Raw genomic sequence first — 57,160 nt, forward strand, 5'->3', positions numbered from 1 at the left:
ACCACCGCACCGGCCGCCGCCGCACCGCCCGCCGCGGCCCAGCCGGTCGACGGGCCGGACGAGCGGGGGTTCAGCTGGCACGACCTGCTCAACGGCACAGTGCTGCTCCTGCCCGCCGCGGTGCTGCTCGTGGTGCTCGCGGCCGCGTTCGTCGTGGTCGCCAAGGCCCACCGCCGCGAACGCCGGCGCACCGGGCCTGATCACGCGGCGCGGGTGCTGGGAGCGTGGCACGAGCAGATGGACCGGCTGACCGAGCGCGGCATCTCACCACCGGTCTCACTCACGTTCCACGAGGTGGCCGGGCACGTGCGCACGATCCTCGGTGAGGCGGCGAACCCGGTCGAGGCCGCGGCGGAACTGGCCACCACGGCGATCTACGCACCCGAGCGCATCGATCAGGCCGCGGCCGACCAGGCCTGGGAACTGGTGGCGCAGCTGGGCACCGCGCTCTACCCGGGACGGGTGTCCGCGGCACGCCTGCGTGCACTGTTCGACCCGCGTCCACTGTGGACAACGTGGAGCGTCGCGCGGCAGCGGCGCCACGCCGGCGAACGCCTGGAAGTGGGGCGGTACCGATGAAACCGAAGATGGAGCTGATCACCCGCAACCGAGTCCTGACCGCGCTCGCCGCCGTTGCCGCGCTCGCCGCCGCTGTGCTCGTGGTGGGGCCGGGCTATGAGGCCGCCCAGGTGCACATGCGGACCGGCACGGTCTGGCTCGCGTCCAGCCAGACCGGCGAGGCGACCCTGGTGGACGGTGCTTCCGCCGAGGTGAAGGCGCACGCGCCGGTGGCAGGGGCCGGCACGGCGCTGACGGTCGCCCAGCACGGCAGCGCTGCCGTCGTGCTCAACCGGGGCACCGGACAGCTGCGCAGAATCGACGGCGCCACCGAGAACGTCTCCCCGCCGATGGAGGTTCTTCCGGCGAGCGATGGCCTGGTCACCGCTTCCGGACCGGACGTGCTGTACGTTGCCGACGTCCACAGTGGACAGGTCACCTCCGTCGACCCGGCCGGGCTGACGACGCGGCACGAGCCGGAACGGCTGGCCGACGGGATCAGGCCGGACGACGTCGTCGTGGACGACCGCGGCACGTTGTGGGCGATCGACGACACCACCGGCGACCTGGTCTGGCTGACCGACGGCGAACGCCGAAACCGCGCTACGGCGACCAGAAACGTCCGGCTGACGGTCACCGACGGCAAGCCCGCGCTGGTCGACACCGAGAACGACACCGCCGAACTGCTGAACCCCGAGACCGGCGACGTGGCGCGCTCCGTGCGGCTCGACCTGCCCGGCGACGCGGTGGCGCTCGCAGGGTCCGCCGATCGGGCCAGGGTGCTCATCGCGACCGGCCGGGGCGAGTTGAGCTGGTGCGCGTTCGGTTCCGGCTGCGTCACGCCAGTGCAGGTTGGTTCGGCGGGCGCCGACCTCGGGACACCTGTCGAGGTCGACAACCATGCCGTCGTGCCCGACTACTCCACCGGGCAGGCCACGATCGTCGACCTCACCACCTCACAGGTCATCGCCCAACGCCAGTTGTTCGACCAGCCGACCCGGTTCGAGCTGATCGTGCGCGACGGCATCGTCTTCTTCAACGACCCCAACAGCAACGCAGCCGGGGTGCTGGACCTGTCCGGCGACATCAGGACGATCGTCAAGTACACCCCTGCCGAGCACGACAGCACGCCCGCCCCCGACCGTCCCGGAAAGGCCGACCAGGTGGCGAAGAGCGGGCAGCAGAAGCAGGGCCTCGGTCTCCCCCGGCAATCGGACGTGCCCTTCCAGCCGAAGCCGCCGGCACCGGCTCCCGCGGTCTCCATCGAGGTCAAGCCGGACAACCACGGTGTGGTCGGGGACGAGTTCGAACTGACCGCGAGGTTCCAGGACCCCGGTGACTCCGCGGTGACGTGGTCGTTCGGTGACGGAACCGGGGGCACCGGCACCACGGTCCGCCACAGCTGGCGGGAGGCTGGTTTCTTCACGGTTCGCGCCACCGTCTCCCTCGCCGGCGGGAAGCAGCTGCGGGCCGAGACCGTGATCACCGTGGATCCCGCGTCCGCTCCGCCGCACATCACCGCGCTGAACCTCAGTCCGGCCAAGCCGGTGATCGGGCAGCAGGTGCGGTTCAGCGCCGACACCGCCGGCAGCCCGGTGAGGTGGGCCTGGAGCGTCACCGCGCAGGGCAGTTCCGCCCCCGAGGTCACCGCGCAGACGCCGACGTTCGTCCACGCGTTCACCACACCGGGCACCTACACCGTCACGCTCACCATCGCGGGCAACGGCCGGACAGCGGAGTTCTCCCGCCAGCTCACCGTCTCGCAGGGCGCGGTCAAGTTCTGGGGAGGACGCGACGACCACCGCGACCTGAAGACTGTTCCCGAGGACGCCTCGAGCGGCGTGGTCGCGATCGACGGCGGCGACCACCACGCGCTGGCGTTGAACGCGGACGGACGGGTCATCGCCTGGGGCGACGACGACGAACATGAACCGACGAACGTGCCCTCGGATGCGCTCAGCGGGGTGATCGCCATCTCGGCCGGGCAGTCCCACAGCCTGGCGCTGAAGGCGGACGGCCGTGTCCTAAGCTGGGGAGCTCAGTTCGACGATCTGCAGACGGTTCCTCAAGAAGCCCTGCGCGGTGTCAAGGCGATCGCAGCCGGCAGCCTGCACAGTCTGGCGTTGACGGAGAACGGCAGGGTCATCGCCTGGGGCGACGACACCGAGCAGCGGACGGCAGTGCCCGACGCGGCCCTGAGCGATGTCACCGCGATCGCGGCCGGCGGCAGCCACAGCCTGGCGTTGAAAGCGGACGGCACCGTGCTCACCTGGGGCTACAGCGCCTCGACGAACCTCGAGGTACCGGCAGAGGCCACCAGCGGTGTGGTCGCCATCGCCGCGGGCGACGCCCGCTCCCTGGTGGTGAAGGCGGACGGCACCATCATCCAATGGGGGCACGTTTGGGAGGGCGAGGCCCCGGCACCGCCCGCCGTCCACGGCTTCCGCTCGGTGGACATGGACTCACAGCACGCCCTGCTGCTGAAGGAGGACGGTTCGGTGCTCGGCTGGGGCGGGCCGAACAACAACGGTGAGGCGTCGGTGCCGTCCGAGTTCGGCCAGAACGTGCTGGCCATCGCCGCAGGCGCGCAGTTCAGCCTGGCCGTGGTGGACGGTTGACGGCTACGAGTAGCGGGCCTGAGTCGCCTGGCGCAGCTCGCGCCAGGCTGCGGCGACCTTCTCCGGATCGCCGTCGAACGCTCCCGCGCGCAGCAGGGCCGAGTCGGCGTTGAGCCGGGCGAGGTTGCGTTCGTAGATGACGTCGCCCGCCTGGTCGAGGCGCACCGCGAACTCGCCGAGCGAGGAGAAGGCGCCGTCGTGCAGCTCCAGGAGGCTGCGCAGGAACTCGTAGTCCGCGAACGCCCACTCGAACGCGCTGCCGTCGACGACGTTGAAGAACACGCGGCTCAGCACCTGCCGCAGTTGCACGCTCAACGCCTGGTGCGGCGGCATGCCCGCCCACGACGGGAGTGCTGCCGCGTGCCGAGGGTCGACCACGTTGCGCAGGGCCAGTGCGCGCAGTGCGGGAACCGGCCGCTCGTCTCCCACCGACGTGCGGCAGAGCAGGCGGTGGACGAGGTCGTCGCGGCCGGACGCCACCGCCGCCACGCCGATCACGTAGACCAGCAGCAACGCCGGGTACGCGGCCGCGTTGACCCAGACGTCCTGGGCGCCGCGGTCGCGTGACTCCGGACGCAGGAAGCGTTCGACGAGGGTGACCCACAGGTCGTCGTGCCGCCGATCGCCGGAACGGACGCCGATGGCGACAAGCCGCAGCAGCGGTGCCAGGTCGTGCTCATAGCCGGTGAGCCGCTTCTCCAGCTCGGCGGGCAGCTCGTGGTCGTCCAGCCGCCCGGACGTGGGGTAGCGCGACTCGGTCAGCAGGTCGAGCACGGCCGACGCGGCGGACTGGACGCGGTCGGTCACCGTCTGGCCCACCGGTTCGGCCAGTGCGCGGCGGAACTCGGTGACCGGGCTGCGCAGCTCTCCTTCGGCGGAGCGGTCGGATCGCGGCGCCGGGGCGGGTCTGGCGGTGACGAGCTCCGGCACCAGCTCGACCAGCTCGTCGACCAGGCGGGGCAGGTCGAGGTCGTCGCTGCGGTGGTGGATGCGCAGGTACTGGCAGCGGGCCAGGCGCTTCAACGCGTCCGGCAGGTCAGCCTCGGCGAGCGGATCGATGCCGTCCATCAGCACGGGGATCACCCGCAGGCCGCACTGGAAGGCCTCGGTGATCTCGCGGCGCACCCAGTCGTCGGCCTTGTCGAGCCGGCGGACGCCCTCGCGGTCCACGGCACCGACCCAGCGCGGTCCGATGAGCGCCAGCAGCACCTCGCACCGGCGCAGGCCGCTCAGGATCTCGCGGGAGAAGTCCTCGCCGAGCCGGATCGACTGGCTCGCGTAGAACACCTGGTCAGCCCCGAAGCGCGCGCTCAACTCCCGCTTGACCAGGGCAGCGGCCCATTCACCGTCTCCGGTGCGGTAGTTGACGAACACGCCAGGCATCGCCCAAACCCTCTCATGGTGAGGCGCTCTGGCGTGGAGATTACTGACCGTGCTCCGGGTGCAACGGATCCGGTTCGGCCGAGCAGGCGTGCGGTCAGGCGGCCCGCAGCCGGTCGGCCAGGCTCGCCGCGGCGTCCCGCACCGCGCCGGCCACCTCCTGCCGCCGCATCTCGACGCCACCGACGAACACCTTCTCGACGTTGCCGGGATGCGCCGCCGTGACGACCGCCGCGACCGGGTCGTGCGTGCCGACGAGGTTGATGTCGTTGGCCCGCAACACCACCAGGTCCGCGTGCTTGCCGACGGCGAGCGACCCGATCCGGTCGGCGAGGCCGGCCGCCGCGGCGCCCTCGACGGTCGCCATCCGCAGCACGTCGGCGGGAGTGACCTGGCCACCGCTCAGAAACGCCGACGCCAGCGTGGCGCGCATGAGCGAGAACATGTCCCCCGCCACCGCCGTGACCGTGTCCGTGCCGAGCCCGGTCAGCACGCCGAAACCACGGGTGCGGCACACCATCGGCGCGCCGTGGCCCATCCGCGCCTCCAGGGCCGGTGCGATCGACACGCCCGCTCCGGCCTCTGCGACCAGCTTCAGCTCGTCGTCGGGAAGTCCGTTGCCGTGCACGAAGGTGATCTCCGAGTGCAGCAGACCGCGTTCCCGCAACGCCGACATCGGCTGCTCGTGCCCGGCGATGTGCACCATCACCCGCAGTCCGAGCGAGCGGGCCAGCTCCCACGTCTCCTCGACGACGGCCATGTCCGAGAACGACGGACCGAGCGGCGCCAGCGCGAGCTCGACCGTGCCACCGGCCAACCCCACGGCCCGCCGCACGTCGTCCGGCACGAGCGGAGCCTCGACAGGCTCGCCGTAGCCGAACAACGCCCGCACGCCCGAGGTACGCAGTCCGCTGATCGCTGCCTCGGCGTGCTCGAACGTCGGTGAGAACGAGTAGTCCAGCACCGTGGTGATGCCGGACGCGAGGCATTCCAGGCCACCGGCGAGCGTGCCGATCTCCAGGTCGTCCGGCGTGAGCACCCGCTGCGCCGGCCACAGCAGGTGCTCCAGGTACTCCCCCAACGACATGTCGGCGCAGAACGACCGCACCAACCCCTGCCACAGGTGCCGGTGCGTGTCGACGAAGCCCGGCAACACGATCCGGTCCGTGCAGTCGATCACCGTTTTCGCCGTCAATCCCTGCCCCACCGCGGCGATCCGGCCGTCCGAAACCAGCACGTCCGTGCCGGGCAGGATCACGACCGGGTCGGTGTCGATCACCAACGCGTTGCGCAGCACAACACCCATCTCATCCCCCTCACAAGAAAGCTTTCCTAAAAGCTATCACCCTGTGCAATACCCTCTGACCTGTGACGGATCGAGTGGACGACCTGATGACCAAGTGGCAGACCGAACTGCCGGACGCCCTCGTCCCCAGCACCGAGTTCAGCAAGCGGGTGATGGTGCTCGCCACGGCCCTCGACGAGGCCACCCGCGCCACCGTCGCCGAGTTCGGCCTCACCGGCGCCGACTTCGGAGTGCTCGCCGCCTTGCGCCGCAACGGAAAGCCGTACCGCCTCAAGGCGAACGAGCTCAGCAACGCGCTGCTGCTGTCCACCGGCGGCACGAGCAACGTGGTGAACCGCCTGGTGGCCAGGGGTCTGGTCGTGCGCGAGGCCGACCACGCCGACGGGCGCAGCACCTACGTGCGCCTCACCTCGTCCGGCAAGTCACTGGCCGAGGACGTCACGCTCGCGAACACCAAGGCGCACGAGAAGGTCCTCGCCGCGATCCCGGCCGAGCTGCTGGAGCGGGCGACCACCGTGATGCGCGAGGTGTACGGACACCTCCCGGGCTAAGAGCGGCTGCGGCTCGCACGGCGTTCTTCGCGTGCCTGCTCGATGCGCTCTTCCAACGCCTCGAACCACTCCTGCCCCTGCACGCCGCACTTGTCCCGAATGCCGTGCTTGAGCTCGGACGTGTTGGCGTTCAGGGTCTGGACCATCGTCAGCCCCTGATCGACCTGCACCTTCAGCTCACCCTGCGACCGGGCCAGATGTGTTGCGGCAGCGCGCATCTCGGCCCGGACCCGCCTGCTCGCCAGCATCTGGTGCGGCGCGCGGTGCGCCCGGCGGACCAGCTGCGACATCGTGCGCAGCGACGTCTGCGCCGACTGGTAGGCGAGATGTGCGGTGTCAGCGCACTGGTACGACTCGCGGTGGAACACCCGCAGCGCGTGGAACTCGACGTCCTCTCCCGCAGGCCTGCTGGCCTGCAGCTTCCGCACCCGCGCCTGCACCTGCTCAGCCTGGCGGCGCACGCGGACGTTCTCGTTGCGGACCCGCCGCAACGCGCGGTCGGCTTCCTCCGCCGCGGCCCGAACTTCCTCGACGGTGACCCGGCGCGCGCGGCGATCCCACAACCTGATCGCGACGAGCACGGCGACACCGGTCGCGGCCGCACCGAACAGGTAAGACATGCCGTCGTCGACGACGTGGCCGTTGGAAGCGGCGGGTTTCATCATCAAGAGCGCGACGACGTTCATGGCACCGACCAGCACCAGGCCCCGCAGGGCCAGCCCAGGCCACCGCTTCACCAGCCTGGATCCGCGCAGCCGCCCGTAGCGGTTGAGCGCGGACCGGACCAGCAGCACGCCGAGCGGCACGGAAGCCGCCGCACCCCACAGCCACTCCGTCAGGTAGGCCTGGTGCTCCGGCACCTGGTTGGCCACGATGTGCAACGCGATCGCCGGCGACACCAGCAACATCGTCAACGGCAGCCCGAAGACCACGAGAAACAGCGCAAGACCGCACCCACAGCCACCGCGGTTGCGTGCCGTCATCGGCGCTTACCGCGGCGCGGCCGGCCGGCGGGTGCGAGCGCGGCCGCACCGGACCCGTTCAGCACCTTGTCGATGACGTCCGCGACACCGCCGGTGAGGTCGGAGTGGTGCTGCACGAGCATCGTGGTGAAGTGCTGGGTCAGCTCGATGTAGGCACGACGCTCGGCCAGCGCCAGCCCTGGTTTCACGGTCTCGCGCTGCATGTTCACCATGCACTCCCGCAACGCCGACGCGCTCCGGTCGGCCCTGCCCAGCTCCTTCTGCATGTGGCGCAACGACGCGGTGGACTCCCGGCGGCGCTGGTCCAGCACCGCCAGCTTGACTTCCTTGTCGTGCACGGCCTTCTCGAGGTTGATCCGGCGGATCTCGGTGGCCAGCGCGTACTGCTCGGCAACGCACCGGCCGGCGTCACCACCCAGCGGCTTCAGCGAGTCCGCGATGCGCGACACCGACTCGCTGAATTTGACGTGACTGCCCTCGACAGTGACCAAACCCATGGCCCGTTCATCCACCTCTCCGCGCACGGCGTTACACAGCGGCACCAGGGATACACGAAACGGAACAAACGTGGAGCCGCCGGCACGGTTGCCGATACCGTCGGGCGAGTGGCGAAACGACTGTTCTTGCTGACGTTGACGCTGATCATCGGCTGCGTGTTCGTGGTGCGGCTCGGCACGGGCGACGAGGCGGCGAGCGGCGGGAAGACGCTGGTCCGCAACGCCTCCATGGTGCTCACGATGGACCCGGCCCTGGGCACGCTGGAAGACGCCGACGTGCTGATAGACGGCGACCGCGTCGCGGCGGTCGGCAAAGGTTTGCCCGCTTCGGGAGCCAGGGTGATCGACGGCAAGGGCAAGATCGTCATGCCCGGATTCGTCGACCTGCACACGCACCTTTGGCAGTCGTTGATCCGCGGCTGCGCGACGGACAAGGAGCTCAACGGCTGGCTCGGCGGCTGTGTCCTGCCGTTGCAGGGTTCGCCGGTGAGCGGCGCCGACGCCTACGCGGGCGCGCGTCTGTCCACACTGGACGCCATTGCCACCGGCGTGACCACGGTGACCGACTGGTCCCACGCCTTCAACCCGGACTTCGCCCGCGGCAACCTGAAAGCACTGACGGACTCGAAGCAGCGGTTCGTCTTCGCCTTCATGGCGGGCACCGCCGAGTGGATCGCGCCGGAGGTTCGCCGGGTGAAGAAGGACGTGATCGACCGCAACCCGTTGGCGCACCTGCAGATCGGCACGCACCCGGCCGGCTGGAACGTGGCGGGCGTCGAGGCGTCGGAGCGGCTCGCGAAAGAGCTGGACGTGCCGTTGAACGTGCACTTGCTGGAGTCCAAGGCGGATCCGGCGACGGACCAGATGGGCGTGCTGCGGCGGGCGGGTGCCTTGCGTCCGGGGTTGCTGGCGAACCACGTGGTCCACGCGACGGACGCGGAACTGGACGAGCTGGCGGCGCACGACGTCCGCATCGCCCACAACCCGCTGTCCAACATGCGCCTGGCTTCCGGCGTCGCGAAGGTGCCGGACATGAAGGCGCGCAACATCAAGGTGGGCATCGGTCTGGACGGCGGCACGAACGACACGTCCGACATGTTCAACGACATGCGGGCGGCGGTGGGCCTGCAGCGCGCGCAGTCCGCGGACCCGTCCCGCTACCCCACGCCCGCCGATGTGCTGCGGATGGCAACGCTGGGCGGGGCGGAAGCGTTGGGGCTGGAGCACGAGATCGGGTCGCTGACGCCGGGGAAGAAGGCGGACCTGCAGGTGATCAACGCGCAGGCACTCAACTTCGCGCCGAAGGTGGACTGGGCCGCGCAGCTGGTGTTCAACACGCAGCCGGTGAACGTGCAGTGGGTGTTCGTGAACGGTGTGGCACTGAAGAAGGACGGCAAGGTCGTCGGCGACACCGAGCGCGTGATCGCGGACGCGCAGGCGGCAGCGGACCGCGTGCGGAAGTACCTGGGCCGCTAGCGGATCCGGGCGATCTTGTGGTCGAAGTAGCGGTTCAGCACCGGCGCCAGCACCCCGCCGAACCGGGCGAGCACCTTCGTGCTCAGGTCGGGACAGATGAGGAACCGTCGCTTCTCGATCCCCGCCACGATCGCCCGCGCCACCACCGCGGCGGGCAACGGCTTGACCGTCCCGCTGATCGCGCGCGTCTCGGCCGGCTTCCACCTGTTCTCCTCGGCCAGCTGCGGTGTGTCCACATCCGGCGGGAACACCACGCCCACATGGATTCGGTGCGGCCGCAGCTCCGCCCGCAACGTCTCCATCAGCCCCCGCACCGCGAACTTCGCCGGCCCGTACGCGCTGTAGCCGTAGACCCCCAGCAGCCCCGCCGCCGACGACACCGCCACCACGCTGCCTGCGCCGCGCGCGACCATCGACGGCACGACCGCCCGGACCACGTGCACCGTGCCGAAGTAGTCGACCTCGATCATCTCCCGGAACACCTCGTCGGGCAGCTCCAGGAACCGGCCGGGCCGGGCCAGCCCCGCGCAGTGGACCAGCACGTCGCACGGTCCCAGCTCGCCGAGCACGGCTGCGACCGCCGCCGCGTCCGCCACGTCCAGAACGCGGAAGTCGACCTGCGCCCCGGCGGCCCGGAGCTCCTCCGCCGCTGCCGTCAACCGGTCCGCGCCGCGAGCCAGCAACGACAGGCGCGCCTCACGCGCCGCCAGCAGACCCGCGGTCGCCAGCCCGATGCCGCTGGAGCCGCCGGTCACGACGACGTGCTTGCCGGTGAACATCAGACCAGCGTGAACCACCTTCGTCTGGGAATCCAGACCTGCGGCCGTTGTTGCATTTGCGAGCGATGTGACGATGTTCCGGGCAAAGGGAGGCGTGCGTGGCGATGTCGATCGGGTCGAGGACCGGCCGGTTCCTGGCGGGGATCGTGCTGTTGGGGGCGGTCGGGGGTCTGGCACTGGTGATCAGCTCGGCGACCGAGCAGAGATCCTGGGCCGGCACCGAGGGAGTCGTGCAGGAACGGCTGAAGTCGGGCAAGAGCGTCTCGGTGAAGGTCGAGTTCCCGGCCCCGGACGGGACGAAGCACACCGAGGTCCTCTCGGAGAACGGGCCTGCCCGCCACCCCGGCGACCGCGTGACCGTCCGCTACGACGTGGAGAACGGCAAGGTCGTCGAGGCCGCCCTGGCCGACAACGACCAGGCGCACTGGGTGGCGGGCGTCATTCTGGGCGTCGTGCTCCTCGGCGCTCTCTTCGCGAACCTCGTCGCGTGGCTGTCCCGGCCGGTGAAGGACTGATCAGCACTTCACCCAGTGGTTCGGTGCGGTCTGGCGGATGCTGCTGGTGGTGAACGTGTTCCACAGGCCGAGCGGTTGGTTGGACCCCAACGCGTAGGTCTGTCCCAACGTGGCGTAAGCGCGGCCGGCGGTTGTGTGCGCGTAGTTGCTTGCGGTGACGCATTCAGAGACCGGCGGAGTGGTGGTGGTCGGCGGTGCGCCTTCGCTCATCGCCATGACCATGTTCACCACTGCGGCCATCTGCGGGCCAGTCTTGAGCGCGTACTGGGCGGACTGGTAACCCCACCAGTCCCAGCAGCCGCGCGGGTTCCCGGTCATCGTGGTGGCCTGCGGGTAGAGCACGATCATGTTGTTGGTGTCGGCGTACTCGTTGAGATAACCCTTGTCCATCAACGCGTTCCCGACCAGACCGTAGTACTGGTAGCAGCCGTGCAACGTCACCAGGAGCTTGCACGGCCCGGTCTCGCAAGCCTTTGGCACGTAAGCGAAACCCTCCCGCCCCATGCTGACCGCCGTCGCGTTGCCGCCGGGCACGTACCCGCTCTGGTCGAACTGCACGAGCTTGCCGGTCACCGTGGTGGCGGCCGCGTTCACCGACCCGAACAGGTGCCCCAGCATCTCCCGCACCGGATCGGCGGTCCCGCACCTGTTGACGTACGGCGAAGACGTTGAGCCACAACTGTTCGGGCCGATCGGGCTGACCCACGCATGCCCGGCCGCAGAAGCGTTGTCGTAGGCGACCCGCGCACCGAAGTCGCGGTAGTAGGTGGCGAGGTCGTCGTTCACCGCCCGGTCGACCGTCTGGTCGGCGGTGCCGTGGAACAGCCACACCGGATCACCGGACAGGTTCTGCGGCGGGTCGACGGTGCCCGCCGCGGCCCGGTTCCTGGTCAGCTGCTCCAGCTCGGCCGGCGTCTTGCGCGCCTGGAAGGTGTCCATGCACGCGAACTGGGCGGTGTTGACGCTGTTCTGGGCGCAGTCGTACGCACCGGCGGAGAAGATGCCCGCGCCCTGGAACAGCCCCGAGTACGCGACGTGGAGCTGGTTGGCCAGATACCCGCCGGACGACAACCCGCTGACGTAGGTGCCGGTGATGTCGTATCTGCCGAGCGCGCCGGGCTGCGGTGCCGGCACCGCGGCCGTGGAGATCGAGAGGGAAGCCGCGGCCAGACCGGTGGCAATCCCAAGTCCCAGCAACACTTTCCGCATTCGCATGTGCTCGCCTCCGTCGTCGCAGGCAGGACGATGCCGATGCTAGGAGCCGGTAAAAGGACTGCACCACGTGTGCGACCCACACCTCTGGCTGCCGCCGGCCGTGGCCGAACGCCATTGCGGTCAACCGGAAAAGCCCGGCGGGATGATCATCTTGCGGCCCGCCGTCGCACCACCGTCCACCACGACGGAGGCACCGTTGAGGTAGCTGAACCCGTCGCCGGCGAGCCCGACCACCGCGTTCGCGATCTCCTCCGGCTCGGCCATCCGCTCGGCGCCGTCGATGTTGAGCGGCCCGTACGCGGCCTTGAACTTCGCCCAGGCGTCGTCCGGAAAGCCCGGCGGCCGGACGAACGGCGTGTCGGTGGTGCCGGGCAGGATCGCGTTGACCCGGATGCCCTTGTTCCCGTACTCGATCGCCGCCGCCTTCACGATGCCCTGAACGGCGCGCTTGCTGGCGGTGTACACGGCACCGCTCGGCCGCGCCTGCTCGGCCGCCGAGGACGAGGTGCAGATGATGACGCCGCGCCCGGCCTTGAGCATGTGCGGGATCTCGTACTTGAGAGCCAGGAACACCCCGCGCGCGTTGGTGTCCATGACGTCGTCCCACTGTTCGAGGGTGAGTTCGTGCGGCCGGGCCGAGCCCCCGACACCCGCGTTGTTGAAGGCGATGTCGAGGCACCCGTAACGGGCCGCGACGGCGTCGACGAACGCCTTGACCTCGTCCGGTTTGCGCACGTCGGCCCGGATGTAGCGAGCTTCACCACCGGCCGCGCGGATCTCGTGCTCGACCTGCCGGCCGAGCTGTTCGCGCCGGCCGCAGAAGCCGACCTTGGCGCCCTGCGCGGCGAACGCCTTCGCCGCGGCTTTGCCGATCCCGGACGTGCCACCGGTGATGAGGACGACCTTGCCGCGGGACTGGGCCTGCGCGGGAACCGCGGCGGCGAGTCCGGCGGCCGCACCCGCGGCGAGAACTGTGCGACGACTGACGTTGTTCATGGCTTTGATCGTCGGCGGCTCGGCGCGGCCCGGCATCAGTCAAAGTGACTGGTCCAGTGGCGCGGCTCGGCACGTTGCCGAGCGAATTCGCGGTCAGACGGGTGCGTCGTGGTGCCGCCCCCGCGTCCTCGTACTGGATGTACGGGGGCGCGGGGGCGGTGCCGCGAGGCGCCCTGCTGAGCGCGAATTCACCGCCAACGTGCTGAGTCGCGCCACTAGCTTTGAAGGTGTGATCTACGGGCGGGACGACGAGTTGGAGGCGCTGGACGCGTTGCTGGCAGCGGCACGCGAAGGACGCGGTGGCACGCTCGTGCTGCGCGGTGAACCGGGCATCGGCAAGACCACGCTGCTGCAGTGGGCTGCGAAACGCGCGCCGGAGCTGACCGTGGTGTCCGCGACGGGTGTGGCAGCCGAGTCGGAGCTCCTGTTCGCCGGCCTCCAGCAACTGCTGACCCCGCTGGACTGCTCGGCGTTGCCCGAGCCGCTCGGCTGTTCCACCGCTCAGTGCACGGATCTCGTGCTGTACACGGCAGTGCTGCGGTTGCTGCGGTCTTCCGGACCGCTGCTGGTGCTGGTCGACGACCTGCAGTGGTGGGACCGCGCGTCGGCGGCCGCGATCGCGTTCTGCGCGCGGCGGGTCGCGGATGTGCCCGTCGCGGTCGTACTGGCCACCGACGGTCCTGCTCTCGACCTGCCGGAACTGGCGCTTTCCGGGCTGTCACAGGCATCCGCCGAACCGTTGTTCGACGCTCTCGGCGTGCCGGCGGTGCGGCGCCCCGCCCTGCTCACCGCGACCGGCGGGAACCCACTCGCGCTCATCGAGTGCGCGGACCGGTTTCCGGACGTCGTGTCGCTGCCCGACCGGTTGCGGGCCGCGTTCACCGCCCGCGTACCGGTGGCAGCCTTGCCCTTCCTCGAAATCGTCGCGGCCGACGGCACTTCCCGGTCCGACGTGCACGCGGGCGCGGCCCTGCGCCTGGGTGTCGAGCCGCAGCCGGCAGCCATCGATCACCCGCTGGTGGCGTCGGCGATCTACCAGGGCATCCGCGATCCACGCGCCGTGCACCGCGCCATCGCCGACGAGCTGAGCGCCAGGGGTGATGCACACCGGGCGTTGTGGCACCGCGCGCTGGCCGCGTCCGGACCCGACGAGGACCTCGCAGCCGCCCTGGAAGCCGCGGCTGCCAACGCTTCCAGGTGCGGTGGCCTGGCGACGGCGGCTGATCTGCTCCGGCGCGCGGCGGCGCTGTCGGAGCCGTCCACCCGCGACCGCAGGCTGGCGGCCGCGGGTTACTCGGCGTGGAAGTCCGGCCAGCCGGCGCTGGCCCGCTCGGTGACTGCGGCGGTTGCCGACCTCGGGGCGCTGGACCGCCTGCGGGGCTTGATCGCGCTGAGCGACGACGACCAGCGCTCAGCCCACGACCACCTGCTGCGCGCAGCCCGGTGCGGTCCACCGGAAGAAGCCGTCGGCCTGCTCTTCATGGCGGTCGCCGCCGCCCTGCACGCCGACATCAGCACGTCGCCCGCACTCGCCCAGCTGTCCGAGGTGGGCCAGGACCTGGGTTTCGCCGCCTTCACCGACCACCTCGCCCGGCTGCACGACGGCATGACCGACGCCGATCCGTGGCGCTTGCATGCCACCGCCCCGCCCGCACTGCAACGCAGTGACGTCCACCAATGGCTGTGGCCCCTGGTGATCGCCCGCTACAGCGGCAGTCCGCGAGCCGCGCTGCAGTTCGGCCTCGAAGCCAGGACCTCCTTCTCCACCAACGGAATGCAGGCCGTCCTCGCCTTTCCCGACCTGTGGCTGGCCGAGCTGGAACACGAGCTGGGCCAGTGGACCTCGGCGTTCTCCCGTGCAGCGGAAGGACTTCGTTCGGCACGCGAAACCGGCCAACGTGCCCGCGCGGCCGACTTCCACGCCGTGCTGGCACTGACCGCACCGACCGAGGAACTCTGCCGCGAGCACGCCACCGCGGCGCTGGCGCTGGCCATCCCCCTGCACAACCGGCTGGCCGCGGCCAAGGCGACCTGGGCGCTCGGCCAGCTCGCACTGGCCACCGGGGACAACACGACCGCGCTCGCACACCTGGCCTCCATCGCCGAACCGGCCTCCCCCACCGGCCACACCCTGGTCAGCCGGTGGTCGGCCGCCGATCTGGTCGAGGCCCACGTCCGCACCGGCACTCCTGCCGGCCACGTGACGCTGCCGCCCGCCACCACACCGCTCATGCGCAGCAGGCACCACCGAGCCAGAGCCCTCCTCACCGGCACACCCGACCACTTCACCGCGGCGGGCTCCGCGGCGTTCCCCGACCACCCCCACGAGCAAGCCAGAGCCGCCCTGCTGCACGGCGAATGGCTGCGCCGCAACAAACACCAGGCCCACCCGCAGCTGAAGCTGGCCCACGACCTCTTCACGCACCTGGGCGCCACCCACTGGACCCGCGCCGCGGCACTCCAGCTCCGCCCGGCCACCGGCAGCACGTCCGAGCTCACGCCGCAGGAGCTCAGCGTCGCGCGACTCGCGGCACGGGGCCTGACCAACAAGGAGATCGGGGCACGCCTGTTCCTCAGCCCCAGAACCGTCGGCCACCACCTGTACAAGATCTTCCCCAAGCTGGGTGTGGCCACCAGGTCGCAGCTGCGCGAGCTCGACCTGTGACGCCGGTCATGGACCGTCACATCCGACCGGCCCGCCGCGTCTTGTGCGCATGACGAATCCGGTGAAGACCAACGAGGAGCCGTTCAGCCGCCTCCACGACGCCGTCAACAGCGGCGACCTGGAGCTCATCTGCAAGGTGATCGACGAGGTCGTCCATCCGGACGTGGTGTTCCACGCGCCGGTGCCGAGCGGCCTGACGGGCGTGGAAGCGCTCAGACAGGTGTGGGTGACGCTGCTCCGCGCGTTCCCCGACATCCACGTCGCCATCGAGGACGTGATCGCCGAGGGCGACAAGGTCGTCTACCGCAACACGGTCACCGGCACCCACCAGGGCGAGTACCGGAGTCTGCCGCCGACCGGCCGGTCCGTCCGGTACGACGAGATCTTCATCCTCCGCTTCGCCGACGGCCTGATCGCCGAGATCTGGGGCGTGGTCGACGTGTTCGGACAGCTGCGTCAACTGGGGGTGCTTGAGTCATGATCCTCATCACCGGTGGCAACGGCGTCGTCGGACGACGCGTGACCGACCTGCTGCACCAGGAGGGTGTGCCGGTCACCGCGATCACCCGCGCGGACGGCGACCTGTTTCGTCCACAGTGGATTGAACCGTTACTGGAAGGCGTGCAGGCGATGCAGATCAGCCCGCGCGCCACCGGACCCGGTCTCGAAGACCTGCTGACACTGGCCGTCAAGCAGGGCGTCCGGCGCGCGGTGCTGCTGTCCGCCACCACCGTCGACCATCCGGCAGGAGAGGCTCGGTTCGCCGCGCAGTTCAAGATGGCGGAGAACCTCGTCACGAGTTCCGGTCTGGAGTGGACGGTCCTGCGCCTGGCTGACTTCGCCGCCAACGCGCTGGCGTGGGCACCGCAGCTCAAGGCAGGTGACGTGGTGCGCGGCGCGTACGGCAAGGCCGCCACGTCCCCGATCCACGAGACCGACATCGCGATGATCGCGGTGCAGGCGCTGCGCGACGGTGCGCACGCTGGATCGGTCCACACGCTGACCGGCCCGGAGTCGTTGGACCAGCACGAGAAGGTGCGGCTCATCGGCGCCGCCGTCGGCCGGCCGCTGTCCTTCCAGGAGATATCACCCGATCAGGTGAAACAGGGTCTGCTCGCGCAGGGATTGCCGGAGGAGGTTCCCGCCCGGCTGCTCGGTTCCCTGGCCGACTACGCGAGGAGTCCCGGCCCCACCACCAGCACTGTGGCGGAACTGCTTGGCCGGCCGGCGCTCTCGTTCGTCGACTGGGCCCGCGACCACGCGTCCGCGTTCGGCGGCTGACCAGGGCTGAAATACCCGTCATCCACCGAGGCCCGCGCGATATCTTGGACGTTCTTGTCGTGCCGGGGCGAGGTAACGCGATGACCATGCCGGATGCACCGCTGGCGTTCCGGCTGCTCGGCGTCGTCGAGATGAGCGTCGCCGGGCAGCCGGTGGAGCTGGGACCGCCCCAGCAGCGCACGGTGCTGGCCTGCCTCGCGATCGAGGCGGGCCGGCCGGTCTCCTTGCAGACCCTTGCCAGTCGACTGTGGGGTGACGACCAGCCCGCCGGCGCGCGGACCTCGCTGTACGCGCACGTCGCCCGTCTTCGTCAGGTCATCGAGAAGAGCGCCGCCGGTGCGAAGGTGGGCCTGGTGCGGCGGACCGGCGGGTACGTGCTCGACATCGACCGCGACTGGGTGGACCTGCACCGCTTTCGCCGGTTGGCTCGTGCGCCCGCGCAGACCGAGGCGGCCCGCGTGGCGTCGCTGGGGGCCGCGCTCGACCTGTGGCGGGGTGAGCCGCTCGCCGGGACCTCCGGCGACTGGGCGGCGCGGGTGCGCGACAGCCTCACCAAGGAACGGCTCGACGCCGTCACGTTGTGGGCGGGCGGACTGCTGCGGCTCGACCGCGCCGCCGAGGTGATCGCCACGACCCGCGAGCTCGTCAGCGAACATCCGTTGACGGAGCCGTTGGTGGCGGTGCTGATGCGTGCGCTGGCCGTGTGCGGGCAGGAGGCCGAGGCGCTCGAACTGTTCACGACGACCCGTGCCCGGCTGGCCGATGAGCTCGGTGCCGATCCCGGCCAGGAACTGCGTCTGGTGCACGAAGCGTTGCTGCGCGGCGAGATCAGGCCGGTGGCGCCCCCGACGACACCCGAACCGGTGGCACCGCCGGCTCGCAGAGTGCCCGCCCAGCTGCCCGCCGACGTGTACGCCTTCACCGGACGCGAACAGGAACTGTCCACATTGGACGACCTGCTGCCCGAGACCGACGACACCTCGGCCGCGGTCGTCGTGTCCGCCGTCTCGGGCACGGCCGGGGTCGGCAAGACGTCGCTGGCGTTGCGGTGGGCCCACCGGGTGCGGCACCGGTTCCCGGACGGACAGCTCTACGTCGACCTGCGCGGTTACGACGCGGAACAGCCGTTGACCGCCTCGGACGCGTTGGCCCGCTTCCTGTCCTCGCTCGGCCTGGCGGGCAACGACATTCCACTCGACGTGGACGACAGGGCCGCCCGGTACCGCACGGAGCTCGACGGGCAACGCGTGCTCGTCCTGCTGGACAACGCGGCGACCGTCGACCAGATCCGCCCGTTGCTGCCCGGCACTCCCGGCTGCCTGGTCGTGGTGACCAGCAGGGACTCGCTGGCCGGCCTGGTCGCGCGGCACGGCGCCCGGCGGCTCGACCTGGACCTGCTGCCGCTCAGGGACGCCGTGCACCTGCTCGGCAGGTTGATCGGGCGCAGGGTGACCGCCGAGCCGGACGCCGCGGAGGCGTTGGCAGAGGAATGCGCCCGGCTCCCGCTGGCGCTGCGGGTCGCGGCCGAACTGGCTGCCGCACGACCGGAGATCCCGCTGTCGGAGCTGGTCGAGGAGCTGGAGGACCAGCAGCGACGCCTGGACCTGCTCGACGCGGGGCTCGATCCGCACACCGCCGTGCGCGCGGTCTTCTCCTGGTCGTACCAGCACCTCGCCGACGATGCCGCCGCAACGTTCCGCCTGCTCGGACTGCATCCAGGGCAGGACATCGACGCGTACGCCGCGGCCGCTCTCTGCGACTGCGGCCTGGCCGAAGCCCGGCAGCTGCTCGACCGCCTCGCCCGCGTGCACCTGATCGAGGCGCACCGCCAGGGCCGGTACAAGATGCACGACCTCCTGCGCGCGTACGCCACCGACCTGGCCAACGCGGAGTACTCGGTGGCCGAACGGGACGCGGCACGCACGCGGTTGTTCGACTTCTACCTCGCGACGGCAGCGTCCTCAATGGACAAACTGCATCCCGCCGAACGGCACCGGCGCCCGCGCATCGCCGCGCCGACGACACCCACGCCTGACTTCACCACCGCCAAGCTGGCGAAGGCCTGGCTGGACGCCGAACGGGCCAACCTCGTCGCCGTGTGCGTGCACGCCGAGGGGCACGCGTGGCCCGCACACGCCGTCCAGCTCTCCAACACGTTGTTCCGCTACCTCGACACGAGAGGGTTGAACGCGGACGCGCTCGTCATCCACAGCCTGGGCAGGCAGGCGGCCGCGCGCACCGACGACCGAGCCGGCGAAGCGCGCGCCGTGCTCAACCTGGCACTCGTCTACTGGCACCAGGGCCTGCACAGCAAGGCGGCGGAACACCTGCAGCTGGCGCTCGATCTGTACGCCGGCGTCCGTGCCGACGACGGACAGGCGCACGCGCACAAGAACCTCGGCGTCGTGCTCTGGCGGCTGGGAGATCTCGGCCGCGCCGAAGAACACCTGACCGAAGCGCTGCACACCTACGAACAGATCAACGACGTGCTCGGCCAGGCCGAAGCACTCGGCAACCTGGGACTGGTCGACGAGCGCCTCGGCCGCCTGGACGTGGCACTGGAGCACCACCGGCAGGCGCTCACCCTGTTCGAGCGGGTGGGCTACCGGCTCGGCGAGGCCTACGCGTTGAACGACCTCGGCACCGTGCACCTGCGACTCGGTCAGCCCGCGGAGGCCGTGCAGGAGCTCCAGGAGGCTCTCGACCGCTTCCGGCAGATCGACCAGCGCGCAGGCGAGGCCGAAGCGCTCAACGGCCTCGGCCAGGCCCTGTGCGCGGACGGCTCGTTCGACGAGGCGGCCGCACGCCACGCGGACGCGCTCACCGTGGCGACGGAGATCGGCGAGCGCTACGAACAGGCCCGCGCACACACCGGCATCGCGACGGTCCGCGAGTCGGTCGGCGACCTCGACCAGGCCCGCAGGCACTGGGAGGCCGCGCTGGCCCTGTACCGCAGCCTCGGCGTGCCGGAGGCGGACGAGGTGCAGGCCCAGCTCGCGGCCCTGAACGCAGATCATCAGAAGGTCGGCTCGTAGTCGAGCCACACGTCGGCTCTGCGCAGCCTCAGCAGGATCCGCTGCCGCGTCGGCCCGATGGACCCGCGCTTCATGCCCAGCTGCGCGCTGATCTCCTCGTAGGACACCGGAGGGTCGGAGAACAACAGCGCCAGCAGCCGGCGCTCCTGTTCCGGCAACGAGGACACGGCTTCGCGCAGGACGACCCGCTGCTCCTCCGCGAGCAACCTGGCGTCGGCGGGCGGCAGGGCCGGGTGCAGGACCGCGTCCTCGTCGAACGGCGTGTCCCTGTTCGTTCTCCACAGCGCCTGGCACTCGCGTCTCGTCGTCGTCCGCAACCAGCCGGGCAACGCCGCCGGTTCGCGCAGGCGCCGGATGTCGGCCAGCAGGTGCATCCACACCCGGCCGGCCACGTCGTCGGCGTCCGCGGCGGACACGCCGTGCCGGCGGCAGACCGCCCGGACGAGCGGCGTGTACGACCGCACAATCGTGTGCCAGGCCGACTCATCACCCTGCACGGCGTGGTTGACCAGAATTTCCGTCGTCATCGCTTCGCGCATGATTTCCACCCTCGGAAGGAATTTTTTGTGGACATCAATCGGTGATGTCCCGAGGGTCACGCGCGCGCCATGCAGAAATCTTGCTGCGATCTTGTCTTGAGGTTGCTGTGCGTTCTGCTACCGGAACGTCACGGTTGGTTGACTGGACCGGTACACCGCAACTTCATCCATCCGTGTCCGTATCACCGGGACAACGCGGCGATACATACGAGTGAGGCCGCCACAGGCCCCATGAGGGTGGAGGTGTCACACCATGCCAGAAAACACCACGGCCAATGCCACCGTGCCTGAGCCCGACAAGACCGAGGGAGAACGGGTCGACCGGGGGCAGGAGGACATCGTCGTCGATCTGTCCCACGTGGATCTCGTCGCCGGGCTCATCAGCGGGACGGGTGTGGACGCCACCCCTGACGCGAAGCGGATGAGCCCCGCTCTCGACCTCGGTGTCGTCGTCGTGGATGACATCAAGGCGCTGGCGGACGCGATCGACATCGACAGCCCGGAAAGAACCCAGCTGTTCCAGCCGAACAAGCAGCCCAACTCGAACCTCGGCAAGGTTCTTGTCTGGCTGCGCCAGGAATTCCGCCTCATCGACCCGAACAGCACGATCGAGGTGGGGAAGAATCGCACGATGTACGGCGTGCACGGCACACCCCACATCGGTGGCGACACCTACCCGGTGAAGGCCGAGAAGCCCAGCCCGAATTCCCCCGCTGACTCCCCGGCGAAGGTGCGAGTCGGCTTGATCGACACCATGATCTACCGGCACGAGAACTTCCGCGGTCGGCTGAAGTTCATCGGCCGCGGCGAGCTTCAGGTTCCTCTCACCGAGTCGTTCAGCCACCTGGACCTGCACGGGACGTTCACGGTGGGGCTGATCCTCGACCAGGCACCGGACGCCGAAGTCGTCGTGAAAGCCGAACTGCGCCACGAACTCGCGAAATCGACGGTCTGGGAAGTCGCCGTGGCGATGGCGGAGTTCGTCGACCAGGAAGTGCAGCTGGTCGTCCTTCCGCTGCTGTGTGTCACCGACGACGACGACGCGCCGCTCGTCCTGCAGCGGGCCGTCACGTTGCTGCATCGCCACGGAATCCCCGCGATCGCCGCCGCGGGCAACCACGGCGAACCGCGGCGCAGCTTCCCGGCCGCGTGCGCCGGAGCCGTCGCAGTGGGGGCCGCGGCCGAGAGCGGAACGGTTCAGGCGAACTTCAACCCGCAGCAGGCAGGAGACCCGTGGATCTCCTTGGCCGGCCCCGGAGTCGGTGTGGTGAGCACGTCCGTGGACGGAACGGTCAAGTACGTGGAGATCCCGGATGCTCCGGTGCCGCTGCCACCGAACGAGCATTTCCAGGGCGGCGCGAAGTGGAGCGGCACCTCGTTCGCCACGGCCACTGTCGGCGGCGTGGTCGCCGCGAAGCTGGCCAACGGCGAAGGGTCCGCCTTCGAGATCATCGAGAAGCTGAAGACCCAGTCGCCCGCCGACCATAACGGCGTCGGTAGCTACGGGAAACTGGACCACTGAGCTGACGATCGGCGCCGGAGCGGATCACCGCTCCGGCGCCGGTGCACGTCGGGTCAGCGGACTGCGCGCACGCCGTTCTCGAAGAACGCCAGCCGCACCTCGGGGTCCACGGCCCGCTCGGGGTGGTCCATCAGCCCGAACGACAGCCCGTCGAGGCTCGTGATGCCCGCGACGTCGGCGAACGAGCCGTCCGGGTTGGACTCCTTCTCGTAGCGCAGCGCCACGCGGTACGAGGCGCCCTCGCTGCCGGGGTGGAACCGGCCCTCGCCGTGCGCGCACGGGAAGACGAGGGTCTGACCGCCCAGGCCGGCGAGCCACGGGCTGTCGTTCTCCTCGTCGACGACGTGCCGCTGGTTCTCCTCGTTGCGGAACGTGCCGGAGGTGTTCACCTTCAGCCCGACGTTGCCGAAGCAGCCGCCGCGCACCGCGATCTGGAACCCGTTGCAGATGCCGAGCAACGGGCGGGTGCGGCACGTCTCGAACTGGTCGGCCAGGTGGCTGCGCAGCAACGCACCCGCCACGGCACCCGCGCCGAGGTGGTCGCCGAAGGAGAACCCGCCGGGGATGCAGAGGATGTCGGCGTCGTCGAGCCGCTCGTCACCCGCCAGCAGGTCGGCCGCGAACCGCAGTCGCGGGGTCGCGCCCACCGCGGCGAACGCGGCGAGGGTCTCCTCCTGGCAGTTCGTGCCGGGCAGGTACAGGACGTTGACGGTCGGCTTCATGCGATCCTCGCCGTGAACGAGTTGAGCCAGCCGTCGCGCGCGGCCGGGGTGAACAGGTCAGTGCCTTCGAGCAGGATTCCGGCGCCGGGCGACAGCGTGCCGACCACGACCGGGTTCAGTTCGGCCGGCAGGCGGCCGACGTCATCCGGGGACACCTCGACGACCGCGCCGACGCGGTGCTCGGCGAAGAGCGACTCGGCGGAAGCGGACTCGAGCAGCACGCCGGTGCCGCTCGCCAGCACGCCCTGGGCCAGTGCGCCCGCTACACCGCCGGCGCCGATGCGGGCACCGCTGCGCAGCAGGTTCCGCGAGGCGGCCAGCGCGGCCAGGTAGCTGTCCACATCGGACAGTGCCAGGTCGTCCAGCGCACCGGTGGTCAGGCCGAGCTTGCGACCGGCCACCGTGCCGACCGGCGACGGCGTCGAAAGACCGATGCGGACCAGGACGTTGCCCGGCGCGGTCCACTGCTCGCGCAGCAGGCCGTCGCGGTGCGGCACCTTGCCCAGCGCGCTGAGGAACACCGCGGGCGGCACGCTGACGATGCCCTCGTCGGTGTGCACCGAGCCGGCCGAGGAGTCCTTGCCGGAGATCAGCGGCACGCCGAAGTGGCGCACCAGCCCGGCCAGCTCGTCGACCATGCCGACCAGCCACTCGCGCCAGTTCTCCGACAGGTGCGGGGTGTAGAAGTTGTCGCACATGCAGACGTCCTGCACCGCGACACCGGCGAGCACCTGGCCCGCGAGCGCCGCGCAGAACATCTGACGCGTCGCGGCGACCGGGTCGGCGTCGAACATCCACGGGTTGAACGCGGTGTTCACCACGGCGGCGGCGGGCGAACCCGCGACCGGCGTGCCGGCCCAGTAGGCCGTGCGGACCGAGTGCTCGGTGCCGTAGTGCGGGCCGTACCAGGTGTTGCCCTGGACCGTGGAGTCGTACTGCGAGTCCGCGTGGTGCTGCGAGGCGACCTCCGCGTCGGAGACGACCTGCTCCAGCAGCCCGGCGAGCTCCGCGGACCCCAGCGCGGGCCACGACGGCACACCGGACGGACGCGGCGGCGGGCCGACCTCCTGCCGTTCGACCTCGATGTCCAGCAGCTCGTACGAGACGTCGAAGCCGACCTCGCCCTGGTGCGCGGGCACCTCGTCCGGCGAACCCGCGATCAGGGCTTCCTCGGTCAGGTCCGGGGCGTGGAACACGTGGTAGCGACCCGTGTCCGCGAACCGGCCGATGACCGTCGACCGCACCATGTGCCGGTCGAGGATCTTCTTCGCCCGTTCCTGGTGCTCCGGCGGCACGGCCAGCAGCATGCGCTCCTGCGACTCCGACAGCAGGATCCGCCACATCGGCAGCGCCGCGGTCTTCAACGGCACCAACGCGGTGTTGATCCACACGCCGCAGGCCTCGCCGATCTCACCGACGGCGCTGTTCAGGCCCGCGCCACCGACGTCGGTCAGCGCGCTCAGGCAGCCCTCCTCGCGCAGCTCGATCAGCGCCTTGCGGAACTTGACCTGCTCCAGCGGTGCGCCGATCTGCACCGAGGCCGTGTCCATCGTGGCGCCCGCCGAGCTGGCGGACGCGCCGTGGATGCCCTCGTTGCCGGTCAGTCCGCCGATCAGCACGACGAAGTCGCCCGGCCGCGGCGTGCCCCGCTGCGCCGCCGACACCGGCAGCAGGCCGATGCTGCCGCCCAATGCGAACGGCTTGGCGCGGTACGCCGGGTGGAACGTCATGCGCGACGACATCATCGGCACGCCGAACGTGTTGCCGTACTCCTTGATCGCCCGGATCGTCTCGCCGGCGAGCCTGCGTGCGTCCGGGCGGCCCTTGATCGGCGCGGGCGCCTCGGGCTCACCGAGCGCCGTGTACTCGAAGCTGCCGATCGGGTCGGCGCTCAGGCCGGTGCCGAGGATGTCGCGCAGCACGCCGCCGAGCTTGGTCAGCTGACCGAAGTAGCCGGAGATCGCCGACGGGCCGTTGTGCGTCTCGGCCTTGATCGCGAGCGCGTGGCCGTCGTAGAAGTCCCAGACGCCGGCGTTGTCGTGGAACATGCTCAGCACGTTCGGGTTCGCCACGTCCTCCGCGGCGCGCACGAGCCTGCTGAGCAGGCTGCCGAGCGACTTCCACGTGGTGTGCGCGCAGTGGTCGCTCCAGCGCGCGTCGAGCGCCTCCAGCAGGACGTCGGTGACGAACTCGTCGCCGAGCGTCACCTGGACGTGCTGCACGTGCTTCATCTGGGCGAGCGAGAGGTTGCGGCCGTCCGCCTTGCCGAGCTCGGCGAGCGCCGTGTCGTCGAGCCCGCGCAGGTCGTACCGCGCGGCCGACTCGTAGTGGCCCTGCGGCACGAGGGTGTCGTACTGCGGTTCCTCGTCGTGCAGCTCTTCGATCGTCGCGTTGAACCTGGTCGAGACGACCAGGTCGCGCAGTCGCGGCGACTCGGACCGGTACGTGGTCGCGACCTTGCCCGCACGCGCCTTGACGCCGAGCAGCGCGCACACGGTGATGATCGAGTCACTCTCGTTGTCGACCACGCCACGCTTGTACGCGACCTGCACCGCGCCCGGTTCCAGCGGCTGGTCCACGCTGACCTCGACGTCGAGCTGGTCACCGAGCACCGCGGCCACCTGGGCCAGCGCGGCCGGGTCGGGGGTGCCGTCGAACTCGACGTAGTAGTCGCGCCACAGCTGGAGGTCGTCGAGCTCCCACGATCGTCCGAGCTCACGGATGTCGGGCTCCGCGGTACCCCCGGCGGAGCGAACCGAGAACTTGTGGATCAACAATCCTCCTGGAGCAGGCCGGGCACGTCGGTAGAGATTCTCCTAAACGCCGACCGAGCTCGCGAAAGAGGCCCCTACGTGGGCAGACCTCGCGCCGCCACCACCAGTGCCTCGGCCGTCGCCGCGGCCAGCGACTCCGGCCTGTCGGGGTGGAACGCGTGATGCTCGACCGTCACCCGCAACGCGCCGTTGATCATCGCCGCCTGGACCGCGGTGACCAGGTTCGGCTCGGCCAGCCCGGCGCGGTGGGCGAGCGCCTCGGCGAACGCCGGCTCCGCCTCCCGGTGCGCCTCCAGCCAGACCGCGCGCAGCCCGGGCTCGGTCCTGGTCAGCCGGACCAGGTTCATCATCGCCACCAGCTCCTCGCGGGATGCCACGCGGCCCGCCGTGAGCATCTCGAGGAGCTCCGAAACGCCCTGGTCACGGCGCCACGCGCTCAGGCAGGCGGCCGTGTGCTCGATCCCGCCGGTGAGCAGCGGCATGACGCAGCTCTCCTTGCTCGGGAAGTAGCGCCACAACGTGCGCACGGAGATGCCCACCTCCGCCGCGATCTCCTCGGCTGACGTGTCCGCGACGCCCTTGGCCAGGAACAGCCGGACGGCCGCACGGGCGACTTCGAGGCGGGTCTCCGCCTTGCGCCGCTCGGTCAGCGGCGGCCGGCCGATCCGGTCTGACGTCTGCTGGGCCATGGTGCGCATCCTACTTCTTGTCGTCAGATGACATGATGGCACTCAATGACAAAAAGTCGGTATGGTGGCCGCATGAACAGTGATCTGAGTGGCAGCAGCGTCGTCGTCACCGGCGGCGGATCGGGCATCGGACGGGCCGCGGCCCTCCAGTTCGCCGGGCTGGGCGCGAAGGTGGTGGTCGCCGACGTCAACGGCGACGCGGCCAAGGCCGTCGCCGAGGAGATCACCGCGGGTGGCGGCACCGCGGTGGTCGTGGCGGGCGATCTGACCGACTCGGCCGTGGTAGACGAGGTGGTCGCGACGGCAGTGCAGGAGTTCGGCGGCCTGGACGTGCTGGTGTGCAACGCCGGGATCATGGACTCGATGAGCGCGGCGGCCGACGTCACCGACGAAGAGTGGGAGCGCGTGATCGGCGTCAACCTCACCGCGCCGTTCCGCCTCACCCGCGCCGCGCTGCCGCACATGATCGCCAAGGGCAAGGGCTCGATCGTCTACACCGCGTCGGAGGCGGGCCTGCGCGGCAGTGCGGCCGGCCTCGCGTACACGACCTCGAAGACCGCTCTCATCGGCCTGACGCGCTCGGTCGCGATCACCTACCGGGACTCCGGCATCCGCGCCAACGCCATCGCTCCCGGCGGAACGAGGACCGGCATCTACTTCACCCCCGACCCCGCCGGTCACGGACCTCAGGTCCTCGGCCGGTACATGGGCAACATCGGTCGCCTTGCAGAGGCCGACGAGCAGGCCAACGCCATCGTCTTCCTCGCCTCCGACGCCGCGTCGAACATCAGCGGTGTCGTCCTCCCGGTCGACAACGGCTGGTCCGCGGTCTGAGCAACCTCGTCGAAGCGAAAGGCTTTCCCGTGCTCCCCGTTTCCCTGGACGAGCTGCGCACCAAGTACCAAGCCGAGCGGGACCGCCGCATCCGGCCCGACGGCTCCGCCCAGTACCGCGACGTCGCCGGCGAGTTCGGCTTCTACGCCGACGACCCGCACGCCGATCCGGACCTCACCCGCGAACCCCTGCACGACACCGTGGACGTCGTCGTCATCGGCGGCGGGCTCGGCGGCCTGCTCGCCGGGGCACGGCTGCGCCAGGCCGGCGTCAACTCCATCCGGGTGGTGGAGAAGGGCGGCGACTTCGGCGGCACCTGGTACTGGAACCGCTACCCCGGCATCCACTGCGACATCGAGTCGTACGTGTACATGCCGTTGCTGGACGAGCTCGGTTACGTCCCCGAGTGGAAGTACGCGCCCGGCGAGGAGATCCGGCGGCACGCGCGTGCCATCGGTGAGCACTTCGACCTCTACCGGGACGCGTGCTTCCAGACCGCCGTCACCGAGCTGCGCTGGGACTCCGACGCGGCCGAGTGGATCGTGTCCACCGACCGCGGCGACCGGATGCGGGCTCGGTACGTGGTGATGTCCAACGGAACCCTGGACCGGCCGAAACTTCCCGGCATCCCTGGCATCGACACGTTCCGCGGCCACACCTTCCACACCAGCCGCTGGGACTACGGCTACACCGGCGGCGACGCGAACGGCAACCTCGCCGGGCTGGCCGGCAAGCGCGTCGCCCTGATCGGCACCGGCGCGACCGCGATCCAGGTCGTGCCGCACCTCGGCCGCGACGCGCGGCACCTGTACGTCTTCCAGCGCACGCCGTCCACTGTGGACTACCGGGCCAACCGGCCGACCGATGCCGAGTGGGCGGCCACGTTGCGGCAGGGGTGGCAACGGGGCCGGATGGAGAACTTCCTCGGCCTCGTCAGCGGTGAGCAGGTCGACAAGGATCTGGTGCGCGACGCGTGGACCGGCAGCGCCCGGCTGCTGCGGAAGATCACCGCCGGCGGGGACTCGCTGACGTCGGAGGAACGCGAGCGCGTCGAGGAACTTCTCGACTTCGAGAAGATGAACGAGATCCGCGCCCGCGTCGACAGCATCGTGGAGGACCAGGAAACCGCCGAGCTGCTCAAGCCCTGGTACCGCTACGCCTGCAAGCGGCCGACGTTCAGCGACGAGTACCTGCAGACGTTCAACCGCCCCAACGTGACGCTGGTCGACACGGCAGATTTCGGTGGCGTCGAACGCGTCACGGAGAACGCCCTCGTGGTCGGCGACCGCGAGTACGAAGTGGACTGCATCATCTTCGCCACCGGTTTCCAGGTGGCCATGTCCGACATGATGACCGGCCGGTTGCCGGTGTTCGGGCGGGACGGCAAGCACCTGCTGCAGCACTGGAGCCGCGGGCCGCGGACGTTGCACGGCTTCTACAGCGACGGCTTCCCCAACCTGCTCACCATGGGCGCGCTGCAGAACGCCGCCTCGGTGAACTACGCGCACATCCTCGACGAGCAGGCGACACACATCGCGGCGGTCGTGGCGGAGGCCGGCAAGCGCGGCGCGAGGTGGGTCGAGCCGAGCGCGGAGGCGGTGGACGCCTGGGCGGCGGCGCTCGGCGAGAACGCGGAGGAGCTCTACCGGTTCCACCTCGAGTGCACGCCCGGCTACTACAACAACGAGGGCAAGCCCCACCCGCGCCGGGGTTTCGCGAAGGGCGCCACCGCGTTCCACGCCCTGCTCAGGGACTGGCGGGAGAACGGCATGGACGACGTCCTGGTGATGCGGTGAATCCCTTCCACGGCAGCAACGGCATCGCGTTCGGCCCCGACGGGCGGCTCCACGTGGCCGAGTTCCTCGCCGGCCGGATCAGCGCCGTCGACCTCGCCACGGGCGAAGTCGACGTGGTCGTGCCGGCCGGAGGTGTGGTCCAGTCACCGGACGACCTGGCGTTCGGCGTGGACGGGTCGATGTACATCACCGACCTGGTACCGGGCCGGGTGTGGCGGCGCACACCGCTCGGCGAGTTCACGCTGGTGTCCGACGAGGTGAAGGTGCCGAACGGCATCGCCTTTGCGGGAAACCGGTTGTTCGTCAACGAGATGCGGCCCGGCGGACGGCTGCTCGAACTGTTCCCCGACGGCGGTGCGCCCGTCGAGCTCACCGGAGATCTGCCGATGGGCAACGCGATGCAGCTCGGCCCCGACGGTTACCTGTACTACCCGCACATGCTCACCGGCGAGGTGCACCGGATCTCCCCCGACGGCGGCACACCGGAACTCGTGACCGACGGCGTGGAGTTTCCGGTCGCGGTGCGCTTCGACCGCGACGGCGTGCTGCTGATCCTGTCCAGCGGCCCTTCCGGCGACATCACGCGCATCTCCCCCGACGGGCAGCGGCAGGTCGTCACCACCGGTGTGTTCGGGCTCGACAACTGCGCGGTCGACTCGGACAACCGCGTCTACGTCTCCAGTTACGCCAGCGGTGGCATCGCGGAGGTCCATCCGGACGGGCGACTTCGACAGATCGTGCCGCAGGGCCTGGTCGGGCCGTACGGCGTCACGGTCGACTCCACCGGCACGGTCCACGCGGCCGACCACTATCGCGTGGCCGGTGATCGAGCCGTCAGGTTCACGCACGGCATCGTCGCCGATGGGGACGAGCTGCACACGACCTCTCAGTACGGCGAGGTGCGGACAGGCAGTCGGGTGCGCGCCAAGGACTTGCGCTGTCCGCTCGGCATCGCGGTGCGGGACGACGGCGCGCTCGTCGTCGCGGAAACGGGTGCCGGGCGGGTGATCGCGATCGACGCCGACGACGTGATCACCGTGGTGGCGGACGGCTTCGCCGAGCCGGTGGACGTGGCGTTCGACGCCGAGCAGCATTGCTACGTCAGCGACTCGCAGGGCACGGTCTACCGGATCGGCGAACGGCCGGTGCCGATCGCCCACGGCCTTGTCTCACCGCAGGGTCTGGCCGTACGCGGCGACGAGCTGTTCGTGGTGGAGGCCGGTCGACAGCACCTGCTGGCGATCAGCCTGACGACCGGTGAGATCAAGAGCGTCGGTGAGCTCGCGCTCGGTCCAGTTGAGACAGTGCGTCGAGCGCTGTTCACGAACGGAATGCCGGGTGCGCCGCGCGGTTTCGCCGGGCTCGCCGTCGCACCGGACGGCACGGTGCACGTGTCCGGACGCGGCGTCGTGCTGCAGGTCTGACCCGGGTCGGCGGCCCCTGTCAGTGACCACTGTCAGTGGCCGCCGGCCACCTTCACCACGATCACGATCCCACCGATCAGCAGGTTCACGACTCCGCTGAGGATCGACATCAGCACGCTCGCCTGCATCCGCCGGCCCGCCGCGTAACCCCAGATGAACATCGTCGCGGTGTCCACGGCGACCGACCCGTACAGCGCGGCGGTGAGCGAGAAGGCGCCGAACGCGGAGAAGAGGATCAGCACCAGCGGTCCCACGGCCGCCGTCATCAGCGGGCTGGTGACGGCCAGCATGTGCCGCAGCTCCACGCCGTTCATCCGGCGCCCGTAGGCGAACCGGTGGCCCTGGATCTCGGCCGCGATCGTCGCGAGCCACAGGCCGAGCGAGGCGCCGAGCACGGACAGCGCCGCCGGCAGGTGGGTACTCGACCCGGACAACGCCAGCCCGAGCGTGACCGCGATGACCGCCAGCTCGGCGTAGATGCGTTCCTTGAGACGTTCCGCGATCCGCGCCACGTTCTGGTCGGTGGTGCCGTCCGACTCGATCACGGTTCGCCGCCTTCGAAGTTGTGCCGTCGCAGCAGACACTACGCCGAAAGCGAATCCATTGTGGAGTGTGGTTCGCAACAGTCCTGCCGCCGTTCGTACCACCCCGGCCACCCGCAAGCGGCCGTCGCGGGGCAACCGGAAGCGCGCCACCATGGACCTCGTGAAGTTGGTCGTGCTGGCGCTGGTCCTCGGACTGACCGGAGCCGGCCTGAGCACAGCTGCCGACGCCGAGCCGCGGCCGGACGGCGTGCGGGTGTGGAACGAGCTCGCGCTGGCCGCGGTGCGCGCCACCCGCGCCAGTGACGCCGACGCGGCCCGCACGTACGCGATCCTCAACGTGGCGATCTACGACGCCGTCAACGGACTATCCGGCCCGGCGCGCACCCACGCACTGATACCCGGTCCCGGGCCACGCAACGCCGATCCCAGCGCCGCGACGGTCGCGGCCGCGCACGCCGTCCTCGTCCGGCTCGATCCCGACCGCACCACCACCTATGACACGCAGCTGGGCGCCGACCTGGCCGCCCTGCCTCCCGGCCGGCACCGCGACGCCGGCGTGCGCTGGGGACGTGAGGTCGGCCAGCGCGTCGTGGCCGCCCGCACCGACGACGGCTCAACCCCGGTGCAAACCCAGCCCGCCGGCACCGGACCCGGCGTGTTCCGCGCCGAGTGGTCCGGCGTGCAGTACCGCAACGTCCGCCCGTTCGCCGCCGCCAGCCCCGTCGCGGGTCCGCCGCCCGCCTTGACCGGCCTGGACTACGCCGCAGCCTTCGCCGAGGTCGCACTGCTCGGCGACGCCGCGATCCCCGCCCCCGACAAGCTCGCCACCTTCCAGTTCTGGTCCGTGCCAACCGGAACCGGCCAGCCGGCCGGCGAATGGGTCAAGATCGCGCTCACCGTGTCCCGCGATCTGCCGTTGCCCGCTTCAGCACGCCTGATGGCGTTGCTGACGATGACACTGGCCGACACGACGATTCCCACTGTCGCGACCAAGTTCACGCACCGCCACTGGCGTCCGGCCACCGCGATCCGGGAGGCGGACGCCGACGGAAACCCGCTGACACAGCCGAATCCGACCTGGGCTCCACGCGCCGGCAGCATCGGTGGCACCCCGGAGCACCCGTCCGGACACAGCTCCTACAGCGGGGCGGCGGCCGCCGTGCTGGCAGGTTTCTTCTGTGCGGACAACACCTCCTTCACGCACACCACGGACACCGCACCGAACGGCCAGGCACGCACCTACCCGAGCTTCTCGGCCGCCGCTGCCGAGGCCGGCCGGTCGCGCGTGTTCGGCGGGCAGCACTTCGAGTTCAGCAACCAGGCCGGCCTGGCCATCGGCCGCGACGTGGCAACCGAAGTGCTCGCCACCCGGCTGTTGAAGCGAACCGGCCCGACCCACCACGGCGACTGTCCACTGTAGACTCACTGCGGCGGACGCTTGCGCACCCCGCACACCACCGCGGTCACCAGCAGCAAGACCACCTCGACCACCCGAGCGGACAACAACGACGTCTCCACCACGATCCGCATTGATCTTCCCTTCACCCGAACCCGCGTGAAGACACGATGACGCGGGCGAACCCGGCCCGTCACCCTCCTGTTCAGGAGGTCCTGGCCGGGAGGGTTGAGGGTCGTTGCCGGTGCCCCTCGTGTGTGCTCAAATGAGGTGATCCGCAGGGGGTGCCGTGTACTTCAACGACGAAGTCGACTGGCCGGAAGTGTTCCGGGGCCACATCTCCAGTCCCGGTCTCGCCGATCCGCGCAATCCGCGCCGATGCGTGTACGAGTCGACGATGGTGTTCCTCGAAGCCGGCGTCAAGGAGATCGACGACCAGCTGACCGGCCGCAACCAGCGCAGCCGCGACGAGCTCGCCGGCGCCCGGCTGACCCGCGACATCGTGCTGCGCCGCGCCGCCGCCATCGCCGCCGAAGAGCCGAACTGCCTGCACGTCGGTGAAGGCGCGTTCCGCCACCGCTGGGAAGGCCTCGGCGGCATGGCGAACTACTTCACCTGCCTCATCAAGTACACCTGCACGGCACCGCGCTGGAGCCTCTTCCTCGACTACGGCCCCCGCCGGGCACTGGCCGAGCTGCCCAGGGTGCACAAGGGCGAGCTCGAACTCACCGATCTCATCGCCACCATCGCCACGCACGACCTGCGCATGCGCATCCGCCTGGCGAGGTACTGGCTGTTCCAGGTCTCGCTCACCATCGACGCGAAGTGGCGATCAGTTGCCACGAACGCCTACCGCGAAGTGCTCGACGCGTATTCCACGCGATGGGCGCCGGTGTACGAGGAGGGCCTGCGGCTGCTCGGCGTGCGGTTCCGGCCGGGCGTCACGCCGGAAAAGCTCAGCGCGATGGTGTCCGCGCAGACCTCCGGCTTCGCACTGCACATCGCGGGCACCGGCGACGACACGACGGAGAACCGCGACCTGTTCGTGGCGTCCGTGCAGTCGCTGATCTACGCCGCGCTCGACCCCGGTGACGGGTGCGGCATCACGGAAGCGCTGCGAAAGTCCCTCTAGCCGCCGAAGTGGAACCAGAGCGCTGGGCGCGCAGTGCCCACCCGAGCAGCGGCAAGTTGTCGACCTGCGTCAACAGCCAGCCGGCACCGAATCTGCCAAGCTCCACAGGGTGCGGAACTATCCGTGAAGCTCCGCAGTGAATTGTTTTGACACCGTATTGGACGAAATACCTTCCGCAGGCAGCGCCACTCCGGAACCGCCCTCGTTGTCCTGCGCGAAAAAGATCGCTCCCACCACCAGCGCCCCCGCCACGATGATTCCCACAATGATCACGACCAGCCGGATGTGCCGCCGACGACGTGCGTCAGGAGGTTCCACATCCTCCCGAGGGGCCAATCCGTCCTCCTCCGCGGCGGCCCTGGCGATGACCGCGGGATCACCGAGCCGTTCGAGGATGCCGCGCACCTCCGCCTCGGTCTCGGCGGGCAGATCGGCCCGGCTCGTCTCGATGTGCTCGAGGAGGTCGCGAACCAGCTCGTCCCGCCGATCCTCCGACATCCCCGCCGTGGCCCGCGACACGCGCGCGAGGTAGTCGGCGACCAGTGAGTCGTTGCGATCGGTCATGCGCACTCCGTTCCCAAGATCCGATCAACCCCGGAGCGGAAAGCCGACCACCGCGCCCGAAACTCGTTGAGCGCCAACTCCCCCTCAGGAGTCAGCCGGTAGTAACGACGTGGCGGCCCGCTCGCCGACTCGCGCCAGTCGCTGGCGATCCGCCCGGACTTGCGCAGCCGGGACAGCAACGGGTACATCGCGCCTTCGCTGGCGGTCAGCTGCAGCTCGTCGCTGATCCGGCGAACCAGCTCCGTGCTGTACATCTCCTGCCCAGCCAGCAGGGCGAGCACGCAGTACTCGAGCGTGCCGCGGAGCAACGCGGTCGTGGACGACTCCTCACTCACGTCACACAAGGTACCTTGTCACGCAAGGTACCTTCAACCCCGTGTCACCTCGGCACGCGCAGCAGGTACAGCCCCGCCTCCCCGACGGCGGCGAGCCGCTCCCCCGCCGGATCGAAGGCAACGTCCCGCAGCCGGCCGTTGACCTTGATCCAGCACACGGGCCGAAGCCCGTCGATCTCGTAGAGGCCGAGCAGACCGGAGTGCGTCACCACCGCCACGTGGTCACGACTCGCCACCAGCTTGTCGACCGAGGTCAGCAGAAAGTCTTCCGCGCTCAACTGGACGGTCGCCGTCCTCTGACCGGTGGCGAGGTCCCAGACGATGATCTCCGCCAGCTCATAGGCGTCGTCCTCGGCCAAGGACACGAGACGAGTCTCATCGGGGGTGAAGCACAGCGAGGCCCACCGAGTCGCAGCAGGTTTCTCCAGTGTGAGCACGGCTTCTCGACTGAAGACCTTGATGGCCGCGAACCAGTGGGTGACCGCCCGCAGGCCGCTGGGAGCGAACGCGACCACGGTGTGCGAGGCGTCACTGCTCAGTGGTATCCCGGCAGCCTCCGCGCGTTCGAATCGACCGGTGAGTGGAGGTGTCCCGAAGGGGTAGGAAAGTTGTTGCCGCGGCGGGTCTTCCGGGCGTTCGGGGTCGATCAGCGCCCAGCGCCTGTGCCATTCCACAGCCAACTGCCGCCCGTCCTGACTCCAGCGCACGGTGTCGAGGCCGCCCCCGCTTGGTTCCTGCTCCGTCGCGTTCTCGGGGTACCAGATCTTGACGACGGGCGCGCCGACCGTGGCCACCATCGTGCCGGACCGCACCCACCCGAGGTCGTCGTCCAGGCCCGCGTCGACACCGCAGTCGATCCTGCCGACGAGCTCCGGCGCCTGGAGCTGCGGATCAGGCGGAACCCGCCACGTCACCAGACTCGCCACGTCATGCTGGTCGGTGCGGTACGAACTGAGCGACCGGCCGTCCGGCGCCCATCCCGCGGTACGACGGACCAGCGGTTCGGCAGATGATTCCTGCCACAGCACGGTTTGGCTCCGCAGGTCGACAATGCTGAAGCTGTCGCGTGTGGCCAGTGCCAGGGAGGAACCTCCCGGCCGCCACGCAAGTCTCGCGCGCACGGCCACGAAGTCCTTGTGGTGCCACGCGGTCACGTCAGACGCCCCCGGATCACGCCACCACAGCAGTCGCCATTCGCTCGACAGGCCGGCCAGGCCGTGCTCCCCGTGCCAGTCGAGCGCGATGACGTGCTCCGCGGGAAGTTCCAGGCGAACTGGTGTACCGCCTGCGACCGGCCACAGCCCAACCGCCTCCGTTGTGGAGACCGCGAGGCTCGACGAGTCCGGAGCCCAGGCGATCGCCGCCGGAATGCCGATCGTGTAACCGTGTGCTCCGAATGCGGTTACCTCGGCGCCGGTGTCCGCGTCAAAGACCAAGACGGTGAACGGGTAGGTCCCATCGTAGTCCTCGAATCGGTCCGTCCTGCCGACAACGGCGAGGTAGGCACCGTTCGGGCTCCACCGCACCGTGTCCAACGCAGCGCCCGGTACCTCGATGAGCTTCGTTTCGCTCCAGGTGCGCGTGTCCCAGATCCGCACGGTGGCGTCGTAGGCGCCGGCAGTCGCGATCAGGTGCCCGTCCGGATGGCACGTGATCGACGAGGCCGGCCCGCGGTGTCCGGCGAGCACCCTGACCAGAGCGCTGTCGGCACGGTCGGGAAAGGGGTGCAGTGGAACCCCTTCGCCCACCACTTCCTGAACGTTGGACATCCGCGCGAGCAGCTCCGGCCGGCAGACCAGCCGACTGTGCAGAGTGAACGCCAAATCGCGCTGGTTCTGATGACCGACCAGCAGATGAGCTTCCTGCCGCACCATCGAAACCAGCGTCTCGATGGCGCCATCGGGACACGAGTACGCGGCGACATCGGCTTCGAACGCGAGCGGCCCGCCCGACCACATGCGCTCGACCTGATAGCGCAGGTCGAGCAGCAGTCGTCCGAGCTCGTCAGCGCGATCTGCCTGCACGAGGTGGTACGCGAGCTGGTCGCCGAGCGCGCAGCCACCGTCCAGCAAAGCCGCGCTGACCGCCGACATCGACCGGTTCTCGCGCAGTGCCTCGCGCGTCACGTCGTGCAGCCGGACACCCGCATCGGCTGCCGAAGCCAGGCACCGGCGCACGAACCGGTCGCACTCGATCCGCGTCTGCACGGCACTGAGCTGCCACAGCCTTTCCAGCCAGGTGAACGGGACCACCGAACCCTGCGGAAAGGCCGCGATCGACCGGAGCCGCGCGACGCCGGCCTCCCCCGCGGACTCGGCGAGGTCCGCGAGACTCAGCTCCAGCGTGGTGGCAATACCGCGGCGCAGCTCGACGTCGGAAAGCTGGTCGGCGGACGTGATCCCGTGCCGGTCCAGCTCCGCGACCACGTCGCGCACGGCCTCGGCAACGGGCAAACCGTGCTGCGTCACCAGGCTCCGCAGGGTGCCGCCGAGCATCGTGAGCGCCAGCGGCCACCGTCCGACCCGCGCCGCCAGCGGTTCGACCTGCACCGCGGCGTCGTCCGGCAACCCCGAGCTCAGGATCGCCCTGGCTTCCCCGTCCGCCAGCGCGTCGACGACCACACCGGTGCCGTCCACCAGGCCGCGGTCGCGCGTGGTCACGAGCCTGACGCACTGGTCCCCAACACCCAGGAACGGCTCCACGGCGCCACCCGCCCAGACGTCGTCGAGGACGAGGAGCACCCGACGCGTCGCGAGAACCTCACGAAATGCTTCTGCCGCAGCGGGAACGGTCGCGAAAACCCGCGGCGGCGTGCCGGCGAGCAGCGCCGTCACATCGCTGAGCAACGCCGCGACCCGCTGTTCGGACGGCTTGCGCCCCAGCTCGACCCACACCACACCGTCGGGAAAGCGCTCCCGGACCACGGGCTGGTGGCACACCCAGGTCGCCATCGACGTCTTGCCGAACCCACCGAGCCCGCACAGCACGACGGTCCGGCCACCGGCAGGCTCCAGCACCGCCGCCAGCACCTGCTCGCCGAGGTGGACGCGTTCAGCGAAGCCGGCGGGCAGCCGCGGCGCCATGAACGGAGGTGCCGCCGCGGTCCGCTCGCCCATCACGAGGTCGCCGTGAACAGCACCGATCTGCACGACGCTGTCCGCCGAACCGGAGAACTCGATGTGGACAGCTGGTTCCTCCCCCGCCATCCGCCCATTGTGGCCGACCGCCGTACACCGTGAACTCGCACCACTGACCGCCGGCCACAGCGCACCTCCTTGGCTCGGAGGGTCCTCGCGACAACTGACCTGCGAGGACCCCCTCGGCTAGCACTACGGCCTGCGCGCCACCACCAGTCGTTCCGTTGCCGTGAGCGATCGCACCGACACGTCCGAGAACCCGGCGTCGAGCAACCACGTGCGGCACTGCTCGGCGGTGTACTCGGACCCGCCGGTCCGCACCAGCTTCATGTTGAGACTCATCAGCAGACTGCGGGCCGGGCCGCGGCGGTCGTCGTCCAGCAGCTCGTCGTAGATGAGCAGCGCGCCACCGGGACGGACGGCGTCGAACGCCCGGCGCACCAGCAGCGCGCGGGTCTCCTCGTCCCAGTCGTGCAGGATGTGCCCGAAGATCAGCACGTCCGCCTCGGGCAACGCGTCGGTGCGGAAGTCACCGCCGCGGAACGTGACGCGGTCGGCGGTGCCCAGTGCGGACATGTGTTCGTCGAACAGCGGTTGCACGGCGGGCAGGTCGAAGCACTCGCCGGTCAGGTGCGGATGCCTGCGCACCAGTCGGGCCACCAGGTTCCCCCGTGCCCCGCCCAGGTCCGCGACGGTCGAGACGGCGCTCCAGTCGAACGCCTCGCCCAGCGCGGCCGTGACCGGGGCGCACACGCTGTCCATGGCCTCCATGAAGCCGCGGACCTGGTCCAGGTCGCGGTACCAGTCGCTGAACGAGTCCTGGCCCTCCTGCCGCGCACCGGTGCGCAGCAGGCCGGTCAGCCTGCTCCACGCCGGGTACAGCGAGTAGCCCATGAACTTGAGGAACCCGCCGACGTAGGCGTCCGAGTTCTCGTCGAGGTGGCGGTGCGCCGCCGGTGAGTTGCGGTAGCGGCCGTCGTCGCCGCGCTGCAGGACGCCCAGCGCCACCAGTGCGTCGAGGAAGTCCGCGGTGCCGGTGGCGTCGAGGCCGAGGGTGGCGCGCACGGTCGCGAGGTCGGCGGGTTCCTTGCCCAGCAAGGTGAACAGGCCCAGCTCCACGCCGCTGATCAGCGCGCGGGCCCGCCAGAACCCCGTGGCCAGGTCGAGCACCGACTGCAGCTGGGCGTCGTCGGGATCCTCCAGCTGGCCGGCGAGGCCCGCGTGGTCGACCAACGGCCAGACCTCGCGGATGCGGCCGTCCTCGAAGCGGTAGAACATGTGCGCGCGCTGGGCGATCGGGCGTCCGGTGGCCGGTTTGCCGCGGAACACCCCGGTGTGCCTGCCCGTGGTCGTGCCCCGGACGGCCACCACGTCCCCGTCGGCGATGATGTCGTCCAGCTCGAACCGCAGGTCGCTGAACGAGGCGTGCAGTGACCGCCAGGTCGAGCGCAGCACCTCGGGACCGCGCAGGTCGCTGTGCAACGCGTTGTGCATCACCGCGTCCGGGTGCACGATCTGCTCGGTGATGACCTGCTCGTGCCGCGCCTGGTCCACCGCCTCGGCGTACAGGCGCAGGATGATCTCCTTGTTGGCGGACGCGTTCATCGGTTCCCCTCCTCGTCGGCCGGGACGAGCACGAGCCCGCCCCGCACGCCGCCCTTGGCCAGCGTGAGATGTGCTTGGTCCACGCTCTCGAGCGGGACGGTCTTGGCCACCCGCAACGTCAGCAGCCCCTGGTCCACGAGACCGGCCAGCTCGGCCAGCTCGGCACCGTCCGCACGGGCGAGCACGAGCTCGATGCGGATGTCGCGTTCGGACGGTGGCGGCGTCGGCGGTGTCACGGCGACGAACACACCGCCGTCCCGCACCGCGCCCATCGCCGTGAACCCGACGGAAGCCGCGTCCAGCAGACCGTCCACACCGGACGGAACGATGGCACGCACGGCTGCTGCGGTGTCGGCGGAGCGCGCGACGAACTCCGCGCCCAGGCCGGTCAGGAACTTCTCGTCCTCGGCCGCGGAGATCGCGATCACGCGCAGTCCGCGGGCACGGGCCAGCTCCACGGCGAACGCACCGACACCACCCGCCGCGCCGGTGATCGCGACGGTCTGGCCGGCGCCGAGCCCGAGCAACCGCAACGCTTGCGCCGCCGTGTGCCCGTTGAGCGGCAGGGTCGCGGACGCGGCGGCGGAGGCAGAGCGCGGGGCCCGCGCGAGCACTGACGCGGGGAGCACGGCGAACTCCGCCTGGGTGCCGTTCTTGGTGTCGGGCCAGTTCGACATGCCGATCACGGCGTCGCCCCTGGCGAGACCGGTCACGCCGGGGCCGGTCTCGTCGACGACGCCGGCGACGTCGGCGCCCAGCACGTACCGCGGGCCAGCGGGTACCAACGGACCCATGTAGCCGGAACGGGCGACGAGGTCGACGGGATGCACCGCGGCGGCGGTCACCCTGACCCGCACCTGCCCCTCTCCCGCTTGCGGCATCGGCACGTCCGCCACGGAGAGCACCTCCGGATCACCGAAGGTCGTGAAAGTAACTGCTCGCATGATGATGACTCCCAGATGTGGTGGAGCGGGCTCAGGGCCTCGGGTGGACCCGGGTGACCCGGCACCCGACGACGGTGACCGAGGTGACGAGCTCGCCGACGCTGCGGAAGTGGTCCTGCGCGTCGGTCCGCCCGCGCATCGACCGGAACGCCTCTTCGTTCTCCCACTGGACGTACGTGACGACCTGCGTCCCGTCGACGCTCTCGTGCACGCTCGTGCCGACGAAGCCGGGCTGGGCGTCGAGCAGGTGCATTCCCTTGGCCAGCACCGCGCTGAGCTCCGCCTGGCGCTCCCGAGTGGTGTGGAAGATGTTGATGGTCGTGTAGTAGCCGTGCTCCGGTGCGACGGACAGCGCGGTCATGTCAGGAACTCCTCGATGCGGTGATGGTGGACAGGACCTCGGCGAACTCCGCACGGGGATCCGGTGTGCTCCCGGTGGCGCGCCACGCGACGAACCCGTCAGGCCGCACGAGCAGCGCGCCGTCCGTTCCGATCCCCGCCACCGCGCGGAACTGCGCGCTCGCCGGGTACGTGCGCAACGGCACTCCCCTGCCGCACGCGACCTGTTCGGCGGCCTCGGTCCAGCGCTCGTCGCCGAACAACAGGAAGTCCTCACCGGTGAGATCCACTGTGGACACTCGAACGCCCTCGTCGAGCCAGGCGTGCGGGACGCGCATCCCCGGCGCGCCGTCGATGACCAGCTCGTGTCCGAACGCCTCGGGGAACGGCTCGCCGGCGATCGCGGCCGAGGTGTAGCGGTAGGCGGTCGTGACGATCGTCTGCTCGCGTTCGTCCCCGCTCGCCTCGTCGCCCGGGTTGCTCCAGCGCATGTGCCGCATCCAGGCCTGCTCCACGGTTTCCACGCCGACCGGCCGGCGTTCGGCCTCGTAGGTGTCGAGCAGTGCGTCGTCCGCCCAGCCGTGCAGCACGGCGCCGATCTTCCACGCCAGGTTGCCGGCGTCCTGCACCCCGACGTTCGCGCCGAAACCGCCGGTGGGCGGCATCACGTGGCACGCGTCGCCGACGAGGAACACGCGGCCCGCTCGGTAGGTGTCGGCCACCCCGTGCCCGATCCACCAGCCCATCGTCGTCTGGACGTCGACCACGAGGTCCTTGATGCCGGTGGCCGCACGGACGTAACCGACGCACTCCTCCTCGGAGATGCGCTCCGGGTCCAGCCTGCGCGGATCACCGAAGATGCCGTAGATCCAGCGGTCGTCGTCGAGTTTGAACAGCATGCCCGGCGCGTACCTGTTGTTCAGGTAGAGAATCATGAACCGGCGGCCCGCGAGCGGTGTGTCGAGATCGGCCTTGAACAGCACGTTCAACACGTAGCCGAGGGTGCCGTGGCCGCGGCGCTCGATGCCGAGCTCCTTGCGCACCAGGCCGTGCGCGCCGTCCGCGCCGATCAGGTAGTCGGCGCGGACCGTGGTCTCCTCGCCGGTGGCCCGGTCGCGCAGCACCGCGGTGACGCCGTCCGCGTCCTGCTGGAACGAGACGAAGTCCGTCCCGAACCGGATGCGCGCACCACGCCTGCGCGCCTCGGCGAGCATGATCGGTTCGATCTTGTCCTGGCCGCACCACACGGCCTCGGTCGGGCTGATGTCGGCGAAGTCGTTCTCCCCCTCCGCCATCACGAGCGCGTCGTCGTTGACGATGTCGGCGAGCGCGCCCGCCCGCAGGATCGCCCTGGGCAGGTGCCGCGGCGGCAGATCCGGGTCGCACCAGTGCTTGCCGAGCACGAACCGGTCGGCGACGCCGAAGACGTCCTCCTCGATGCCGAGCGTGCGGAAGAGCTCCATCGTGCGAGGGCTGACGTGCGTGGACCGCAACAGCTGCGACACGCTGGTGTTGCGGTCCACGACGAGACAGTCGACGCCCTGCTGCCGCAGGAACAGCGCGGCGGCGAGGCCGGACATGCCGCCCCCGACGACGAGAACTCCGATTCTCAGTGCTGCCATGGTGAATTCCCATCCGGTGCTGGAGAACAACGGCCGAGGCGAGGGGCCGGCGACTTCCGCACACACTGTGGCCGCAGGCTCTGAAGAGTCGCTGAGGGCTTCGTCAAGGCCTGTTCGCCACCTGCTGTTTCACCACGGGATCAGCGTTTCTTCAGTGCGCCGCCGCAGGCTTGCCGGGGCGAGGAGGTGGCACGTGGAGGAAATGACGCTGCAGCGACTGATCGACCTGACCAGGACCCACGCGGGTGAGCACGAGGAGGGCGCGCTGGACGGCGACGTCATCGACGTCCTGTTCGGCAACCTCGGCTACGACTCGGTGGCGCTGCTCGAGGTCATGAGCCAGATCAGGCACCAGTACGGGATCGACCTCGCCGACGACACCGTCGGCACGGCGAGAACACCTCGCCAGGTACTCGAGAAGGTCAACCAGGTCATCCGGGCCAAATAGGAAGAAGTGGTGAAAGTGACCGAACTGCAAGAAAAACCCGCTGCCGCGGAGAAGGCAGCGGACCGGTTCCTGCCGAACGACCTGTACGGCCTGCAACTCGTGCTGCTCGCCTCGGGCGGCCGGCTGTTCCAGATCGTGCACGCGCTGGCCGAGCTGAAGATCGCCGACCTGCTCAGCGACGGTCCACTCGGCATCGACGAGCTCGCCGACCGGGCGGGAGCGCACGAGCTCGCTCTCAAGCGCCTGCTGCGGTGCTCGGCGATGCTCGGCATCTTCACCGAGGGCCCGGCGGGGGTGTTCGCCATGACGCCGGTGGCGAACGCGTTGCGCAGTGACAACGCGCACGGTGTGCTGCCGTTGATCCGCTACAACCACATGGCGCTCACCGCGCAGCCGTTCGACAACATCCTGCACAGCGTGCGGACCGGTGACCCGGCGTTCGCCGAGACGTTCGGCGTCGACTTCAACACCTACCTGCAGCAGCACCCGGAGGCCGACCGGTTCTGCGACGAGTTCCAGTCGTACTGGGCCCGGCAGTTCGCGGAGGAGGAGCTCGACCAGTGGGACCTCGGCCGCTACGCGAGCATCGCCGACCTCGGCGGCGGTGACGGCTACTTCCTCGCGCAGGCGCTGCGGCGCTACCCCACCATGACCGCGCACCTGCTGGACCTGCCGTGGATGGCGGACAAGGCACACGCGGTGCTGACCAGCCACGGCGTCGCCGACCGCGTGCGCGTCGAGGGTGGCGATCTCACCACCGACCCGGTGCCGGCCGGGTACGCGGCCTACCTGGTGAAGTCGGTGTTCATGCGGTTCTCCGACGAGCAGGCGAAAGCCGCGCTGACGAGCATCCGCACCGCCATCGGGGACACCGGCGCGAAGCTGCTGATCGTCGACTCGGTGCTCAAGACCGGCAACGAGTGGGACCACGCCAAGCTGCTCGACATCGACATGCTCGTGTTGCACGGCGGCCGCAAGCGCAGGCTCGACGACTGGCAGGAGTTGTTCTCCGCCACCGGTTTCCGGCTCGTCAACGAACCGGTCTACCACTGGGACCTGCTCGAGTGCGAGCCGGTGTGAGGACGCCACGATGACGACGCTCGCCAGAAGTGACCTCGACACGATCCTCGTCCGCAACATCGGGCTCGACCCCGGCGTGCTCGCGGGCTCCACCGCCACCCTCACCGACCTCGGCGTCGACTCGATCGGCGTGATCGAGCTGGAGAAGGTGCTGCACGACGAGTTCGGCGTCGCGCTGCCGGAAGAGGCACCGGCCATGTCCGTGACGCAGATCCTCACCCGACTCAACGACTCCGAGAGGAGCGACCTGCGATGACCGCGGCCACCGACAACTCCGTCTACATCGACGCACCGCGAGACGTGGTGTGGCGGCTGACCAACAACGTGCGCACCTGGCCGGACCTCTTCACCGAGTACGAGAGCGTCGAGGTCCTGCACGAGGAGAACGACACGGTCCGATTCCGGCTCACGATGAAACCCGACCCGGACGGCTCGGTGTGGAGCTGGGTCAGCGAACGCACCAGCGCGAAGGACACCTGGTCGGTCGCCGCGCACCGGGTCGAGACCGGGCCGTTCGTCTACATGCGCATCTTCTGGGACTACCTGGAGGAGAACGGCGGCACGCGGATGCGGTGGCGGCAGGAGTTCGAGGCCAAGCCGGAGGCACCGTTCGACAACGCGTCGATCACCCGGCGCATCAACGACAACACGAAGATCCAGATGGCCGTGATCAAGCAGAAGGTCGAGCTGGCCGCGAGCGGCGCCTGAGGAGCGGGGATGACACACCGAACACTCGACGGGTGGTTCCGCCGGTCCGCCGAGGACCACCCGGATGCCATCGCCCTCCAGGTCGACGGACGGACGTTCACCTACGCCGAGCTGGACCGGGTGGTGAACCACCTCGGGGAGATGATCCTGCACCAGCACGGGAAGGCGCCAGAACGCGTCGGCCTGCTCGCCGGTCGCTCGCTGCTGGCCTACGCGGGTTACCTGGCGGCGCAACGGCTTTCGGCCACGGTGGTGCCGCTGGGGGTGACGTTCCCGGTGAGCCGCACCGCGTGGACCGTGCGGGCGGCGGGCGTCGACCTGGTGCTGGCGGGCGAACAGCCGGAGGCCGAGCTGGGTGCCCCGGTCTGCGCCGTGCCGGAGGCGTTGCTCACCGAGCCCGGCGCCGGTGAACGTCCACTCCGGACGGAGCCGGCGGGCCGTCCCGCCTACCTGCTCTTCACCTCCGGGTCGACGGGCCGGCCGAAGGGGGTGCCGATCGGCGACCGGCAGATCTCGGCCTACCTCTCGCACGTGATCGGCCGGTACGAGCTGGGGCCCGGCGCGCGGGTGTCGCAGACGTTCGACCTCACCTTCGACCTGTCGGTGTTCGACCTGTTCGCGACGTGGGGTTCCGGCGCGACGCTCGTGGTGCCGTCCAGGACGGATCTGCTGGCACCGGCGGGATTCGTGGCGCGCGAGCAGATCACCCACTGGTTCTCGGTCCCGTCGGTGATCTCGGTCGCCGCGCGGATCGGCAGGCTGCCGGCCGGCTCGATGCCGTCGCTGCGGTGGAGCCTGTTCTGCGGTGAGCAGCTGACCGCGCAGCAGGCACGGGCGTGGCGCGCGGCGGCACCGGGCAGCGTCGTCGAGAACCTCTACGGCCCGACCGAGCTCACGCTGAGCTGCACGCACTTCCGGTTGCCCGCCGCGGAGTCCGCGTGGCCGGTCACCTCCAACGGGACGGTGCCCATCGGGCATCCGCATCCCGGCACCGAGATCCGGGTGGTCGACGGTGAGCTGTGCGTCCGCGGACCGCAACGGTTCGACGGCTACCTCGACGAGGCCGACAACGCCGGCCGCTTCCGCACCGAGGACGGCGCACCGTGGACGGGTTCCGGCACGCCGGGTCCCGAGCTCTGGTACCGCACCGGTGACCTGGTGCGGTACGAGGACGGCGCGCTGGTGCACCTCGGCCGCACCGACCACCAGGTCAAGGTGCAGGGCTACCGGGTGGAGCTCGGCGAGGTCGAGGCCGCGTTGCGGGACCAGCCGGGGGTGAGCGAGGCGATCGTGGTCGCCGTGGCGGAACCGACCGGCGCCACCGTCCTGCACGCCGTGTACACCGGTACCGCCGAGTCGGACGTCCTCCCCGGCGTGCTGCGGACCTTGCTGCCGCCGCACGCGGTGCCGCGCACGGTCGTGCACTGGAGCGAACTTCCGCTCAACACCAACGGGAAGGTCGATCGCGCCGCGATCAGTTCCCGGTTCTGCAACTGAGGGGGGATCATGCACCACGTCGTCTTCGTGGACCGGATGGATCCGGGCCACGCCACCGACGTCGCCCGCGTCTGGGCCGAGCACGACCGCACCGGACTGCCCGCGCGCATCGGTGTCACCGGCCGGAAGCTGTTCCACTTCAACGGTTTGTACCTGCACCTCGTCGAGTCGGACGCGCATCAGGGCGACGACCTCGCCGGCCGCATCCTCGCGGCGGGCCGCGACCCGGACTACGTCGAGGTGCGCGACCACCTCGCGGGGTTGCTGCGCCCCTACTCGCCGGACACCTCAGGTCTGCTGAGCACGCGGGCGACCGAGTTCTACCACTGGACCGCCGGGGGTGGCCGATGAGCAGGGTGACGAAGGTGTCGATGGCCGACGCGCCGGTGAGCACGCGGCTCGGCGGCACGATCCGGCCGATGCTCACGCCGAACTCGGTCGGGGCCTGCGCGGGCTTCCTCGGCACGATGTCGTTGCGGCAGGGCGAGTTCGTGGCGGCGCACTACCACCCGTACTCCGACGAGTTCCTGTTCGTGGCGGAGGGAACCGTGGTGGTGACGGTGAACGGCGAGGAACACCGCCTCGACCGCGCGGACGCGATCATGGTGCCGCGCGGCCACGCGCACCGGGTGGAGAACCAGGGGCCCGAGCCGGCGCTGGTGGTGTTCCAGATCGCGCCGCTCGCGCCCAGTCCGGAGGTCGGGCACGTCGAGGTCGAGCCGGCACCGCACCCGGACGCCGCGCCGCCGTCGGTGGGTGGTTGACCGTGCGGCGCGCCGTGATCACAGGACTGGGCGTGGTGGCGCCGGGCGGCGTCGGCGCGAAGCCGTTCTGGAACCAGATCATCTCCGGAATCGGGGCGACCAGGGCGGTGTCGTCCTTCGACGCCACCAGGTTCCGCTCGCGCATCGCGGGCGAGGTGGACTTCGACCCTCTCACCGCGAGACTCTCGGCCCAGGAAGCCGGACTGGACCGCATCGCGCAGTTCGCGCTCGTGGCGCTGCGGGAAGCGCTGGCGGACAGCGGAATCGAAGCGACGGCCGGTGATCCCGCGCGGTTCGGCGTCAGCATCGGCTCGGCGGTCGGCTGCACGACGGGTCTGGAGAGCGAGTACGCGAAGGTCAGCTCCAGCGGGCGGGACTGGCTCGTCGACCACACCCTCGCCGACGACGCCCTGTACGACTACTTCGTCCCCTCCTCCCTGGCGCGGGAGGTGGCCTGGGCGGCCGGCGCGGAGGGTCCGACGACGGTGATCTCGACCGGCTGCACCTCCGGCCTGGACGCCGTCGGCTACGCGGTGGACCTCATCCGCGACGGCTCGGCGGACGTGATGATCACCGGTGCCTCCGACGCGCCGCTGTCGCCGATCACCTTCGCCTGCTTCGACGCGCTGCGCGCCACCTCGCCGGACAACGACGACCCCGGCGGGGCGTGCCGTCCGTTCGACCTCACCCGCAACGGTTTCGCGCTCGGCGAGGGCGCGGCGGTGTTCGTGGTGGAGGAGCTCGAGCGCGCCCGCGGGCGTGGCGCCCACATCTATGCCGAGATCGCCGGGTTCGCCACCCGGTGCAACGCCTACCACATGACCGGCCTCCGCTCGGACGGCCTGGAGATGGCCGAGGCGATCACGGCGGCGATGAGCCAGGCAGGCGTGGAGAAATCCGGTTTCGACTACATCAACGCGCACGGTTCCGGCACGCGGCAGAACGACCTGCACGAGACCGCCGCGTTCAAGGAGGCGCTCGGCGCCGCGGCCTACGACGTGCCGATCAGCTCGATCAAGTCGATGATCGGCCACTCGCTCGGCTCGGTCGGGTCGATCGAGATCGCCGCCTGCGCGCTGGCGATCGAGCACGGCGTGGTGCCGCCGACCGCGAACCTCTACGAGGCCGATCCGGAGTGCGACCTCGACTACGTGCCGTTGATCGCGCGGGAGCACCGGGTGGACGTGGCGCTGAGCGTGGGCAGCGGTTTCGGCGGGTTCCAGAGCGCGGCGGTGCTGCGCCGGGCGGGGAGTGTGCGCTCATGACCGGGCAACCGCGGGTCGTCGTCACCGGCGCCGGTGTGATCACGCCGAACGGCCGTGACGCCGACGAGTTCTGGGCCGCGGTGGTGGCCGGCCGGTCCGGTCTCGCCACGATCAGCAGGTTCGACCCGTCCGGCTACCCGGCGACGGTCGGCGGGGAGATCGCGGACTTCCGCGCCGCCGACCACGTGCCCGGCCGGCTGGTGCCGCAGACCGACCGGACGACGCAGTTCGCGATCGCGGCGGCCGACGCGGCGCTCCGGCAAGCCAAGGTCGACCTGTCCGCACTGGATCCGCTCGACCTCGGGGTGATCACCGCGAACGCCTGTGGTGGCTTCGAGTTCGGCCAGCACGAGCTGCAGAAGCTCTGGGCGGAGGGACCGCACCGGGTGAGCGCCTACCAGTCCTTCGCCTGGTTCTACGCGGTCAACACCGGCCAGCTCTCCATCCTGCACGGCATGAAGGGCCACTCCTCGGTGGTCGTCTCCGAACAGGCCGGCGGGCTCGACGCGCTCGGTGCGGCCCGCAGGCAGGTGCGCCGCGGCACGTTGCGGCTCGCGCTCGCCGGTGGGGCCGACGCACCGCTCAGCCCGTGGGGGCTGACGGCCCAGCTGCCCAACGGGATGCTGAGCACCTGTCCCGATCCGGCCCGCGCGTATCTGCCGTTCTCCGCGCACGCCAGCGGTTACGTGCCGGGTGAGGGCGGGGCGCTGCTCGTGCTGGAGGAGATCGAGGCCGCCGACGGCAGGGCGCTCGGCGAGATCGCGGGGTACGCGGCCACGTTCGACCCGCCCGCGCGCACCGGCCGGGAGCCCGCGCTGCGGCGGGCGATCGAGACCGCGCTCGCCGACGCCGGCCTCGGTCCGTCCGATGTGGACGCCGTCGTGGCGGACGCGAGCGGCGTGCCCGCGCGGGACGTGGAGGAGGCCGCCGCGCTCGCCGCGGTGTTCGGCGCGCACGGGGTGCCGGTCACCGCACCGAAGGCGGGAACCGGGCGGCTGTACTCGGGTTCCGGGCCGGTCGACGTGTTCTGCGCGCTGAAGATGATCTCCGACGAGATCGTGCCACCGTCCGCGGGCGTGCGCGACGTGCTGCCCGCACACCGCGTCGACCTCGTCATGGGCGAGGCCAGGCGCGTACCGATCGCCACAGTGCTGGTGCTCGCGCGAGGCCACGGCGGGTTCAACGCCGCGCTGGTCGTGCGGGCCGTTTGAGAGCGGGAGCGATGTCCACGATTTCCTTGCAGGACGGCCACTACACGCTGATCAACGTGTTCACCGTCGACTCGCCGGAGGACCAGCGGCGGATCTTCGACGAGATCGTCGCCGCCACCGCGGTGATCCGCCGGTTCCCCGGCTTCGTCTCGGCGAACGTGCACCGCAGCCACGACGGCGCGCGCGTGGTGAACTACGCCCAGTGGCGCAGCAAGGAGGAGTTCGACGCGATGCGCGCGGACCCGGCGGTCCAGGACCATTTCAAGGCTTGCCGGGCCGTCACGAACGACATCGAGCCGATCTTCTGCGAGCTCGCGTACGTGCAGGAGGGCTGACCGGTGGCGGGGTGGTTCCTCGGTGACCCCGCGCCACCGGACGCGGAGGTGGTCGTCTACTGCCTGCCGAACGCCGGCGGTGGTGCGAGCGCTTTCGCCGGATGGCACCGGGTCGTGCCGCCGGGGTGGTGGGTGCGGCCCGTGCAGCTGCCCGGCCGGGAGAACCGGATCGCCGAGCCGCCGGAGTTCGCCGAGGACGAACTGGCCGAGGCGATCTCCCTGGACGCCGGCCGGCACCGGTTCTGGTTGTACGGCCACAGCATGGGCGGTGTGCTCGCCTGGGAGGTCGCCCGCAGGACGACGGCGCCGGGGCTGCGGCGGCTGTGCGTCGGCGCCAGTGCCCCACCGCACGTTCCTGGTGACTGGACGCGGCGCTGGGCGGAAGCGGACGACGAGGCGTTGCTCGGCGAGATCGCCGCGCTGGGCGGCATCCCGGCGGTCGTGCTGGAGCATCCGCGCACGCGCCGGCAGCTGGTCCGGGTGCTGCGCTCCGACCTCACCTGGCTCGCCAGGCCACGTGCGGCCGACGTCGTCCCCACGCCGATCACGGCACTCACCGGAACGCACGACAGCCTTGTGCCCCAAGACACTTCGGCACGCTGGGCTGATCTCTCCCCCGATGTTCGCGCGGAGACCGTACCCGGCGGCCATCTGTTCCACGTGGACGATCCGGGCGCGACCGTGCAGGCATTGCTCACAACGGCAGAACCGCTCCGTTGCGCTTGATCGTGCGCACGACCGGAGCGGTCTCCACGTGCGTGATCTCGTCCAACGCACCGATGCGCTCGGTCAGGTAGCGGTAGAGGTCCGGCATGTCCCGGCAGATCACCGCGACGACGAGGTTGGTCGGTCCGGTCGTCACGGCGGCGAACGACACCTCGCGGTGCGCCGCGAGTGCTTCGGCGACGGTGACGAGCGCGGACGGCCGGACCGACATCCACAGCCGCGCCTCCGCGTGGAACCCGAGCACCTCCGGTCCCATGTCCACCTCGTAGGACAGGACTCCGCTGCGCTGCAGGCGTTCCATCCGCCTGCTCACCTTCGACTCCGACCAGCCCGTGGCCGCGGCGAGATCCGCGTGCCCCGCCCGCCCGTCGAGCGACAACGCGTCGAGCAGTGCCTCGTCGCCCTCGGCGAGCTCGACCGGTTCGTCGAGCTCCGGCGGCGCCTCCGGTTGCAGCGCGGCCACCTGGTCGGCGGTCAGGAACGACGTGCCCGCCCAGCCGCTCGGCCGCGCGAAGCCCTGCAGCATGCAGTGCGCCGTCACCGAGATCACCCGGTTCGACCGCGCGAGCTTCTGCAGCAGCAACGAGTCCTCGGCCGGCCGGGACTGCGTGACGCAGGAGATCTCCGTGCCGCCGGACAGCAGGTGCACCCAGAACGTGTCGGGGCGCTGCGCCAGCGACCGCGCGATCGGTGCCGCCGCGTCGGGGGTGCAGCGCAACCTGATCGTCCACGCCACCTGGCCGAGCCGGGTGCCGACGAACGCACCGACGACGCGCACCGCCCCGGCGGACCGCAGCCTGCGGTACCGGCGCGCGACCGTGTGCTCCGAAACGCCGATCACCGCGGCGATCTTGCTGAACGGTGCCCTCGCGTCGACGTGCAACGCGTGGACCAGGCCTCGATCCACGTCGTCCAGCGTGATGGTTTCCATCATCTCAAGCTAGCTGATGCCGGAATCATGCGCGAAACGCCCTCTAGCTGTCAGGTGGAGGGCAGGCGGTGCGACTGTCGGTCCCGTACCTCCCAGAGAAAGGACCGGAAATGCGCAAGTGGTGGCCTCTGGTGGCCGTGTGCTTGGGGTCGTTCATGCTCATCGTGGACACCACAGTGGTCACGGTCGCTCTTCCCGACATGGCCGGGAGCCTCGGCGCGTCGCTCGCCCACCTGCAGTGGGTGATGAACATCTACACGCTCGCGCTCGCCGTGATGACGCTGAGCGCGGGGTCGCTCGGCGACCTCTTCGGTCAGCGCAAGGTCTTCGTCACCTCGCTGGTGATCTTCGCGGGAGCCTCGCTGCTGTGCGGTCTCGCGCAGAACGCCGAGGTGCTGATCGCGGCCCGCGCGCTGCAGGGCGTCGGCGGCGCCGCGATGATCGGCACGACGCTCGCCGTGCTCGGCAGCAGCTACAGCGGCAAGGAACGCGGCAGCGCGATCGGTGTCTGGGCGGGTGTGCTCGGCATCGCGGCCGCGGCGGGACCGATGCTCGGCGGCCTGCTCACGCAGTACCTGAGCTGGCGTGCGATCTTCTTCATCAACCTGCCGGTCAGCGTGGTGACGCTGGTGCTCGCGCTGCTGTCGATCGGCGACTCCGCCCGGCGCGAGGGCGCGCGGATCGACTTCGCGGGCATGCTGACGTTCGCGGTGTTCGCCAGCGCGCTGACCTACGGGCTGATCCGCGCGGGCGAGCACGGCGACTGGACGTCCGCGCCGACGCTGTCCACGTTCGCCGTGGCCGTCGTCGCACTCGTCGCGTTCGTGCTGGTGGAACAGCGGCAGGAGCACCCGATGCTGGACATCGCGTTGTTCCGCAGCGCCTCCTTCACCGTGATCATGCTGTGCGTGGTGGCGACGTCGGTCTCGTTCGCGAGCCTCGTCTACACCTCGATCTGGCTGCAGAACGTCCTGGGGCTCGACGCGCTCGCCACCGGCATCGCGCTCATTCCCATGGCGCTGACCTCGTTCCTGGCGTCGACGTTCATCGGCAAGCGGCTGCACAACGTCGCGCCGAAGATCAGCATCGGCACCGGCCTGCTGCTGATCGGCCTCGGCAGCGGGGTGGTCGGGCTCGTCGTGGACGGCGGTTCGTCCTGGTACGCGATCGCCCCCGGCCTGGTGCTGATCGGCGCCGGCGTCGGCATCAGCGGCCCCGGCACGAACGGCGCGGTGCTCGCGTCGGTGCCACCGGAGCGCGGCGGCATGGCGTCGGGTGCGATGGCGACGTTCCGCCAGTTCGGCCAGGCGCTCGGCGTCGCGGTGCTCGGCCTGGTCTACGTGGCCGCCACCGAGATCCCCGGCCAGGACGCGCGGTCCGCGGCGGCGGCGGGGATCGACCAGGTCTACCTCGTGACCGCGGGGCTCAGCCTGCTCGCCTGCCTGTTCGCGTTCGCCGTCGTCCGGGGCGCCGCGCCCAAGCCGGCCGGTGCCGCACCCGCTGGAGCACGCGGCTGATCTCACCACCGCAGGTGCGGCCCGCACGGGTCGCACCACCGGTGGTCCAAGCGGTTGGGGGCTCGGTGAAGTTCGATTTGAACGGACGGACGGCGCTGGTGACCGGTGCCGCGACGGAGATCGGCACGGCCGTCGGGGAAGCGCTGCTGCGAGCCGGGGCCGCGGTCGTGGCGCACGACCGCGACGCGGTCGCGGTCGGTCTCGTCGTCGACGGGCTCAGCGCACGCGTGGACGGCGCCGAGGTCAGCGGAGTCGCCGCCGACCTCGGCACGGCGGCGGGTGCGGCGGCCCTCGTCCAGGCCGTGCCGTACGCGGACGTCCTGGTCAACAACGTGGCACCGGCGTCGGGGACGTCGATCCTGAACGTGGACGAGGCGGAGTGGCGTGACTTCTTCGAGGCGTCCGTGCTCTCGAACGTCCGGCTGGCCAGGCACTACCTGCCGAGGATGGTGGCCTCCGGGCGCGGTCGCGTGGTGTTCGTGAGTGCCGGGCCGCTGGTGCAGACGTCGATCCAGACGGTGCACCAGGGCGTGGTGACGCTGGCGCAGCTCGCCCTCACCAGGGGTCTGGCGCAGTCCGTGGCCGGCACCGGGGTCACGGTCAACACGGTGCTGCCGGGCGCGACCCACCCTCCCGTCGGCGACGTGCCGGCGCCGCCCGCGTGGCCCACGGCGCCGGGGATGCACGGCCGGCCGATCTCGCCGGACGAGGTCGCGAACCTGGTGCTGTACGCGGTGTCCGACTACGCGGCCGCCACGACGGGTGCCGCGCTGCGGGTGGACGGAGGTGCCGTGCCCTTTCTGGTGCCTTAGCTCTCCAGGTCACGGAGCAGAGCCGCGCGGTCGACCATCGGCCAGACCTCCCGGATCCGTCCGTCCGCCACCCGGTAGAAGACGTGCGCCCGTTCGGTCAGCCTCCTGCCGGTCGGCTCGTGCCCGGCGAAGGGGCCGGCGTGAATTCCCGACGTGGCTCCGCGCACCGCGACGCAGTCGTCCTGAACGAGCACCTGTTCCACTTCGAAGTGGAGGTCGTCGAATGCCGAGTGCAACGTTTGCCAGATCTTCTTGAGCAGATCTGCACCGTTGCCGCCATAAGGGACATAGTGGACCAGCGCATCCGGAGCGACTAGTTCATCGATTGTCCTCGAATATTCCTCCCGATCGAGCACACCGCGATAGAAGTGCTCGATCAGATCGACGCTGAGCTGCGATGATGTTTTCATGACCACCCCATAAAAGAAGACCGCGACCAGCGACGGCGACCATACGCGGCAGATCTACAGGAGCTCTGAAGATTCACTGAGGGTCACGTTGTGATTCAAGTCACACACGATCAGGTTGCTTTGCTGCACCGCTCGATGGGTAGCGTGGAAAGCGCTGAGTCGATCCGGCGAAGAAATCACCGGAATCGTACATCCCAGTCTTTCCGGGGTTTTTACCACCAGTTGAACGGAGCCACTATGCGCGTCCTCTTGGCGATCATGCCCTCGCCGACGCACCTGCACCCGTACGTTCCGCTGGCGTGGGCACTGCAGGGCGCCGGGCACGAGGTCCGCGTCGCGAGCTACCCCGACATGACCGGCACGATCACCGACGCCGGCCTGCTCGCGGTCGGCCTCGGCGATCCCGTCGACCTCGGCGAGTCCGTGCGCGGGTGCGCCGCCGACGAACGGCTCGACGCGATCATCGACCCGCTGGCGGAGGGGTCCGACGATCCCGGCCTCTGGAAGCTCATCCGGCTGTACCTGATGTCGCCGTTCTGGCTGCACTACGCCGCGGAACCGGCCGAGGGCACCCGGCGGATCACCGACGACCTGGTCGACTTCACCCGGAGCTGGCAGCCGGACCTGGTGGTGTGGGACCCGATGTTCTTCCCCGCGGCGATCGCGGCCCGCGCGACCGGGGCCGCGCACGTGCGCATGCTCTGGGGCCCCGACTACTTCGCGTGGACGCGGCAGGCCTACCGCGCGGCGCTCGCCTCCCCCGAGTCCACTGTGGACGAGGATCTGATGGTGGAGCTGATGGCGCCCGTGCTCGCCAGGTACGACCTCGAGTTCGGCGAGGACCTGCTGGTGGGCCAGTACACCGTGGACCCGATGCCCGCCTCCATGCGGTTGCCCGTCGACCTCGACTACATCCCGGTGCGGCGGGTGCCGTTCACCGGTGTCGGCGCACTGCCCGACTGGCTGCGGGAACCGGTGAAGCGCCCGCGCGTGTGCCTGTCCCTCGGCGTCAGCACCCGGCAGCACTTCGACAAGAACCGCGGCCTGCCGATGGCCGACCTGCTCGACATGGTCGCCGACCTCGACGTCGAGCTCGTCGCCACGCTCAACGCCGACCAGCTCGCCGCCGTGACGAGCGTGCCGGACAACGTCCGCCTGATCGACTACGTGCCGCTCAACCTGCTGCTGCCCGCCTGTTCGGCGATCATCCACCACGGCGGCGGGGGCACGTTCGCCGCGGCGGCCGCGCACCAGGTCCCGCAGCTCGTGACCGCGCGGGCGTCCGGTCAGTCGATGGACGTGGCGAGGTTCGTCGAGCAGCGCGGCGCCGGGCTGATCGGCCCGGACATCGACAGCCCGCAGTTCTCCGCCGACGTCGTCAAGGAGAAGCTCGTGCGCATTCTCGCCGAACCCTCGTTCCGGGAAGGTGCCGCCGCGCTGCACGCCGAGATGGCCGCCATGCCCAGCCCGCACGACCTCGTCGGCCGCCTGGAGCGGCTCGCGGCGCGAACACACTGACCCGACGAGGAACTGGGGCTGACGTGAAGGGAATAGTTCTCGCGGGTGGCCGGGCGACCCGGCTGCACCCGGTGACGCTGACGGTGCCGAAACAGCTGTTGCCGATCTACGACAAACCGATGATCTACTACCCGCTCTCGACGCTCATGCTGGCCGGCGTGCGGGACGTGCTGGTGATCAGCTCCCCCGCCGACCTCCCCGGTTTCCAGCGGCTGCTGGGTGACGGCAGCGCGCTGGGCATGTCGATCAGCTATGCGGCGCAACCGGAACCGCGCGGTGCCGCCGACGCGTTGCTGATCGGCGCGCGGCACGTGGCGGGTGAGCAGATCGCGCTCGTGCTGGGGGACAACGTCTTCCACGGCGCCGGTCTCTCCGGACTGCTGCGCCGGCACGCGTCCGACATCGACGGCTGTGTCCTCTTCGGACACCGGAAGCAGCGGTCGGACCTCGCGGTCACCGGCCTCTGTTTCTTCGCCAACGACGCGGTCGAGATCGCCCGGCAGCTGCGTCCTCCGGTGCGGGGCGAGCTGGAGATCAGCGACGTCAACCGCGTGTTCGCCGAGCAGGGCAGGGCGCGGCTGGTCGAGCTCGGGGCGGGGCACGTGTGGCTCGACGCCGGCACGCACGAGGAGTTGGTGGAGGCGGGCGAGTTCGTCCGCACGCTCGAACGGCGCCAGGGCGTGCGCGTCGGGTGCATCGAGGAAGTCGCGCTGCGCATGGGTTTCATCGACCGCGACGAGTGCCGGCGACTCGGTGAGGCACTCTCCCGCACCGGCTACGGCGAGTACGTCAGGTCGATCGCCGAACCGGACCGCGTGCTGCAGGCGGCGGGCGCGAGGGGGCACGCATGACGTCCCAGCGCTTCGAGGACATCGCCGGGTTCCACGCGTGGTTCGCGGACCGGTTGCGGGACAACGACCACGAGATCACGCCGATCGCGCTCGACGCCGTCGGCGGCTGGCGGACCGACCCGGTCAGCGGCGACATCGGGCACGACAGCGGGAAGTTCTTCTCCGTGCGCGGCCTGGAGGTCAGCACCGACCACCGCAGCACCGGGACCTGGTCGCAACCCATCATCGTGCAGCCGGAGATCGGCATCCTCGGCGTCGTCATCCGGGTCGTCGACGGTGTCGTGCACTGCCTGATGCAGGCGAAGATGGAGCCGGGCAACGTCAACGTGCTGCAGCTGTCGCCGACGGTGCAGGCGACCAGGAGCAACTACACGCGCGTCCACCGCGGCAAGCCCGTGCCGCACCTGGAGCACTTCCTCGCGCCGCGGCAGGGCCGGACGGTGTTCGACGCGCTGCAGTCCGAGCAGGGGTCGTGGTTCCTGCACAAGCGCAACCGCAACATGATCGTCGAGGTGCACGAGGACCTGCCGGAGCACGAGGACTTCTGCTGGCTGCGCCTGGACCAGGTCACCGACCTGCTGCGGGAACCGAACCTGGTGAACATGGACGCGCGGACCGTGCTCTCCGGCCTGCCGTTCTTCTTCGCGCAGCGGGAGGACGACGCGGGAGCGCTGCACCCGTTCGAGCACCTGCTGAGCTGGTTCACCGAGACCAAGGCCCGCTTCGAGCTGTCCCGCCGGCTGGTGCCGCTCGCCTCGCTGCCCGGCTGGCACCGCGGCGACGGCGTGATCACGCACGCGGACGGCCGGTACTTCACGGTGATCGGCGTGTCCGTGCGGACGAGCAACCGCGAGGTGGGCAGCTGGGCCCAGCCGATGTTCCGCCCGGTCGGGCGCGGGCTGATCGCGTTCCTGGGCAGGCACGTCGGTGGTGTGTTCCACGTGCTGGTGCACGCGCGCACCGAGGCGGGGACGCACGACGTCGTCGAGATGGGCCCGACGATCGCGTGCATCCCGGAGAACTACGCGGGACTTGGCCCGCACGAACGGCCGCGCTTCCTCGACGCCGTCGACTGGGACGCGCCCGCGCGCCGGCATCTCGTCGACGTCGTGCACTCCGAGGAGGGCGGCCGCTTCTTCCACGCCGAGAACCGGTACGTCCTCGCCGACGTCGGTGAGGACTTCCCGCTCGACGTGCCGGACGACTACTGCTGGATGACTCCCGAGCAGCTCACCCGGTTCGTCAGGTTCGGCAACCACGTCAACGTCGCCGCCCGTTGCCTGCTGAGCTGCCTCGTCGGTGAGACGGCGCGG

At 70.2% G+C, this 57,160-nt stretch carries 52 protein-coding genes (1 of these 52 only partly in view); 31 read left to right on the forward strand and 21 right to left on the reverse strand.

What is annotated here, in order from left to right:
- Together DI276_RS35585 and DI276_RS35590 are read left to right on the forward strand one after the other, a co-directional pair.
- On the forward strand, positions 1-579 hold a 579-nt coding region (locus DI276_RS35585; RefSeq protein WP_119724494.1), incomplete at its 5' end, for a DUF4129 domain-containing protein.
- Positions 576-3,176: a PKD domain-containing protein gene (locus tag DI276_RS35590; RefSeq protein WP_112271824.1), complete on the forward strand. Its 2,601-nt coding sequence runs from the start codon at positions 576-578 to the stop codon at positions 3,174-3,176. The genes DI276_RS35585 and DI276_RS35590, both read left to right, overlap by 4 nt.
- 3 nt (positions 3,177-3,179) lie before the next feature.
- Here the strand turns inward: DI276_RS35590 and DI276_RS35595 are convergent, their stop codons facing one another.
- Complete coding sequence (locus DI276_RS35595) at positions 3,180-4,559, reverse strand: toll/interleukin-1 receptor domain-containing protein (RefSeq protein WP_112271826.1); 1,380 nt, start codon at positions 4,557-4,559, stop codon at positions 3,180-3,182.
- A 94-nt stretch (positions 4,560-4,653) separates the two neighbouring features.
- A complete protein-coding gene (locus DI276_RS35600; protein ID WP_112271828.1) occupies positions 4,654-5,862 on the reverse strand; it encodes an amidohydrolase family protein in 1,209 nt (402 codons plus the stop codon).
- 62 nt (positions 5,863-5,924) lie between these two features.
- On the opposite strand from DI276_RS35600, the gene DI276_RS35605 reads away from it, so the two are divergent.
- Positions 5,925-6,413 carry a MarR family winged helix-turn-helix transcriptional regulator gene (locus DI276_RS35605; RefSeq protein WP_198681107.1) on the forward strand — a complete coding sequence of 163 codons (489 nt, stop codon included), beginning with the start codon at positions 5,925-5,927 and terminating at the stop codon, positions 6,411-6,413.
- Here the strand turns inward: DI276_RS35605 and DI276_RS35610 are convergent.
- Together DI276_RS35610 and DI276_RS35615 are read right to left on the reverse strand one after the other, a co-directional pair.
- On the reverse strand, positions 6,410-7,396 hold the full coding sequence (locus tag DI276_RS35610) for a hypothetical protein (RefSeq protein WP_157985135.1): 987 nt from the start codon (positions 7,394-7,396) through the stop codon (positions 6,410-6,412). The genes DI276_RS35605 and DI276_RS35610 overlap by 4 nt on opposite strands.
- On the reverse strand, positions 7,393-7,893 hold the full coding sequence (locus DI276_RS35615; protein ID WP_112271832.1) for a hypothetical protein: 501 nt from the start codon (positions 7,891-7,893) through the stop codon (positions 7,393-7,395). The genes DI276_RS35610 and DI276_RS35615 overlap by 4 nt, the downstream gene beginning before the upstream one ends.
- A gap of 108 nt (positions 7,894-8,001) precedes the next feature.
- On the opposite strand from DI276_RS35615, the gene DI276_RS35620 reads away from it, so the two are divergent.
- A complete protein-coding gene (locus tag DI276_RS35620; protein ID WP_232837142.1) occupies positions 8,002-9,369 on the forward strand; it encodes an amidohydrolase family protein in 1,368 nt (455 codons plus the stop codon).
- Here the strand turns inward: DI276_RS35620 and DI276_RS35625 are convergent.
- Positions 9,366-10,148: an SDR family oxidoreductase gene (locus DI276_RS35625; protein ID WP_112271834.1), complete on the reverse strand. Its 783-nt coding sequence runs from the start codon at positions 10,146-10,148 to the stop codon at positions 9,366-9,368. The genes DI276_RS35620 and DI276_RS35625 overlap by 4 nt on opposite strands.
- Positions 10,149-10,246: 98 nt before the next feature.
- On the opposite strand from DI276_RS35625, the gene DI276_RS35630 reads away from it, so the two are divergent.
- Complete coding sequence (locus DI276_RS35630) at positions 10,247-10,663, forward strand: DUF3592 domain-containing protein (protein WP_157985136.1); 417 nt, start codon at positions 10,247-10,249, stop codon at positions 10,661-10,663.
- Here DI276_RS35630 and DI276_RS35635 read toward each other — a convergent pair whose 3' ends face one another.
- Both DI276_RS35635 and DI276_RS35640 read right to left on the reverse strand, forming a co-directional pair.
- A complete protein-coding gene (locus DI276_RS35635; protein WP_112271838.1) occupies positions 10,664-11,878 on the reverse strand; it encodes an extracellular catalytic domain type 2 short-chain-length polyhydroxyalkanoate depolymerase in 1,215 nt (404 codons plus the stop codon). It abuts the gene before it with no gap.
- Positions 11,879-11,998: 120 nt separating this feature from the next.
- Positions 11,999-12,874, reverse strand: coding sequence for an SDR family NAD(P)-dependent oxidoreductase (locus tag DI276_RS35640; protein WP_112272410.1), 876 nt, complete (start codon positions 12,872-12,874; stop codon positions 11,999-12,001).
- A 229-nt stretch (positions 12,875-13,103) separates the two neighbouring features.
- Here DI276_RS35640 and DI276_RS35645 point away from each other — a divergent pair, with 229 nt between their 5' ends.
- The 4 genes from DI276_RS35645 to DI276_RS35660 all read left to right on the forward strand — a co-directional run bounded on the left by DI276_RS35645 (position 13,104) and on the right by DI276_RS35660 (position 19,855).
- Complete coding sequence (locus DI276_RS35645; protein WP_198681108.1) at positions 13,104-15,539, forward strand: helix-turn-helix transcriptional regulator; 2,436 nt, start codon at positions 13,104-13,106, stop codon at positions 15,537-15,539.
- Positions 15,540-15,588: 49 nt separating this feature from the next.
- Positions 15,589-16,020, forward strand: a complete 432-nt coding sequence (locus tag DI276_RS35650) for an ester cyclase (RefSeq protein WP_112271842.1) — start codon at positions 15,589-15,591, stop codon at positions 16,018-16,020.
- The gene (locus DI276_RS35655; protein ID WP_112271844.1) at positions 16,017-16,820 is read left to right on the forward strand and encodes an NAD-dependent epimerase/dehydratase family protein; all 804 of its coding nucleotides are present in this window, start codon (positions 16,017-16,019) and stop codon (positions 16,818-16,820) included. Before DI276_RS35650 ends, DI276_RS35655 begins: the two co-directional genes overlap by 4 nt.
- An 80-nt stretch (positions 16,821-16,900) precedes the next feature.
- Positions 16,901-19,855 carry an AfsR/SARP family transcriptional regulator gene (locus tag DI276_RS35660; RefSeq protein ID WP_232837143.1) on the forward strand — a complete coding sequence of 985 codons (2,955 nt, stop codon included), beginning with the start codon at positions 16,901-16,903 and terminating at the stop codon, positions 19,853-19,855.
- Here the strand turns inward: DI276_RS35660 and DI276_RS35665 are convergent.
- Positions 19,837-20,394, reverse strand: coding sequence for an RNA polymerase sigma factor (locus DI276_RS35665; RefSeq protein WP_157985138.1), 558 nt, complete (start codon positions 20,392-20,394; stop codon positions 19,837-19,839). The genes DI276_RS35660 and DI276_RS35665 overlap by 19 nt on opposite strands.
- 253 nt (positions 20,395-20,647) lie before the next feature.
- Here DI276_RS35665 and DI276_RS35670 point away from each other — a divergent pair, with 253 nt between their 5' ends.
- On the forward strand, positions 20,648-21,916 hold the full coding sequence (locus DI276_RS35670) for a S8/S53 family peptidase (protein ID WP_112271848.1): 1,269 nt from the start codon (positions 20,648-20,650) through the stop codon (positions 21,914-21,916).
- A 53-nt stretch (positions 21,917-21,969) separates the two neighbouring features.
- On the opposite strand, the gene DI276_RS35675 is transcribed toward DI276_RS35670, so the two are convergent.
- From DI276_RS35675 to DI276_RS35685, 3 genes are all read right to left on the reverse strand, one after another.
- Positions 21,970-22,638 (reverse strand): phosphoribosylformylglycinamidine synthase subunit PurQ, encoded by a 669-nt coding sequence (locus tag DI276_RS35675; protein ID WP_112271850.1) that lies wholly within the window; start codon positions 22,636-22,638, stop codon positions 21,970-21,972.
- Positions 22,635-25,412, reverse strand: a complete 2,778-nt coding sequence (locus DI276_RS35680) for an AIR synthase-related protein (RefSeq protein ID WP_112271852.1) — start codon at positions 25,410-25,412, stop codon at positions 22,635-22,637. The genes DI276_RS35675 and DI276_RS35680 overlap by 4 nt, the downstream gene beginning before the upstream one ends.
- Before the next feature lie 74 nt (positions 25,413-25,486).
- Positions 25,487-26,101: a TetR/AcrR family transcriptional regulator gene (locus DI276_RS35685; RefSeq protein WP_112272414.1), complete on the reverse strand. Its 615-nt coding sequence runs from the start codon at positions 26,099-26,101 to the stop codon at positions 25,487-25,489.
- Between the two features lie 72 nt (positions 26,102-26,173).
- Here DI276_RS35685 and DI276_RS35690 point away from each other — a divergent pair, with 72 nt between their 5' ends.
- Genes DI276_RS35690 through DI276_RS35700 form a run of 3 tightly spaced genes read left to right on the forward strand, consistent with a single transcriptional unit; the run spans position 26,174 to position 30,155 of the window.
- Positions 26,174-26,935, forward strand: a complete 762-nt coding sequence (locus tag DI276_RS35690) for an SDR family NAD(P)-dependent oxidoreductase (RefSeq protein ID WP_112271854.1) — start codon at positions 26,174-26,176, stop codon at positions 26,933-26,935.
- A gap of 29 nt (positions 26,936-26,964) precedes the next feature.
- Positions 26,965-28,731, forward strand: a complete 1,767-nt coding sequence (locus DI276_RS35695) for a flavin-containing monooxygenase (protein ID WP_232837144.1) — start codon at positions 26,965-26,967, stop codon at positions 28,729-28,731.
- Positions 28,728-30,155 (forward strand): SMP-30/gluconolactonase/LRE family protein, encoded by a 1,428-nt coding sequence (locus DI276_RS35700; protein ID WP_198681109.1) that lies wholly within the window; start codon positions 28,728-28,730, stop codon positions 30,153-30,155. Before DI276_RS35695 ends, DI276_RS35700 begins: the two co-directional genes overlap by 4 nt.
- Positions 30,156-30,187: 32 nt before the next feature.
- On the opposite strand, the gene DI276_RS35705 is transcribed toward DI276_RS35700, so the two are convergent.
- Positions 30,188-30,700 carry a hypothetical protein gene (locus DI276_RS35705; protein WP_112271856.1) on the reverse strand — a complete coding sequence of 171 codons (513 nt, stop codon included), beginning with the start codon at positions 30,698-30,700 and terminating at the stop codon, positions 30,188-30,190.
- 160 nt (positions 30,701-30,860) lie between these two features.
- Here DI276_RS35705 and DI276_RS35710 point away from each other — a divergent pair, with 160 nt between their 5' ends.
- A complete protein-coding gene (locus DI276_RS35710; protein ID WP_198681110.1) occupies positions 30,861-32,120 on the forward strand; it encodes a vanadium-dependent haloperoxidase in 1,260 nt (419 codons plus the stop codon).
- 265 nt (positions 32,121-32,385) lie between these two features.
- On the forward strand, positions 32,386-33,228 hold the full coding sequence (locus DI276_RS35715; protein WP_112271860.1) for a hypothetical protein: 843 nt from the start codon (positions 32,386-32,388) through the stop codon (positions 33,226-33,228).
- A gap of 117 nt (positions 33,229-33,345) precedes the next feature.
- Here the strand turns inward: DI276_RS35715 and DI276_RS35720 are convergent, their stop codons facing one another.
- The 7 genes from DI276_RS35720 to DI276_RS35750 all read right to left on the reverse strand — a co-directional run bounded on the left by DI276_RS35720 (position 33,346) and on the right by DI276_RS35750 (position 41,774).
- The gene (locus tag DI276_RS35720; RefSeq protein ID WP_157985139.1) at positions 33,346-33,792 is read right to left on the reverse strand and encodes an HAAS signaling domain-containing protein; all 447 of its coding nucleotides are present in this window, start codon (positions 33,790-33,792) and stop codon (positions 33,346-33,348) included.
- Entirely contained in the window at positions 33,789-34,127 is a 339-nt protein-coding gene (locus DI276_RS35725; RefSeq protein WP_232837145.1) for a PadR family transcriptional regulator, read from the reverse strand. Before DI276_RS35725 ends, DI276_RS35720 begins: the two co-directional genes overlap by 4 nt.
- Positions 34,128-34,171: 44 nt before the next feature.
- On the reverse strand, positions 34,172-37,333 hold the full coding sequence (locus tag DI276_RS35730) for an NB-ARC domain-containing protein (RefSeq protein WP_112271866.1): 3,162 nt from the start codon (positions 37,331-37,333) through the stop codon (positions 34,172-34,174).
- Positions 37,334-37,456: 123 nt separating this feature from the next.
- Complete coding sequence (locus tag DI276_RS35735) at positions 37,457-38,869, reverse strand: methyltransferase (protein WP_232837146.1); 1,413 nt, start codon at positions 38,867-38,869, stop codon at positions 37,457-37,459.
- A complete protein-coding gene (locus DI276_RS35740) occupies positions 38,866-39,813 on the reverse strand; it encodes an NADP-dependent oxidoreductase (RefSeq protein WP_112271868.1) in 948 nt (315 codons plus the stop codon). The genes DI276_RS35735 and DI276_RS35740 overlap by 4 nt, the downstream gene beginning before the upstream one ends.
- A gap of 31 nt (positions 39,814-39,844) precedes the next feature.
- Positions 39,845-40,174 (reverse strand): antibiotic biosynthesis monooxygenase family protein, encoded by a 330-nt coding sequence (locus DI276_RS35745; RefSeq protein ID WP_112271870.1) that lies wholly within the window; start codon positions 40,172-40,174, stop codon positions 39,845-39,847.
- A gap of 1 nt (position 40,175) precedes the next feature.
- Positions 40,176-41,774 (reverse strand): FAD-dependent monooxygenase, encoded by a 1,599-nt coding sequence (locus DI276_RS35750; RefSeq protein WP_112271872.1) that lies wholly within the window; start codon positions 41,772-41,774, stop codon positions 40,176-40,178.
- A gap of 202 nt (positions 41,775-41,976) precedes the next feature.
- On the opposite strand from DI276_RS35750, the gene DI276_RS35755 reads away from it, so the two are divergent.
- Genes DI276_RS35755 through DI276_RS35800 form a run of 11 tightly spaced genes read left to right on the forward strand, consistent with a single transcriptional unit; the run spans position 41,977 to position 49,808 of the window.
- Positions 41,977-42,222: an acyl carrier protein gene (locus DI276_RS35755; protein WP_112272422.1), complete on the forward strand. Its 246-nt coding sequence runs from the start codon at positions 41,977-41,979 to the stop codon at positions 42,220-42,222.
- A gap of 15 nt (positions 42,223-42,237) precedes the next feature.
- Entirely contained in the window at positions 42,238-43,302 is a 1,065-nt protein-coding gene (locus DI276_RS35760) for a methyltransferase (RefSeq protein WP_157985140.1), read from the forward strand.
- 10 nt (positions 43,303-43,312) lie between these two features.
- Positions 43,313-43,558, forward strand: coding sequence for an acyl carrier protein (locus tag DI276_RS51515; protein ID WP_198681112.1), 246 nt, complete (start codon positions 43,313-43,315; stop codon positions 43,556-43,558).
- A complete protein-coding gene (locus DI276_RS35765; protein WP_198681113.1) occupies positions 43,555-44,010 on the forward strand; it encodes an SRPBCC family protein in 456 nt (151 codons plus the stop codon). Before DI276_RS51515 ends, DI276_RS35765 begins: the two co-directional genes overlap by 4 nt.
- Before the next feature lie 9 nt (positions 44,011-44,019).
- Positions 44,020-45,507: an AMP-binding protein gene (locus DI276_RS35770; protein ID WP_112271885.1), complete on the forward strand. Its 1,488-nt coding sequence runs from the start codon at positions 44,020-44,022 to the stop codon at positions 45,505-45,507.
- A 9-nt stretch (positions 45,508-45,516) separates the two neighbouring features.
- Positions 45,517-45,858, forward strand: a complete 342-nt coding sequence (locus tag DI276_RS35775) for a TcmI family type II polyketide cyclase (RefSeq protein ID WP_112271887.1) — start codon at positions 45,517-45,519, stop codon at positions 45,856-45,858.
- Positions 45,855-46,271, forward strand: a complete 417-nt coding sequence (locus DI276_RS35780) for a cupin domain-containing protein (protein WP_112271889.1) — start codon at positions 45,855-45,857, stop codon at positions 46,269-46,271. The genes DI276_RS35775 and DI276_RS35780 overlap by 4 nt, the downstream gene beginning before the upstream one ends.
- The gene (locus tag DI276_RS35785; RefSeq protein WP_198681114.1) at positions 46,268-47,536 is read left to right on the forward strand and encodes a beta-ketoacyl-[acyl-carrier-protein] synthase family protein; all 1,269 of its coding nucleotides are present in this window, start codon (positions 46,268-46,270) and stop codon (positions 47,534-47,536) included. The genes DI276_RS35780 and DI276_RS35785 overlap by 4 nt, the downstream gene beginning before the upstream one ends.
- Positions 47,533-48,747, forward strand: coding sequence for a ketosynthase chain-length factor (locus tag DI276_RS35790; protein ID WP_112271893.1), 1,215 nt, complete (start codon positions 47,533-47,535; stop codon positions 48,745-48,747). The genes DI276_RS35785 and DI276_RS35790 overlap by 4 nt, the downstream gene beginning before the upstream one ends.
- Before the next feature lie 11 nt (positions 48,748-48,758).
- Positions 48,759-49,082 (forward strand): antibiotic biosynthesis monooxygenase family protein, encoded by a 324-nt coding sequence (locus DI276_RS35795; protein WP_112271895.1) that lies wholly within the window; start codon positions 48,759-48,761, stop codon positions 49,080-49,082.
- Between the two features lie 3 nt (positions 49,083-49,085).
- Entirely contained in the window at positions 49,086-49,808 is a 723-nt protein-coding gene (locus tag DI276_RS35800; protein WP_112271897.1) for a thioesterase II family protein, read from the forward strand.
- Here DI276_RS35800 and DI276_RS35805 read toward each other — a convergent pair.
- Entirely contained in the window at positions 49,777-50,739 is a 963-nt protein-coding gene (locus DI276_RS35805; RefSeq protein WP_112272424.1) for an Lrp/AsnC family transcriptional regulator, read from the reverse strand. The genes DI276_RS35800 and DI276_RS35805 overlap by 32 nt on opposite strands.
- Positions 50,740-50,849: 110 nt before the next feature.
- On the opposite strand from DI276_RS35805, the gene DI276_RS35810 reads away from it, so the two are divergent.
- Positions 50,850-52,256, forward strand: a complete 1,407-nt coding sequence (locus tag DI276_RS35810; protein ID WP_198681115.1) for an MFS transporter — start codon at positions 50,850-50,852, stop codon at positions 52,254-52,256.
- Between the two features lie 65 nt (positions 52,257-52,321).
- A complete protein-coding gene (locus DI276_RS35815; RefSeq protein ID WP_112272426.1) occupies positions 52,322-53,068 on the forward strand; it encodes an SDR family NAD(P)-dependent oxidoreductase in 747 nt (248 codons plus the stop codon).
- Here the strand turns inward: DI276_RS35815 and DI276_RS35820 are convergent.
- Complete coding sequence (locus DI276_RS35820; RefSeq protein WP_232837183.1) at positions 53,065-53,478, reverse strand: ester cyclase; 414 nt, start codon at positions 53,476-53,478, stop codon at positions 53,065-53,067. The two genes, DI276_RS35815 and DI276_RS35820, sit on opposite strands and share 4 nt — an antisense overlap.
- Positions 53,479-53,715: 237 nt before the next feature.
- On the opposite strand from DI276_RS35820, the gene DI276_RS35825 reads away from it, so the two are divergent.
- The 3 genes in view from DI276_RS35825 to DI276_RS35835 are tightly spaced (at most 23 nt apart) and all read left to right on the forward strand, a layout consistent with a single transcriptional unit that may run on beyond the window.
- Positions 53,716-54,996 carry an activator-dependent family glycosyltransferase gene (locus DI276_RS35825; protein ID WP_112271902.1) on the forward strand — a complete coding sequence of 427 codons (1,281 nt, stop codon included), beginning with the start codon at positions 53,716-53,718 and terminating at the stop codon, positions 54,994-54,996.
- A gap of 23 nt (positions 54,997-55,019) precedes the next feature.
- Positions 55,020-55,847: a sugar nucleotidyltransferase gene (locus DI276_RS35830; RefSeq protein WP_112271904.1), complete on the forward strand. Its 828-nt coding sequence runs from the start codon at positions 55,020-55,022 to the stop codon at positions 55,845-55,847.
- A protein-coding gene (locus tag DI276_RS35835) for an NDP-hexose 2,3-dehydratase family protein (RefSeq protein ID WP_112271906.1) crosses the window boundary here: on the forward strand, positions 55,844-57,160 show its 5' portion. It continues 21 nt past the right edge of the window; only the first 1,317 of its 1,338 coding nucleotides appear in the window; it begins with the start codon at positions 55,844-55,846; its stop codon lies off the right edge, out of view. The genes DI276_RS35830 and DI276_RS35835 overlap by 4 nt, the downstream gene beginning before the upstream one ends.

This window comes from Lentzea terrae (genome assembly GCF_003265345.1).
GTDB lineage: Bacteria > Actinomycetota > Actinomycetes > Mycobacteriales > Pseudonocardiaceae > Lentzea > Lentzea terrae.

Excerpts from the sequence above, each read along its gene's own strand:
- DI276_RS35610 (WP_157985135.1), bottom strand. The coding sequence starts at position 7,396 with ATGACGGCACGCAACCGCGGTGGCTGTGGGTGCGGTCTTGCGCTGTTT.
- DI276_RS35665 (WP_157985138.1), bottom strand. The coding sequence starts at position 20,394 with ATGCGCGAAGCGATGACGACGGAAATTCTGGTCAACCACGCCGTGCAG.
- DI276_RS35650 (WP_112271842.1), top strand. The coding sequence starts at position 15,589 with ATGACGAATCCGGTGAAGACCAACGAGGAGCCGTTCAGCCGCCTCCAC.
- DI276_RS35825 (WP_112271902.1), top strand. The coding sequence starts at position 53,716 with ATGCGCGTCCTCTTGGCGATCATGCCCTCGCCGACGCACCTGCACCCG.
- DI276_RS35770 (WP_112271885.1), top strand. The coding sequence starts at position 44,020 with ATGACACACCGAACACTCGACGGGTGGTTCCGCCGGTCCGCCGAGGAC.
- DI276_RS35730 (WP_112271866.1), bottom strand. The coding sequence starts at position 37,333 with ATGGCGGGGGAGGAACCAGCTGTCCACATCGAGTTCTCCGGTTCGGCG.
- DI276_RS35675 (WP_112271850.1), bottom strand. The coding sequence starts at position 22,638 with ATGAAGCCGACCGTCAACGTCCTGTACCTGCCCGGCACGAACTGCCAG.
- DI276_RS35805 (WP_112272424.1), bottom strand. The coding sequence starts at position 50,739 with ATGGAAACCATCACGCTGGACGACGTGGATCGAGGCCTGGTCCACGCG.
- DI276_RS35790 (WP_112271893.1), top strand. The coding sequence starts at position 47,533 with ATGACCGGGCAACCGCGGGTCGTCGTCACCGGCGCCGGTGTGATCACG.
- DI276_RS35820 (WP_232837183.1), bottom strand. The coding sequence starts at position 53,478 with ATGAAAACATCATCGCAGCTCAGCGTCGATCTGATCGAGCACTTCTAT.
- DI276_RS35590 (WP_112271824.1), top strand. The coding sequence starts at position 576 with ATGAAACCGAAGATGGAGCTGATCACCCGCAACCGAGTCCTGACCGCG.
- DI276_RS35685 (WP_112272414.1), bottom strand. The coding sequence starts at position 26,101 with ATGGCCCAGCAGACGTCAGACCGGATCGGCCGGCCGCCGCTGACCGAG.
- DI276_RS35670 (WP_112271848.1), top strand. The coding sequence starts at position 20,648 with ATGCCAGAAAACACCACGGCCAATGCCACCGTGCCTGAGCCCGACAAG.
- DI276_RS35735 (WP_232837146.1), bottom strand. The coding sequence starts at position 38,869 with ATGAACGCGTCCGCCAACAAGGAGATCATCCTGCGCCTGTACGCCGAG.
- DI276_RS35600 (WP_112271828.1), bottom strand. The coding sequence starts at position 5,862 with ATGGGTGTTGTGCTGCGCAACGCGTTGGTGATCGACACCGACCCGGTC.
- DI276_RS35795 (WP_112271895.1), top strand. The coding sequence starts at position 48,759 with ATGTCCACGATTTCCTTGCAGGACGGCCACTACACGCTGATCAACGTG.
- DI276_RS35595 (WP_112271826.1), bottom strand. The coding sequence starts at position 4,559 with ATGCCTGGCGTGTTCGTCAACTACCGCACCGGAGACGGTGAATGGGCC.
- DI276_RS35765 (WP_198681113.1), top strand. The coding sequence starts at position 43,555 with ATGACCGCGGCCACCGACAACTCCGTCTACATCGACGCACCGCGAGAC.
- DI276_RS35750 (WP_112271872.1), bottom strand. The coding sequence starts at position 41,774 with ATGGCAGCACTGAGAATCGGAGTTCTCGTCGTCGGGGGCGGCATGTCC.
- DI276_RS35660 (WP_232837143.1), top strand. The coding sequence starts at position 16,901 with ATGACCATGCCGGATGCACCGCTGGCGTTCCGGCTGCTCGGCGTCGTC.
- DI276_RS35690 (WP_112271854.1), top strand. The coding sequence starts at position 26,174 with ATGAACAGTGATCTGAGTGGCAGCAGCGTCGTCGTCACCGGCGGCGGA.
- DI276_RS35755 (WP_112272422.1), top strand. The coding sequence starts at position 41,977 with ATGACGCTGCAGCGACTGATCGACCTGACCAGGACCCACGCGGGTGAG.
- DI276_RS35615 (WP_112271832.1), bottom strand. The coding sequence starts at position 7,893 with ATGGGTTTGGTCACTGTCGAGGGCAGTCACGTCAAATTCAGCGAGTCG.
- DI276_RS51515 (WP_198681112.1), top strand. The coding sequence starts at position 43,313 with ATGACGACGCTCGCCAGAAGTGACCTCGACACGATCCTCGTCCGCAAC.
- DI276_RS35655 (WP_112271844.1), top strand. The coding sequence starts at position 16,017 with ATGATCCTCATCACCGGTGGCAACGGCGTCGTCGGACGACGCGTGACC.
- DI276_RS35775 (WP_112271887.1), top strand. The coding sequence starts at position 45,517 with ATGCACCACGTCGTCTTCGTGGACCGGATGGATCCGGGCCACGCCACC.
- DI276_RS35720 (WP_157985139.1), bottom strand. The coding sequence starts at position 33,792 with ATGACCGATCGCAACGACTCACTGGTCGCCGACTACCTCGCGCGCGTG.
- DI276_RS35740 (WP_112271868.1), bottom strand. The coding sequence starts at position 39,813 with ATGCGAGCAGTTACTTTCACGACCTTCGGTGATCCGGAGGTGCTCTCC.
- DI276_RS35810 (WP_198681115.1), top strand. The coding sequence starts at position 50,850 with ATGCGCAAGTGGTGGCCTCTGGTGGCCGTGTGCTTGGGGTCGTTCATG.
- DI276_RS35635 (WP_112271838.1), bottom strand. The coding sequence starts at position 11,878 with ATGCGAATGCGGAAAGTGTTGCTGGGACTTGGGATTGCCACCGGTCTG.
- DI276_RS35780 (WP_112271889.1), top strand. The coding sequence starts at position 45,855 with ATGAGCAGGGTGACGAAGGTGTCGATGGCCGACGCGCCGGTGAGCACG.
- DI276_RS35640 (WP_112272410.1), bottom strand. The coding sequence starts at position 12,874 with ATGAACAACGTCAGTCGTCGCACAGTTCTCGCCGCGGGTGCGGCCGCC.
- DI276_RS35745 (WP_112271870.1), bottom strand. The coding sequence starts at position 40,174 with ATGACCGCGCTGTCCGTCGCACCGGAGCACGGCTACTACACGACCATC.
- DI276_RS35625 (WP_112271834.1), bottom strand. The coding sequence starts at position 10,148 with ATGTTCACCGGCAAGCACGTCGTCGTGACCGGCGGCTCCAGCGGCATC.